The 57,671-nt window shown below is 34.6% G+C and carries 50 protein-coding genes and 1 tRNA gene (1 of these 51 running past the window's edge); 31 read left to right on the top strand and 20 right to left on the bottom strand.

The window, feature by feature from the left end:
- Positions 1 to 273: 273 nt before the first annotated feature.
- Positions 274 to 344, bottom strand: a tRNA-Cys gene (locus AC1DY0_RS12620).
- A gap of 84 nt (positions 345 to 428) precedes the next feature.
- Positions 429 to 797: a dihydroneopterin aldolase gene (gene folB / locus AC1DY0_RS12625; protein WP_477188949.1), complete on the bottom strand. Its 369-nt coding sequence runs from the start codon at positions 795 to 797 to the stop codon at positions 429 to 431.
- Between the two features lie 237 nt (positions 798 to 1,034).
- Here folB and AC1DY0_RS12630 point away from each other — a divergent pair, with 237 nt between their 5' ends.
- The 4 genes from AC1DY0_RS12630 to AC1DY0_RS12645 all read left to right on the top strand — a co-directional run bounded on the left by AC1DY0_RS12630 (position 1,035) and on the right by AC1DY0_RS12645 (position 4,658).
- Positions 1,035 to 3,131 (top strand): glutamine--tRNA ligase/YqeY domain fusion protein, encoded by a 2,097-nt coding sequence (locus AC1DY0_RS12630; RefSeq protein ID WP_477188950.1) that lies wholly within the window; start codon positions 1,035 to 1,037, stop codon positions 3,129 to 3,131.
- Between the two features lie 571 nt (positions 3,132 to 3,702).
- Positions 3,703 to 4,038, top strand: coding sequence for a YtxH domain-containing protein (locus AC1DY0_RS12635; RefSeq protein ID WP_477188951.1), 336 nt, complete (start codon positions 3,703 to 3,705; stop codon positions 4,036 to 4,038).
- Between the two features lie 12 nt (positions 4,039 to 4,050).
- A complete protein-coding gene (locus tag AC1DY0_RS12640) occupies positions 4,051 to 4,401 on the top strand; it encodes a competence protein (protein ID WP_477188952.1) in 351 nt (116 codons plus the stop codon).
- A 2-nt stretch (positions 4,402 to 4,403) separates the two neighbouring features.
- Entirely contained in the window at positions 4,404 to 4,658 is a 255-nt protein-coding gene (locus AC1DY0_RS12645) for a DUF6327 family protein (RefSeq protein ID WP_477188953.1), read from the top strand.
- A gap of 30 nt (positions 4,659 to 4,688) precedes the next feature.
- On the opposite strand, the gene AC1DY0_RS12650 is transcribed toward AC1DY0_RS12645, so the two are convergent.
- Positions 4,689 to 5,672, bottom strand: coding sequence for an SPFH domain-containing protein (locus tag AC1DY0_RS12650; protein WP_477188954.1), 984 nt, complete (start codon positions 5,670 to 5,672; stop codon positions 4,689 to 4,691).
- 93 nt (positions 5,673 to 5,765) lie between these two features.
- Entirely contained in the window at positions 5,766 to 7,277 is a 1,512-nt protein-coding gene (gltX, locus tag AC1DY0_RS12655) for a glutamate--tRNA ligase (RefSeq protein WP_477188955.1), read from the bottom strand.
- Positions 7,278 to 7,428: 151 nt separating this feature from the next.
- Between gltX and AC1DY0_RS12660 the strand changes: the two genes are divergently transcribed.
- The 7 genes from AC1DY0_RS12660 (at position 7,429) to AC1DY0_RS12690 (ending at position 18,175) form a co-directional block, all read left to right on the top strand.
- Positions 7,429 to 10,749 carry a hypothetical protein gene (locus tag AC1DY0_RS12660; RefSeq protein ID WP_477188956.1) on the top strand — a complete coding sequence of 1,107 codons (3,321 nt, stop codon included), beginning with the start codon at positions 7,429 to 7,431 and terminating at the stop codon, positions 10,747 to 10,749.
- A complete protein-coding gene (gene ybeY / locus AC1DY0_RS12665) occupies positions 10,746 to 11,165 on the top strand; it encodes an rRNA maturation RNase YbeY (RefSeq protein WP_477188957.1) in 420 nt (139 codons plus the stop codon). Before AC1DY0_RS12660 ends, ybeY begins: the two co-directional genes overlap by 4 nt.
- 233 nt (positions 11,166 to 11,398) lie before the next feature.
- On the top strand, positions 11,399 to 13,270 hold the full coding sequence (gene mnmG / locus AC1DY0_RS12670) for a tRNA uridine-5-carboxymethylaminomethyl(34) synthesis enzyme MnmG (RefSeq protein ID WP_477188958.1): 1,872 nt from the start codon (positions 11,399 to 11,401) through the stop codon (positions 13,268 to 13,270).
- A 310-nt stretch (positions 13,271 to 13,580) separates the two neighbouring features.
- Positions 13,581 to 14,057 (top strand): hypothetical protein, encoded by a 477-nt coding sequence (locus AC1DY0_RS12675; protein ID WP_477188959.1) that lies wholly within the window; start codon positions 13,581 to 13,583, stop codon positions 14,055 to 14,057.
- 83 nt (positions 14,058 to 14,140) lie between these two features.
- On the top strand, positions 14,141 to 14,989 hold the full coding sequence (locus AC1DY0_RS12680; RefSeq protein ID WP_477188960.1) for a class I SAM-dependent methyltransferase: 849 nt from the start codon (positions 14,141 to 14,143) through the stop codon (positions 14,987 to 14,989).
- 248 nt (positions 14,990 to 15,237) lie between these two features.
- Positions 15,238 to 15,798: an OmpH/Skp family outer membrane protein gene (locus tag AC1DY0_RS12685; RefSeq protein ID WP_477188961.1), complete on the top strand. Its 561-nt coding sequence runs from the start codon at positions 15,238 to 15,240 to the stop codon at positions 15,796 to 15,798.
- A 103-nt stretch (positions 15,799 to 15,901) separates the two neighbouring features.
- Complete coding sequence (locus tag AC1DY0_RS12690) at positions 15,902 to 18,175, top strand: helix-turn-helix domain-containing protein (RefSeq protein ID WP_477188962.1); 2,274 nt, start codon at positions 15,902 to 15,904, stop codon at positions 18,173 to 18,175.
- 209 nt (positions 18,176 to 18,384) lie between these two features.
- Here the strand turns inward: AC1DY0_RS12690 and AC1DY0_RS12695 are convergent, their stop codons facing one another.
- Positions 18,385 to 18,615, bottom strand: coding sequence for a hypothetical protein (locus AC1DY0_RS12695; RefSeq protein ID WP_477188963.1), 231 nt, complete (start codon positions 18,613 to 18,615; stop codon positions 18,385 to 18,387).
- Between the two features lie 300 nt (positions 18,616 to 18,915).
- On the opposite strand from AC1DY0_RS12695, the gene AC1DY0_RS12700 reads away from it, so the two are divergent.
- A complete protein-coding gene (locus tag AC1DY0_RS12700) occupies positions 18,916 to 19,710 on the top strand; it encodes an LOG family protein (protein WP_477188964.1) in 795 nt (264 codons plus the stop codon).
- 75 nt (positions 19,711 to 19,785) lie between these two features.
- On the top strand, positions 19,786 to 20,349 hold the full coding sequence (locus AC1DY0_RS12705; RefSeq protein ID WP_477188965.1) for a TetR/AcrR family transcriptional regulator: 564 nt from the start codon (positions 19,786 to 19,788) through the stop codon (positions 20,347 to 20,349).
- A 37-nt stretch (positions 20,350 to 20,386) separates the two neighbouring features.
- On the opposite strand, the gene AC1DY0_RS12710 is transcribed toward AC1DY0_RS12705, so the two are convergent.
- Positions 20,387 to 21,646: a DcaP family trimeric outer membrane transporter gene (locus tag AC1DY0_RS12710; RefSeq protein WP_477188966.1), complete on the bottom strand. Its 1,260-nt coding sequence runs from the start codon at positions 21,644 to 21,646 to the stop codon at positions 20,387 to 20,389.
- Between the two features lie 548 nt (positions 21,647 to 22,194).
- Positions 22,195 to 23,190 (bottom strand): HU domain-containing protein, encoded by a 996-nt coding sequence (locus AC1DY0_RS12715; protein ID WP_477188967.1) that lies wholly within the window; start codon positions 23,188 to 23,190, stop codon positions 22,195 to 22,197.
- A 237-nt stretch (positions 23,191 to 23,427) separates the two neighbouring features.
- Between AC1DY0_RS12715 and dprA the strand changes: the two genes are divergently transcribed.
- Positions 23,428 to 24,528: a DNA-processing protein DprA gene (gene dprA, locus AC1DY0_RS12720; protein ID WP_477188968.1), complete on the top strand. Its 1,101-nt coding sequence runs from the start codon at positions 23,428 to 23,430 to the stop codon at positions 24,526 to 24,528.
- Between the two features lie 6 nt (positions 24,529 to 24,534).
- Here the strand turns inward: dprA and AC1DY0_RS12725 are convergent, their stop codons facing one another.
- The 4 genes from AC1DY0_RS12725 to AC1DY0_RS12740 all read right to left on the bottom strand — a co-directional run bounded on the left by AC1DY0_RS12725 (position 24,535) and on the right by AC1DY0_RS12740 (position 31,362).
- On the bottom strand, positions 24,535 to 25,164 hold the full coding sequence (locus AC1DY0_RS12725) for a hypothetical protein (RefSeq protein WP_477188969.1): 630 nt from the start codon (positions 25,162 to 25,164) through the stop codon (positions 24,535 to 24,537).
- Between the two features lie 166 nt (positions 25,165 to 25,330).
- Entirely contained in the window at positions 25,331 to 28,249 is a 2,919-nt protein-coding gene (locus AC1DY0_RS12730; RefSeq protein WP_477188970.1) for an FAD-binding and (Fe-S)-binding domain-containing protein, read from the bottom strand.
- 79 nt (positions 28,250 to 28,328) lie between these two features.
- The gene (gene serA / locus AC1DY0_RS12735) at positions 28,329 to 30,224 is read right to left on the bottom strand and encodes a phosphoglycerate dehydrogenase (protein WP_477188971.1); all 1,896 of its coding nucleotides are present in this window, start codon (positions 30,222 to 30,224) and stop codon (positions 28,329 to 28,331) included.
- 328 nt (positions 30,225 to 30,552) lie between these two features.
- The gene (locus AC1DY0_RS12740; protein WP_477188972.1) at positions 30,553 to 31,362 is read right to left on the bottom strand and encodes a 2-oxoadipate dioxygenase/decarboxylase family protein; all 810 of its coding nucleotides are present in this window, start codon (positions 31,360 to 31,362) and stop codon (positions 30,553 to 30,555) included.
- 190 nt (positions 31,363 to 31,552) lie between these two features.
- Between AC1DY0_RS12740 and AC1DY0_RS12745 the strand changes: the two genes are divergently transcribed.
- The gene (locus tag AC1DY0_RS12745; protein ID WP_477188973.1) at positions 31,553 to 32,026 is read left to right on the top strand and encodes an Lrp/AsnC family transcriptional regulator; all 474 of its coding nucleotides are present in this window, start codon (positions 31,553 to 31,555) and stop codon (positions 32,024 to 32,026) included.
- Positions 32,027 to 32,120: 94 nt separating this feature from the next.
- On the opposite strand, the gene trpS is transcribed toward AC1DY0_RS12745, so the two are convergent.
- Positions 32,121 to 33,095 carry a tryptophan--tRNA ligase gene (gene trpS, locus AC1DY0_RS12750; protein WP_477188974.1) on the bottom strand — a complete coding sequence of 325 codons (975 nt, stop codon included), beginning with the start codon at positions 33,093 to 33,095 and terminating at the stop codon, positions 32,121 to 32,123.
- Positions 33,096 to 33,198: 103 nt separating this feature from the next.
- On the opposite strand from trpS, the gene AC1DY0_RS12755 reads away from it, so the two are divergent.
- Complete coding sequence (locus AC1DY0_RS12755) at positions 33,199 to 33,966, top strand: lysophospholipid acyltransferase family protein (RefSeq protein ID WP_477188975.1); 768 nt, start codon at positions 33,199 to 33,201, stop codon at positions 33,964 to 33,966.
- 48 nt (positions 33,967 to 34,014) lie between these two features.
- Here AC1DY0_RS12755 and recA read toward each other — a convergent pair whose 3' ends face one another.
- The 6 genes from recA to AC1DY0_RS12785 form a co-directional block, all read right to left on the bottom strand.
- Positions 34,015 to 35,034 carry a recombinase RecA gene (recA, locus tag AC1DY0_RS12760; protein WP_477188976.1) on the bottom strand — a complete coding sequence of 340 codons (1,020 nt, stop codon included), beginning with the start codon at positions 35,032 to 35,034 and terminating at the stop codon, positions 34,015 to 34,017.
- Between the two features lie 322 nt (positions 35,035 to 35,356).
- Positions 35,357 to 36,139, bottom strand: a complete 783-nt coding sequence (locus AC1DY0_RS12765) for an enoyl-CoA hydratase/isomerase family protein (protein WP_477188977.1) — start codon at positions 36,137 to 36,139, stop codon at positions 35,357 to 35,359.
- A 10-nt stretch (positions 36,140 to 36,149) separates the two neighbouring features.
- Positions 36,150 to 37,565 carry a sensor histidine kinase gene (locus tag AC1DY0_RS12770; RefSeq protein ID WP_477188978.1) on the bottom strand — a complete coding sequence of 472 codons (1,416 nt, stop codon included), beginning with the start codon at positions 37,563 to 37,565 and terminating at the stop codon, positions 36,150 to 36,152.
- Positions 37,566 to 37,624: 59 nt separating this feature from the next.
- Positions 37,625 to 38,179 (bottom strand): CopD family protein, encoded by a 555-nt coding sequence (locus tag AC1DY0_RS12775; protein WP_477188979.1) that lies wholly within the window; start codon positions 38,177 to 38,179, stop codon positions 37,625 to 37,627.
- Between the two features lie 6 nt (positions 38,180 to 38,185).
- Complete coding sequence (hemH, locus tag AC1DY0_RS12780; RefSeq protein WP_477188980.1) at positions 38,186 to 39,199, bottom strand: ferrochelatase; 1,014 nt, start codon at positions 39,197 to 39,199, stop codon at positions 38,186 to 38,188.
- Positions 39,200 to 39,301: 102 nt separating this feature from the next.
- On the bottom strand, positions 39,302 to 40,174 hold the full coding sequence (locus AC1DY0_RS12785) for a helix-turn-helix domain-containing protein (RefSeq protein WP_477188981.1): 873 nt from the start codon (positions 40,172 to 40,174) through the stop codon (positions 39,302 to 39,304).
- 228 nt (positions 40,175 to 40,402) lie between these two features.
- On the opposite strand from AC1DY0_RS12785, the gene hemA reads away from it, so the two are divergent.
- The 14 genes from hemA to AC1DY0_RS12855 all read left to right on the top strand — a co-directional run bounded on the left by hemA (position 40,403) and on the right by AC1DY0_RS12855 (position 51,583).
- Positions 40,403 to 41,662 (top strand): glutamyl-tRNA reductase, encoded by a 1,260-nt coding sequence (gene hemA / locus AC1DY0_RS12790; RefSeq protein WP_477188982.1) that lies wholly within the window; start codon positions 40,403 to 40,405, stop codon positions 41,660 to 41,662.
- Positions 41,663 to 41,732: 70 nt separating this feature from the next.
- Positions 41,733 to 42,137 carry a GxxExxY protein gene (locus tag AC1DY0_RS12795; protein ID WP_477189043.1) on the top strand — a complete coding sequence of 135 codons (405 nt, stop codon included), beginning with the start codon at positions 41,733 to 41,735 and terminating at the stop codon, positions 42,135 to 42,137.
- A 135-nt stretch (positions 42,138 to 42,272) separates the two neighbouring features.
- Positions 42,273 to 43,199, top strand: a complete 927-nt coding sequence (gene hemC / locus AC1DY0_RS12800; RefSeq protein WP_477188983.1) for a hydroxymethylbilane synthase — start codon at positions 42,273 to 42,275, stop codon at positions 43,197 to 43,199.
- Positions 43,200 to 43,345: 146 nt separating this feature from the next.
- On the top strand, positions 43,346 to 44,008 hold the full coding sequence (locus tag AC1DY0_RS12805) for a uroporphyrinogen-III synthase (RefSeq protein WP_477188984.1): 663 nt from the start codon (positions 43,346 to 43,348) through the stop codon (positions 44,006 to 44,008).
- Between the two features lie 119 nt (positions 44,009 to 44,127).
- Positions 44,128 to 45,153 (top strand): uroporphyrinogen decarboxylase, encoded by a 1,026-nt coding sequence (hemE, locus tag AC1DY0_RS12810; protein ID WP_477188985.1) that lies wholly within the window; start codon positions 44,128 to 44,130, stop codon positions 45,151 to 45,153.
- 132 nt (positions 45,154 to 45,285) lie between these two features.
- Positions 45,286 to 45,798: a transposase gene (locus tag AC1DY0_RS12815; RefSeq protein ID WP_477188986.1), complete on the top strand. Its 513-nt coding sequence runs from the start codon at positions 45,286 to 45,288 to the stop codon at positions 45,796 to 45,798.
- 166 nt (positions 45,799 to 45,964) lie between these two features.
- On the top strand, positions 45,965 to 46,345 hold the full coding sequence (locus AC1DY0_RS12820; RefSeq protein WP_477188987.1) for a hypothetical protein: 381 nt from the start codon (positions 45,965 to 45,967) through the stop codon (positions 46,343 to 46,345).
- A 5-nt stretch (positions 46,346 to 46,350) separates the two neighbouring features.
- Positions 46,351 to 46,881: a GNAT family N-acetyltransferase gene (locus tag AC1DY0_RS12825; RefSeq protein ID WP_477188988.1), complete on the top strand. Its 531-nt coding sequence runs from the start codon at positions 46,351 to 46,353 to the stop codon at positions 46,879 to 46,881.
- Complete coding sequence (gene hemF, locus AC1DY0_RS12830; protein WP_477188989.1) at positions 46,878 to 47,780, top strand: oxygen-dependent coproporphyrinogen oxidase; 903 nt, start codon at positions 46,878 to 46,880, stop codon at positions 47,778 to 47,780. Before AC1DY0_RS12825 ends, hemF begins: the two co-directional genes overlap by 4 nt.
- Positions 47,771 to 48,715 carry a DUF4421 family protein gene (locus AC1DY0_RS12835; protein WP_477188990.1) on the top strand — a complete coding sequence of 315 codons (945 nt, stop codon included), beginning with the start codon at positions 47,771 to 47,773 and terminating at the stop codon, positions 48,713 to 48,715. Before hemF ends, AC1DY0_RS12835 begins: the two co-directional genes overlap by 10 nt.
- Before the next feature lie 56 nt (positions 48,716 to 48,771).
- On the top strand, positions 48,772 to 49,767 hold the full coding sequence (gene hemB, locus AC1DY0_RS12840; RefSeq protein ID WP_477188991.1) for a porphobilinogen synthase: 996 nt from the start codon (positions 48,772 to 48,774) through the stop codon (positions 49,765 to 49,767).
- A gap of 3 nt (positions 49,768 to 49,770) precedes the next feature.
- On the top strand, positions 49,771 to 50,160 hold the full coding sequence (locus tag AC1DY0_RS12845; protein WP_477188992.1) for a c-type cytochrome: 390 nt from the start codon (positions 49,771 to 49,773) through the stop codon (positions 50,158 to 50,160).
- 190 nt (positions 50,161 to 50,350) lie between these two features.
- Positions 50,351 to 50,821 (top strand): methylated-DNA--[protein]-cysteine S-methyltransferase, encoded by a 471-nt coding sequence (locus AC1DY0_RS12850; protein ID WP_477188993.1) that lies wholly within the window; start codon positions 50,351 to 50,353, stop codon positions 50,819 to 50,821.
- 48 nt (positions 50,822 to 50,869) lie between these two features.
- Positions 50,870 to 51,583: a 3'-5' exonuclease gene (locus AC1DY0_RS12855; RefSeq protein ID WP_477188994.1), complete on the top strand. Its 714-nt coding sequence runs from the start codon at positions 50,870 to 50,872 to the stop codon at positions 51,581 to 51,583.
- 51 nt (positions 51,584 to 51,634) lie between these two features.
- Here the strand turns inward: AC1DY0_RS12855 and AC1DY0_RS12860 are convergent, their stop codons facing one another.
- On the bottom strand, positions 51,635 to 51,997 hold the full coding sequence (locus tag AC1DY0_RS12860; RefSeq protein ID WP_477188995.1) for a hypothetical protein: 363 nt from the start codon (positions 51,995 to 51,997) through the stop codon (positions 51,635 to 51,637).
- 824 nt (positions 51,998 to 52,821) lie between these two features.
- Between AC1DY0_RS12860 and AC1DY0_RS12865 the strand changes: the two genes are divergently transcribed.
- Entirely contained in the window at positions 52,822 to 54,261 is a 1,440-nt protein-coding gene (locus AC1DY0_RS12865) for a nucleoside recognition domain-containing protein (protein WP_477188996.1), read from the top strand.
- A gap of 503 nt (positions 54,262 to 54,764) precedes the next feature.
- Here AC1DY0_RS12865 and AC1DY0_RS12870 read toward each other — a convergent pair.
- A protein-coding gene (locus AC1DY0_RS12870; RefSeq protein WP_477188997.1) for a M4 family metallopeptidase crosses the window boundary here: on the bottom strand, positions 54,765 to 57,671 show its 3' portion. The gene runs 597 nt beyond the window's last position; the window shows 2,907 of its 3,504 coding nt (coding positions 598–3,504); the start codon falls outside the window, past its right edge — the gene reads right to left on this strand; the stop codon is at positions 54,765 to 54,767.

The following is a 57,671-nucleotide window of genomic DNA, read 5'->3' on the forward strand; positions in this document are numbered from 1 at the left end:
TTTAAGTATCGTCTGGATTCGAACTATATCTTTATCTAATTTTTTCTAAAAATTAAACAAAAAAAAACGGCTAAAATTGCTTTAGAGGTTTAAGTATCGTCCAGATTCGAACTATATCTTTATCTAATTTTTTCTAAAAATTAAACATAAAAAAAACCTCTAAATTGCTTTAGAGGTTTTAGAGGCATCGTCGGGATTCGAACAATATCTTTATCTAATTTTTTCTAAAAATTAAACATAAAAAAAACCTCTAAATTGCTTTAGAGGTTTTAGAGGCATCGTCCGGATTCGAACCGGAGTAGGAGCTTTTGCAGAGCCCAGCCTAGCCGCTCGGCCACGACGCCATTCTTGAACGGATGGCAAAAGTAACTTAAAATTTTAAAGTTTAAAAGTTTAAAGTTAACTTTTTTCTATTTTTATAACAATTGTTACAATTTGAAATAACGCTCTTCTTCCATTTCTATGGTAACCGCTTCTACATCACCACCTATAGGCGGATTAATTTTTGAAACAGCAACTTTAATTTTTGAAACAGTTTCCAGTTCTGCCAAGGCTCTATCAATGATTCTTTTAGTCACATGCTCCAATAAATTGGAACGAATAGCCATTTCTTCTATTACAATCTTGTTTAAATGCACATAATCTACTGTATCTTTTAAGTTATCGGATTCAGAAGAATGTTTCAAATTGGTTTTTATTTCCAAATCTACAGTATAATCAGAGCCTATTTTTCCTTCTTCTATCAAACATCCGTGGTATGAAAAAGTGCGGATGTTTTTTAATCTAATTGTTCCCATTTTTTGTTTTTCAGTAATTAATTCATGTTTATAATCGTAAAGATTTTAAACTTTAATAGTTATAGTAACATTCCTTTTCATCGATTTTCACATCTTGAAAAAGTCCTTCTTTTGTTATAAAAGATCAAGTATTTATACAAATGTATTAAAAATTGATAACTGTTTTTTCTTTAAAGTCTATTATCTTATTGGCTATTATCTATTATCTATTTTTTATCTTTGCTAAAATTTTTAAAAATGGCATCAGAAGAGAAATCACTTCATTTTATTGAACAAATTATAGAAGACAGTTTGACAAACGGTTTTCCTCAAGATAAATTACGCTTTCGTTTTCCCCCAGAACCTAATGGATATTTACACATTGGCCACGCCAAATCTATTTGCCTTAATTTTGGTTTAGGTCTAAAATACAATGCACCAGTAAACTTACGTTTTGATGATACGAATCCAGCCAAAGAAGAGCAGGAGTATGTTGATGCAATCAAGGAAGATCTAAAATGGTTAGGTTTTGATTGGTCTGAGGAATTGTATTCATCTGATTATTTCCAACAATTATACGAATGGGCAGTTACTATGATCAAAAATGGTAAAGCCTATGTTGACAGTCAATCTTCTGAAGATATGGCAATTCAAAAAGGAACGCCAACTCAACCAGGTGTAGATGGACCTTTTAGAAATCGTTCCATTGAAGAAAATTTAACTCTTTTTGAAGGAATGAAAAACGGTGATTTCCCAGAAGGAAGTCATGTTTTGAGAGCTAAAATTGATATGGCATCATCGAATATGTTGATGCGTGATCCATTGATGTACAGAATATTACATCGTCATCATCACCGTACAGGAAATGACTGGAATATTTATCCTATGTATGATTATGCTCATGGTGAAAGTGATTTTATTGAACAAATTTCTCACTCTATTTGTACCTTGGAATTTGTGATGCACCGTGAATTATATGATTGGTTTTTGGATCAAATTTATGATAAAAATCAAGTACGTCCACATCAATATGAGTTTGCTCGTTTGAATTTGAACTATACCGTTATGAGTAAGCGAAAGCTATTGCAATTGGTACAGGAAAACATTGTCAATGGTTGGGATGATCCTAGAATGCCTACTATTTCCGGTTTAAGGAGACGTGGTTATACCGCTGCTGCAATCCGTAAATTCTGTGAGGTAATTGGAGTTGCGAAACGTGAAAATATTATTGATGTATCTCTTTTGGATTTCTGTTTACGTGAAGATTTAAACAAAACTGCTCTTAGAGTTATGGCTGTTTTAGATCCTGTAAAAGTAGTTATTACAAATTATCCAGAAGGAGTAGAGGAGTGGCTTGAAGCTGAAAATAACCAAGAAGATGAATCTGCAGGATATAGAAAAGTGCCTTTTTCTCGTGAATTATATATTGAAAGAGATGATTTCCTTGAAGTCGCTCCAGCTAAATTTTTCCGTTTAAGTTTAGGAAATGAAGTGCGTCTAAAAAATGGTTATATCATTAAAGGAGAAAGTGTTACAAAAGATACTAACGGTACTATTACTGAAATTCAAGTAACTTATGATGAAGATTCCAGAAGTGGAAGTGGGAGTGAAGCTAGTCAAAGAAAAGTGGCTGGAACTTTGCATTGGGTTGCTGTAAAAACTGCTGTTGAAGCTGAAGTTCGTTTGTACGATCGTTTGTTTATTGACGAAGCTCCAGACAGTCATAAAGAGAAAAGTTTCTTGGAATTTATGAATGGAGAATCTTTACAAATTGTTAAAGGTTTTGTTGAACCAAGTTTATCAGATGCTAAAATTGGAGACCATTTTCAGTTTCAACGTTTGGGTTATTTTGTTGTTGATAAAGATGCAACTGATTCAAAATTAGTATTTAACAAAACAGTTGGTCTTAAGGATGCTTGGGAAGAGAAGGATAAGAAAGAAGCTAATCTTTTGATGAATACTCAAAAAGAGATCAATAAATATGTAAAAGAAAAAGATGAAAAGAATGCTTCTTTACTTTTAAACACCATTGTTGAAAACATTAAATCAATTGATAATTTTAGTTTGCTTTGTCAAACATTGGTCAAAAATGTGAAGAATGACAACAATTCTTTATTGTTTGCCAATTTGCTTTTACATTTTTCTGATAAAGTGAAAGCTAATGATATCGATTTAGAAATAGTACATAAATTATATACGATGTCTTTGAAAAGTCAATTGGCAACGGTACGTATTTTTGTATTATTAAATCTAAAAAGAGATTTAGTTAATAATTCGGTTTTCGAAACTCAAATTGCAGAATTAAGAAATACTGAAAAAAATGAAAAAGTTTTAGAAGTTTTAAATTCTATATAAATTCTAATTATAGTTTTTATCAATTAAAAGTGCTTTTTATAAAGCACTTTTTTATTATATATAATATTGATTATTTTTATAAAAATTATAAATTTTAATTATTAAAATCAACCCTCATAAATTATTTTTAAGACGATTTTAAATTTTGTCTATGTCAATTTATATTTTTAAAATTTTTATTCCTTAGAAGTTGTTATTTTAATTTTTTATAAAAAAACAGCTCTTTTTTATTTAGCAAGTCTGTTTTTATACTTTTTTATCAAAAAACAGCTTTTTACTTTATATAAATTATTTTGATTATTATTTAATAATAATAATTTTAAACTATTATTTATTTTATATATTAATTAAATATTTTTAATAGATATTTTTTATTAAAATTAGCTTTGATATATTATTTTTAATGGAATTTTATTTATTATCTATGTCAATATACATTTTTTAGTTTTTAGTTCGAATAAACGCTTTATTTTGACTTTTTGGCTAATGCTTTGCACTTTAACGGCTTGTTAACATTAGTTTGTTGATAAAGTTGTATTTTTATGAGTAGTAACATCTAAATTCAATTAATATGTCAAATAATACTGGGAATACAATTGTAGCTATTTTGGTTGGTGCGGCTATAGGCGCAGGTATTGGAATTTTGTTTGCACCAGATAAAGGATCCAAAACTAGAGAAAAACTTAAAGATGGTTTTGATGATGCAAAACATAATCTTCAGGATAAATTTCATGATGTATCCGAAAAGTTGGTTGGAAAAGCAAAGGATTTAATAGGTAAAGATGATATTGATGGTAATTATCAAAATATAGTTTCTTCATTAAGTCATAAAACTGAGGATGTTATTTCATTTTTAGAAAATAAATTAGCAGATCTTAAATTAAAAAATGCTAAATTTCAGAAATAAATTCAAGCATCTATGGCTTTTGACAAAATAAAAGAAAACACGGATAATATTCAGGAACAAGCTCATGCTTATTTTGAGAAGTCGGCTTCGTATTATAAATTGTGGGGTTTTAAGGTTGCAATGAAATCTACCACAATGATTTTGAAGTTTACTTTGATTTTATTGTGTTTTAGTATGGTCTTGTTATTTGGCTCATTAGCTGCCGCTCTTGCTATTGGTACTTATTATGATAGCTATGCCATCGGGTTTTTGATTGTTGGAGCATTTTATTTAATTATCACTTTCCTTTTATTTTTAGTTAAGGAAAAAGTTATTGAAGGACCAATTTTAGAAAAATTCTCAGAAATCTTTTTTAACGACTAATTATGGAGGCTAAAAAATATTCATCATACGCATCTATTGATCGAGATCTTGAGATCTTAAAATTAGAAAAAGAGATTAGTTATCAAAAATTAGTTTTAAGTATTCAAAAAACTAAAGATGAAATAACTCCAGAAAATATAGTTAGTGGTTTTTTGGCACCATATAAAGAAGCAATTCCAAATCAATTGCTTTCAATAATTAAAGCAGTGGTTCCATATATTATCAGTTATTTTATAAATAGAAAAAGAGGCGATTAAGCCTCTTTTTTATTGTAAATCATTTTCTGTTTATGCTGGTTCTGTTGAATCTGAAGTATCAGATGGATTATAATCGATAGCTGTATTATCTGTTTTTTTGACTCTTTTTGGCTGTTTTTTCATTTCTTCTCCAATAATATTCGAAGCTGTAAAACTTGTCACCATACTGTTTAGCATATCGCTTGCTGCTTGTGGAGAGTTTGGTAGTAATATCAAGTTTGAATTTGTATCTGCTCCAATAGCCTGCAACGTATCATAATGCTGAGTAATTACAATTAAGGCTGATGCTTCTTGTGAGTTAATACCAACATTGTTTAAAACCTCTACGCTTTCTACTAAACCACGGGCTATTTCTCGACGTTGATCTGCAATACCTTGACCTTGCAGTTTTTTACTTTCTGCTTCGGCTTTGGCTTTGGCCACAATCCTTATTCTTTGTGCTTCAGATTCAAACATTGCTGCTGTTTTTTCTCTATCGGCAGCATTAATTCTATTCATTGCATTTTTCACTTGAATATCCGGATCTATATCAGTAACCAATGTGTTGATAATATCATATCCGTAAGTCAACATTGCTTCATTTAATTCGCGTTTTACACCTATTGCAATATCATCTTTTCTTTCGAATACATCATCTAAAATTAGTTTTGGAACTTCGGCACGCACTACGTCAAATACATAAGCCGTAATCTGATCGTGAGGATATTCTAATTTGTAAAATGCATTATAGACGTGTTCTTGAATCACTTTAAACTGGACAGAAACTTTCATTTTAATGAAAACATTGTCTTTGGTTTTAGTTTCAATCAAAACATCCAATTGTTGAATTCTTAAGTTTACACGACCTGCAATTCTATCAATCAATGGGATTTTAAATTGTAAACCTGAATTTCTCACGCTTAAAAATTTTCCAAAACGTTCCACGATAATACTCGTTTGTTGTTTAACTGTAAAAAAAGAAGAAAGTAAGATTATCAATCCGAAGATGATTATGAAAATAAATGCTGCATTCATAGTTTAAGTTTTTAAGTTCGTGTATGTTATACGTAAGAATATCTTTAAAGTTACAAAATAAAAAAGCTCCCTTTGTATTGGGAGCTTTTGTTTTTATAATGTTGCTATCGTATTTTGTAATCTTGAAATCGTTTCTTGTTTTCCAATGACTTCAACAATATCGAATAGGTGAGGGCCTTTGAGTGCTCCAACTAAACTCAAACGAAATGGTTGCATTACTTTTCCCATTCCAATTTCGTTTTTGGTCATCCAATCTTTCACTATCGTTTCAATATTTAGAGAAGTAAAATCACTTATTTCTTCGATTACTGATATCAATTCCTGCATTAAAGCTGGTGTCTCAGGTTTCCAATTTTTGCTTGCTTTTTCATCATAGCTTGTTGGTGCGATAAAAAAGAAATCACTCATTTCCCAAAACTCTGACACGAAGTGTGCTCTATCTTTAATCAAAGAAACAATTTTAGTCATTTCGATTAAGGAATAATATCTGTTCAAATGTTTTAATTCAATAATCTTTGAGAATTCTTCAGCTAAAACAGTATCATCTTTTTTCATCAAATATTGATGATTGAACCATTTGTTTTTTTCTGGATCAAATTTAGCTCCCGATTTGTGTACTCTTTTTAAATCAAAAGCTTCTGCTAATTCTTCTAATGTAAAAAGTTCTTTATCTGTTCCGTCATTCCAACCTAATAAAGACAAAAAGTTTACAACTGTTTCTGGGAAAAAACCTTTCTCTCTATATCCGGATGAAACACCTTCTTCGGTTTTCCATTCTAATGGGAATACAGGGAATCCCATTTTATCTCCGTCACGTTTTGATAATTTACCGTTACCAATTGGTTTTAAAATCAACGGTAAATGAGCAAATTCTGGTGCATCCCAACCAAATGCACGATACAACATTACGTGCAACGGCATAGATGGTAACCATTCTTCACCACGAATAACATGTGAAGTTTCCATTAAATGATCATCAACGATATTTGCCAAGTGATAAGTAGGCATTCCATCACTTTTGAATAATACTTTATCATCCAAAAGATTGGTTTCAAATTTTACATCTCCACGAATGATGTCCTGTAAATGTAAAGTTTCATTTACTGGAGTTTTAAAACGGATTACGTAATCTTCATTGTTGGCAATTCTTTTGGCTGTTTCTTCTTTGGAAATCACCAATGAAGTGTCTAACTTTTCACGGTTATGATGATTGTAGATGAATGTTTTCCCTTCCGCTTCGTGTTGTTTTCTATGTGCGTCCAATGCTTCGGCCGTGTCAAATGCATAATAGGCATTACCTGATTCTATTAATAAATCAGCATATTGTTTGTAAAGAGGCTTTCTTTCACTTTGTCTGTATGGTCCAAATTTTTCATTTTTCCCAACAGTTTCTGAGGGTGCTATTCCTAACCATTCCAAGGCTTCCATTATATATTCTTCTGCACCAGGAACAAATCTATTTTGGTCGGTATCTTCTATTCGTAAATAAAAGGTTCCTCCATTTTTTTTAGCAAACAAATAATTAAATAAAGCGGTACGTACTCCGCCAATATGTAAAGGTCCTGTTGGACTTGGTGCAAAACGCACGCGAACTGGTTTAGACATTATTTTAAATTTTTTGCAAATATACAATTTCAATTTGTCGTTTGGTATCTGTAAATAGTGTTTCTTCAACACTTTAATATTATGCTTTATTTACCTTTTAGTAAGCATTAAAATTATTACTTTTATTGGTTATTAAATTAATACGGTAATTTTGGAAAAGTCATATTCGATACATCAAAAGTTAGAAGCTTTTATAAAGAAGTATTATACAAATGAATTAATTCGCGGCATTATATTTTTTATTGGTCTTGGATTAATCTATTTCCTTTTTACACTCTTTATTGAGTATTTCCTTTGGTTAAAACCTAAGGGAAGGATTTTCTTGTTTTGGTTTTTTATTACAGTTGAATTGTTCTTGTTACTTCGCTTTATATTATTTCCAATTTTTAAAATATTAAAATTCCAAAAGGGAATTGATTATACACAGGCCTCAGTTATTATTGGAAGTCATTTCTCTGAGGTAAATGATACATTGACTAATTACTTACAGCTTTCAAAATCTGATACTTCAGTTTATAATTCAGAATTATTATTAGCTTCTATCGAACAAAAAGCAAATTCTCTGCGTCCTATTCCCTTTGGAAAAGCAATAGATTTTAGTACCAATAGAAAATATTTGCCATTGGCTATTTTACCAATTCTTTTTTTATTGTTCTTTTTTCTATCGGGAAATAGTAGAATTATTTCTCAAAGTTTGAATAGGGTAGTACATTTCAATTCGACATTTTCTCCTCCAGCTCCGTTTAAATTTACAGTTTTAAATTCAAGTTTGGTTACAGAACAAGGCAAAGATTTTGTTTTACAAATTAAATCAGACGGTGAAGTAGTTCCTGAAAATGTTATGATTTTTATAGGTGATGAAAGTTATTATCTTGAGACTATTCATCCAGGAGAATTTCAATTTAAAATAGCTAAACCAATTACTAATGTTTCTTTTCATATTGAAGCTAATTCCGTTGTTTCACCAGATTATGAATTGAAAGTGATTGCTGTTCCCACTATTTCAAATTTTGAAATGAAGTTTGTTTATCCAAGTTATCTGAATTTAAAGAGCACTATTGTTAAAGGAACAGGTAACGGTATTATTCCTGAAGGAACTCAAGTTACTTGGGTTATGAATACAAATGCTACACAAAATGTGGTCTGGAAAAATGATTTACAGGCTTTTCCATTCGTTAAGTCTGATAATACATTTAATTTGACTAAAAATATAGTTCAAAACACAGAATATCAAATAATTACTTCAAATAATGAAGTGAAAAACTTCGAAAAATTGAATTATCAGCTGAATGTCGTTAAAGATCAGTTTCCAACGATCAATATTACTAAAGCTCCAGATAGTTTAAGTGTAGAAAGTTCTTATTTTGTTGGTCAAGTGGGTGATGATTATGGATTATCTAGATTGCAGATTGTTTACTATGAATCTGGAAAACCTCTTAATGCCAAACGTGGAACAATTGTTGTTAAGCACGATACTTTTGACCAAATTGTTTTCAACTTTCCAAGTAATCTTGATGTTGAAAAAGGCGTGAACTATGATTTTTATTTTGAGGTTTTTGATAATGATGCGATTCATCATTTCAAAAGTTCTCGTTCAACTGTCTTTTCAAATAGAATTTTATCTGATGAAGAAAAGCAAAACAACACTCTTCAAGAGCAAAATAATGCTATAAACAGTTTGCAAAAAACATTATCTAAACAAGATAAACAGTTTTCTGAAATGGAAAAATTGCAACAAACCAATAAAGAAAAGGAAGGTTTAGATTTTAATGATCGTCAAAAGATTAATGATTTCATCAAGCAACAGCAGCAACAAAATGAATTGATGAAGCAGTTTTCTAATAAGATGAAAGATAATTTAGATAAATCAAATCCTCAACAGAAAGACGAAACCAAAGAATTATTGCAAAAACGTTTAGAGAACACAGATAAGGAATTGGATAAAAACAAAAAATTATTGGATGAACTTAATGATCTAAATAATAAAATTAAAGACGAAGATTTTGTTGAGAAACTTGAAAAGTTCAAACAAAATAGTAAAAGTCAAAACAAAAATTTAGCACAATTAGTAGAACTTACTAAGCGTTATTATGTAGAAAAAAAGGCTGAACAATTAGCTGATAAACTCGATAAATTATCTCAAAAAGAAGATAAATTATCTGAGAATGAAAAAGAAAATTCTGCTCAAGAGCAAAAGAAACTAAGTGATGAGTTTGAAAAAATTCAAGAAGAATTGAAACAGTTGGACAAGGATAATGAAGATTTAAAATCACCAATGGACATTCCTTCTGATTCGGATAAGGAAAAAAGTATTAAAGAAGATCTTAATAAAGCTAATTCTGAATTGCAGAATAACAATAAACCAAAGGCGAAACCGAACCAAAAAAGTGCTTCTAAAAAAATGAAAGAAATGTCCAAAGCTATGGAGATGGCAATGGAGGAATCCGACAAAGATCAGATTGAAGAAGATGTTAAGATGTTGCGTCAAATTCTTGACAATCTATTGGCTTATTCATTTTCACAAGAAGATGTTATGAATCAGTTTAAGGCAACTAAGTTGGGATCTCCATCTTTTAGTAAGTATATTAGAAACCAACAGAACTTGAAAACCCAGTTCAAACATATTGATGATAGTTTATTTGCTTTGTCTTTGCGTCAACCAAAGATTGCAGAACCTGTCACCAAAGAGGTAGCCAATGTTCAATATAATATTGATAAGTCACTTGAGAGTTTAACTGAATCGCAATTGCAAAGAGGTTTATCGCAACAGCAATATGCTATTTCATCTGCAAATAAATTGGCTGATTTATTGAGTGATTCTTTGAATAGTATGCAAATGCAGATGTCGGGTAGTAGTGCTGGAAAGCCAAAACCAGGTCAAGGTTCTGGTATGCAATTGCCAGACATTATTAAAAAGCAAGGTGAGTTAAGCGAGAAAATGAAGCAAGGAATGAAATCTGGTAATAAGCCTGGCGAAGGAAGTAAACCTGGTGATGGCAAAAACAAAGGTTCTCAGTCGGGAAAAGGACAAGGGGAAAATGGCGACTCTGATGGTGATGGAGAAGGAGATGCAAAAGCTACAATGGATATTTACAAAGAGCAAAAACAGTTACGTGAAGCATTGCAAGAAGAGTTGAATAAAAAGGGATTGGGTAATAGTGGACAAAATGCTTTGGAGCAAATGAAGCAGTTAGAAAAGCAATTATTAAACAAAGGATTTAATAATGAAACTTTACAAAGAACCAATAATATTAAACAAGAACTTTTAAAATTAGACACTGCTATCCGTTTGCAAGGGGAGGATCCAAAACGCCAATCTGAAACAAATACTAAGAATTTTACCAATCAAGCTAGTCCTTTGCCTAAGTCACTTTCAGATTATTTGAACAGCATCGAAATATTAAATAGACAATCGTTACCTTTGCGCTCGAATTTTAATCAAAAAGTTCAAGTTTATTTTAATAACAAATGATCAATTTTAATTACGAATCCGATTTTACACTAGATAACGAAGAAGCTATTGCAACTTGGTTAAGTGCTGTCATAGTATCGGAAAATAAAACAGAAGGAGAAATCAATTACATCTTTTGTGATGATGAGTACCTTCATAAGATTAATGTAGAGTATCTTAATCACGATACCTTAACAGATATTATCAGTTTTGATTACACGATGGGTAATGAAATAGGTGGTGATATTTTTGTATCCGTTGAAAGAGTTTTAGACAATTCGAAAGATTATAAAACTAGTTTTGAAGACGAATTAAAACGCGTATTGGTTCACGGTGTTTTACATTACTGTGGATATAAAGACAAAACTGAAGCTGATGAAGAATTAATGCGCAGCAAAGAAGATGAAAAAGTAGCAATGTTTCACGTGGAACAGTAGTTATAAATCTTTCAAAATTATATAAAAAAGCAATACGTTCCACGTGAAACATCGTAAAAATTTTTAATTTTTACGTCAATTGTTTCTTGTGGTTTTTTGTAAAAAGACAATGTGTTTCACGTGGAACATTGTTTTAAAGTTTTGAATTTTTTTAAAAAAAAATCAAAATGTTTCACGTGGAACGAAATTTTAAAATTTCATAATTCCTTTGAAAAGGATTAATATTTAAGAAAATGTTTTTAGAAGAGTATGATGTAATTGTGGTGGGAGCAGGTCACGCAGGTTCAGAGGCCGCGGCAGCGGCAGCAAATTTGGGATCCAAAACTTTGCTGGTAACGATGAGTTTGCAAAACATTGCGCAAATGTCTTGCAATCCTGCAATGGGTGGAATTGCAAAAGGGCAAATTGTTCGTGAGATTGATGCGCTTGGCGGTTACTCTGGAATTGTTTCTGATAGAACTGCGATTCAGTTCAAGATGTTGAACAAATCAAAAGGTCCTGCTATGTGGTCTCCAAGAGTTCAAAGTGACCGTATGCGTTTTGCTGAAGAATGGAGAATGATGTTGGAAGGAACTCCTAATCTTGATTTCTATCAAGAGATGGTGAAAGGGTTGATAATTGAAAATGGAAAAATAAAAGGAATTAAGACTTCGTTGGGAGTAGAGATTCGTTCCAAGTCTGTTGTTTTGACAAATGGTACTTTTTTGAATGGTTTAATCCATATTGGTGAAAAACAATTCGGAGGTGGACGCGCTGGAGAAAGTGCAGCGTTTGGAATAACCGAAGATTTAATTAAAGCTGGTTTTGAAGCTGGGCGTATGAAAACAGGGACGCCTCCAAGAGTTGATGGAAGGTCTTTGGATTATTCTAAAATGAATGAAGAAAAAGGAGATGCTAAACCGGATAAGTTTTCATATTCTGATTTGACGAAACCATTGGCAATTCAAAAATCCTGTCATATGACATACACCTCAAATGAGGTGCATAATATTTTGAGAGAAGGATTTGATCGTTCTCCAATGTTTAATGGAAGAATAAAAAGTATAGGTCCAAGGTACTGTCCTTCTATCGAAGACAAAATTAATCGTTTTGCAGATAAAGAACGTCACCAATTATTTGTTGAGCCGGAAGGTTGGAATACTTGTGAGGTTTATGTAAATGGTTTTTCAACTTCTTTGCCAGAGGATATTCAATTTAAAGCATTGCGTACTGTTGTAGGTTTTGAGAATGTGAAATTCTTTCGACCTGGTTACGCAATCGAATATGATTATTTCCCGCCGACACAATTAAAGCACACATTGGAAACCAAATTGGTTGAAGGATTATATTTTGCTGGACAAATAAATGGAACGACCGGGTATGAAGAAGCGGCTTCTCAAGGTTTGATGGCAGGAATAAATGCGCATTTGAAAGTGCACGAGCAAGCTCCGTTAATTTTGAAAAGAGATGAGGCTTATATTGGTGTTTTGATTGATGACTTGATTACAAAAGGAACAGAAGAACCATACCGTATGTTTACTTCAAGAGCGGAGTATAGAACTTTGTTGCGTCAAGATAATGCCGATTTTAGGTTAACACCACTTTCATATGAAATTGGTTTGGCTTCTGAAGCCAGATTACGTCGAATGGAAACTAAATTAAAGGAATCTGAAAAAATGGTTGCTTTTTTCAAAGAGACAAGTGTTTCTGTTGCGGAAACGAATCCTATTTTGGAAGCGAAAGAAACAGCGTTGATTACTCAAGGCGATAAAATGTTTAAAGTGTTTTCTAGGCCGCAAATCGATTTGGATGATATTATGAAATTTGAGAAAGTAAAAGAATATATTGCTGAGAATAATTTAGATCAAGAAATTTTAGAACAAGCCGAAATTCAAGTTAAATATTCTGGATATATCGAAAAGGAGAGAAATAATGCTGATAAGCTTACTCGTTTGGAAGATGTAAAGATCCCAGAAAATTTTGATTACAATAAAATCAAATCCATGTCAATTGAGGCAAAACAAAAATTGAGTAAAATTCGCCCTGTAACTATTTCACAAGCTTCAAGAATAAGTGGAGTTTCTCCAAGTGATGTTTCGGTGCTTTTGATTTATATGGGAAGATAGATAATTTTAAATTTAGATTTTTAGAGCTTGGAGTTTTACCTCTTTAGTTCTAAAAATCTTTTTTTGATTAAAAATGCAGTTTTTTACGAATTTTAAATTCATCAATGTATTTGAAGTTTTACTTTAAGTAATTTTTTGAATTAAATAATTAGTCGATTTTTTCTTTTCATAGTTTTAAGTTTAAAAATGTTTTTTAATCATTTTCTAAAATCTAAAATCTAAGCCTTTAAATAAAAAAATAATTTGTTCCACGTGAAACTACGGCTGTAAGTCCTATATTTGTTGAATAAATCTAATTTTATTTTTTAGAATGAAAATTATTCAAACACACGTTTTAAATTTAGTACAAAAAAAAACATTGTTTGAACTTTGGAACGCAGAATATCCTGAAAGAATCTGTTATAAAGATTTATCTGAATTTGAGAATTATCTAGATGGAGTTTCAAGCATAAAACATTATTTACTTGTAAATGATTTGAATCAAATTTCTGGCTGGGCTTTTACTTTTGTTCGTGAAGAAGAAGATTGGTTTGGAATTATTATTGATTCCAAAATGCAAGGAAGAAAATTTGGAACGCTTTTCCTCGATGAATTAAAAAGAAACACATCGGTTTTGAATGGATGGGTAACAGATCATCAAAATGATGTGAAAAGAAATAAGGAACCCTATTTGTCGCCTTTGGATTTTTATTCGAAGAATGGGTTTATCGTTGACCAAAATATGCGAATGGAAAATGATAAGATTTCCGCAGTAAAAATAAGATGGGAAAAGGGTACTGTAGGCTAGTATATTTCTTTCCCAATAGAATTATTAAAAAAATTTCTTTTCAGCTTTTTAATTAGGGCTGAAATTATTTATTTAAAACACAAATGGACATTACAAACAAAAAACATTTTCTTACTGTTAAAGATTTTTCCGTCTCTCAAGAGATTTTTGAACTTTTTTATGATGAAACACTAGATATGCTAATCACACATCCACAACCGAGTTCGGATGTTTTGGGTAAATACTATGAAAGTGCAGATTATATTTCGCATACCGACTCAAAAAGATCCATTTTTGAAAAGGCTTATCATTTTGTAAAAAATATTGCATTAAAAAATAAATTAAATTTAATCAACTCCTATCAGCCTTCTAAAGGATTGATTTTAGATATTGGTGCTGGAACCGGAGATTTTTTGAACGTTGCCCAAAATGATGGATGGAAAACAGTAGGCGTAGAGCCTAGTGATAAGGCCAAAGCAATTGCAAAAAACAAAGGCGTTTCTTTTGTTGAGAATACTTCCGAATTGGAAAATCATACTTTTGACGTGATTTCGATGTGGCACGTTTTGGAACACGTTCCTAATTTGGAGGAACAAATCAAAGAATTAAAGCGATTATTGAAACCGAGTGGTACTTTGATTGTAGCTGTTCCAAATTTCAAATCTTTCGATGCAAAACATTATGGAAACTTTTGGGCGGCTTATGATGTTCCAATCCATTTCTGGCATTTTTCAAAAACGGCTATTCAAAAATTGTTTGCTAAAGAAAATATGAAACTAGAGAAAGTGCTTCCAATGAAATTTGATTCATTTTATGTGAGTTTGCTTTCTGAAAAATACAAAACAGGTAAAATGAATTATTTTAAAGCCTTTTTCATCGGTTTGCAGTCGAATTGGAAAGCCAAGCAAAAAATGGAATATTCATCGCATATTTACATCCTAAAAAACAACTAAAAGTTATTTTAAACGATTTTAAGAAGCTTATTGTGGTTTTAATAGGGAAAAGGGTCGGATATTTTAATTTATTCATCTAAAAGCTTCTGTTAAATCCAGTTTTTATAATAATTTATTATCGTTTTTAAATTTTTAATAATTTTAATTTATAGTAATAAAAAAGTAGCATTTTTGAAAGTTTTTATCAATACTATCTATTTTTTTATATTTTTGTCATCCATACATAAAAAAACTTGAAATACACCAAAATGAAGAAAGCATTATTACTTATCGCAATTTCAATATCACTTGTAGCTTGTGATAAAAAAGAAGAAGTTAAAGGAAAGGAATTCAAAACGGCTTATGTTGATACAGCTGAGTTGATGAAAGAATATACAGAAACTAAAGATTTAGAGGCAAAATATAAAGGTGTTGCTGCTGAAAAAGGAAGACAATTAGAAGCTGAAATCAATAGATTCAAACAAGATGCTGCTAATTTTCAACGTAATGCTCAAGCAAACGGTCAAGAATGGGCTCAAAAAAATGGTGCTGAACTACAAAGAAGAGAGCAACAATTGGCTCAAGCTCAACAAGGTTTGCAAATGCAATTGCAACAAGAGAGTGGAAAAGAAATGGATTCTCTTGTAAAAGGTGTTAAAAAATTCATCAAAGATTACGGTAAAGAGAAAGGCTATGCTTATATCTACGGAACTGGTGATGCTGCATCTATTTTGTATGCTGAAGAGAAATATGACATTACAAAAGATATCGTAAAACTTTTGAATGAAAAATACAAATCGACTGCTAAAACAGAAGAAGCTAAAAAGTAATTTTTCGTTTACATAAATTTATAAAACCTTCATCTTGAATAAGATTGAAGGTTTTTTTATTTTCATTTTTATACTATTTTAGCTTTTTAAAACTATACGCCAAATGCAATCCATATCTGAAGCCGCAGCTTATGCACTCCGTTTTATAAATCAAACCCATCAATCAGTTTTTCTAACTGGAAAGGCAGGAACTGGAAAAACAACCCTTTTGAAGGAAATTATTGCAACTACTCACAAGAATACCGTGGTAGTGGCACCTACAGGAATTGCTGCGTTGAATGCTGGTGGAGTTACGATTCACTCTATGTTTCAGTTGCCTTTTGGCGGATTTATTCCGGACAATTCTGCTCCGCAATTTTCGGATACTACCAAGTTTGAAACGAAGGCCACTTTGCGTAGGCATTTCAAAATGAGTGGACAAAAAAGGGCTGTTATCAGGAATATGGAATTGCTCATTATTGACGAAGTCAGTATGTTACGTGCTGATTTGCTGGATGCCATGGATTATATGATGCAAACGGTTCGGAAGAAATCAGCCCCATTTGGCGGTGTTCAAGTATTATTTATTGGAGATTTATTACAACTTCCACCCATCATTAGAGACGAAGAATGGAGGACTTTAAGGAATTATTACAAAGGAAAATTCTTTTTTCATGCACATGTGATTCAGCAGTATCCTCCCTTGTACATAGAATTGTCTAAGATTTATCGTCAAACAGATGACCGATTCATTTCGGTTTTGAATAATCTGCGAAACAATGAGATTACGCCTAGTGATATTCAGACGCTGAATGAATTCGTTAAACCCGATTTTGACCTGAAAGCCAATAAAGGTTTCATTACACTGACGACCCACAATGCCAAAGCAGATGTGATGAACGCCCAATCGCTTACAGATCTGGATGGGAAGCAAATGATGTTTATGCCTGACATCACAGGAGATTTTCCAGATAAAATCTATCCTGTCGATCCCTATTTGCAGTTGAAAGTTGGAGCACAGATTATGTTTGTCAAAAACGATTTGTCGATGGAAAAGAATTATTTCAACGGGAAAATGGGTATTGTAAAAACGATGACTTCCAAAGAAATCTGGGTTCATTTTCCGGATGAAGACAAAACCATTGAAGTAGACAAGTACGAATGGCAAAACATTCGCTACAAGGTAAACGAAATGACCAAGGAAATAGAGGAGGAGGTTTTAGGCTCGTTCGTGCATTATCCGATCAAATTGGCCTGGGCGATTACGGTACACAAAAGCCAAGGATTGACCTTTGACAAAGCTGCGCTTGATGTATCGCAAGTTTTTCTGCCTGGACAGGCATATGTAGCATTATCGCGTTTACGTTCCTTAAACGGGCTTGTTTTGCTTTCTCCGCTGCGAATGAATGGTATTTCAAACGATCAGGATGTGATGGATTATGCCGAGAACAAAGCTTCAGAAGAAGCTTTGGCGAATGCTCTAAAACGTGAAACCAAGAATTTTATCCTTAACTATTTGAAAAACAGTTTCGATTGGAATGAGTTGGCACAAGAGTGGCGCAACCATCAATTCAGTTACAATGAAGATGCCGAAAACTCGGCCAAATCGAAACACCGAGCTTGGGCAAATAACCAAGCGGGGGTAATTTGGCAATTGCTTGACCCATCATCCAAGTTTTTGGTGCAACTGGACAAATTGTTCCACAGTGAACAGTTAGAATTCAATCATATTTCAGATCGTATTAACGCCGCTTTTAATTATTTCATGGAACCAATGGACAAGTTAGTCTATGAAATCTTGTGGAAACTTGAGGAAGTTAAGCGTCTCAAAAAAGCCAAAGCCTTTTATGATGAGTTAATTGTCCTTGATGATCTGCAAACTAAGGCTGTGCTTCAATTGATGAAAGCCAAATTGATGGTAGGCACTTTGGTAAAAGGAGAAACTATTTCGAAAGAAAAGCTGACTTCCCCAGAAATAAAACAATACAAAACCACCAAGGTTGAACGCGTAATTGAAGATTTCAAGAAAGCCAACATCACCCTGATCGAGGACGAAAAAGATGCCGAACGATACGGATCCAAGAAAACAGCGACTAAAGAACCAAAAAAATCGACAATTGAGGAAACTTATGAGCTTTGGTTACAAAAGAAAACGGTACAGGAAATTGGCACCATTCGCAAGTTCACCCAGGAAACTATTTTGGGGCATCTGACCAAGCTGATACAGTCCAGAAGAATCACTGTCGGTGAAGTTTTTTCGGAAGATAAATTAGCAGCTCTCACCGAAGCATTTGCAGGCTACAAAGAAGAATCGGTTTCTCCCTTAAAAGAAAAATATGGTGACGCCTTCAGTTGGGAAGAACTCCGAATGTTTAAGGCCAGTTTGAATCTCAATTAGACCAAAGTAAATCAAAATATTTTGGACGTGCCACCGTAAAACAAAGTAGCCAACTCATCTTAGTGGTGAGTTGGCTACTTTGCTTTATGCTGTCGGGCTATTCGCGCTACTTCGGTAGCTAGCTGCTATCCCTCACGCAACTTACAAGCTATTTAGTGATATCTTTTTATATTTCACAAACGCTTTTTTTTTAATCAATCATTAGAAACCTAAAGATGATTATGTTTTCCGTGGGTGCTGTGTGTTTTTTTGTAATAGTAAAATGAAATAAATACTCCCATGTTTAAAACAATTAGTATTGCTACAATGGGATTGAAATATAAGGCCTTTTCAAGACTTTTAGTGACTTTACTTATTGCCATCAACAAAAAGGCAGAAATGCTTACATAAGAATAGATTAGGTATAAAGATTCTCTGATTGTAATTTGGTTGTTTTCCATTTTTGATCGTTTTAAGTTAATTAGTTGGTTTTTAAACATCAAAAATTTAGGGTGATATAAAATTAAGATAATTGTATTCTAACAAAAAAAAAATCTGCCCAATAGCATGATTTTCCGATTAAAACGCAAAAAGGAATGAGGCTCAATTAGATTTTTTTTGATTTTAAATTTATTAAAAGTGTAAAAACAAAAATCCTTTTAAAAAAACATTCTTCAAAAATTCATAGAGGCTTATTTTTATTTAATTTTAAATACAATAAAATCAATTGTTTATTTTTATAACTTAAATTATTCAAGGATATGTGCGCAAAAAAGACGGAAAATCTTAAAAGATTAAGTCACGAAGAATGGGAAGAAGCTTGGCAAAAACATTGGAAAAAAGCACAATTGGACTATGAGTTGCCAATAATTGATTCGGAGGAATATAATTTTTTAAGTGAACAGAGAACAGCTGAAAAGGAAAAGGAACGGTTGGAAAGAATTACCGCTGAGTTTGAAATGGGGTTTACTAAACTTAGTCAGCTCGGTCCGGCAGTGACTATTTTTGGATCAGCGAGATTTAAGCCTGGTGAGCCATACTACGAACTTTCACGTGAAACAGGTGGAGCCTTTGCCAAAGCAGGTTTTACTGTTTTGACCGGCGGTGGCCCTGGAGCTATGGAGGCGGCTAATAGAGGTGCAAAGGAAGCTGGAGGACCAACTTATGGTTTGAATATAATCTTGCCAAAAGAACAGGAACCAAATCCATATGTAAATGATAGTTTTGAGTTTAAATATTTCTTCGTTAGAAAGGTTATGTTAGTTAAGTATTCTTGTGCGTTCATTGTGATGCCTGGAGGTTTAGGAACTTTGGACGAATTGTTTGAGGCTGCAACTTTGATACAATGCCATAAAATTGGTCCGTTTCCACTTATCTTGGTTGGAGGAAAATTTTGGAAAGGCCTTCGTGATTTTGTGGGATTCATGGCGGAACAAGGTGTATTTTCTCCTGAAGAAATAGGTTTTTCGCGAATTGTTGAAACTCCCGAAGAAGCAATTGAAATGGTACTATCCAGTTTGCCTATTGATTTTAAAAACTTATTAAAGCCTTTGTAAATAAGCCTTGATCATTTTTTTGGTGTTGTTATGAAATTATATTAATTTTGTGACTGATTAGTCAATCTTAAATAAATGGATAAAAAACAACTTATTCTAGGAACAGCCTTAAGACTGTTCGTTGAAAACGGATTTCATGGAACGGCGACCAGTAAAATTGCCTTAGAAGCAAATGTGGCCAACGGAACTCTGTTTAATTATTTTAGGACGAAAGAGGAGTTAATCCTAACTTTATTTCATTCCGTTGTAAAAGAAATGGACGATTTTATGCTTGAAAGAATGGAGTCACATTCAATTTCCAAAGAATCATTTCGATCATTGTTTTTGGCCTCTGTATCTTGGAGTTTGGAAAATCCTTTACATTATCAATATTTGCAACAATTCATACATTCTCCTTATTCTAAAGTTGTAAACCAAACTAATGCTGATCTTGAAGAGCACCCACTTTTCGTTCTAATTAAAAATGCTATTGATATTGTTCTTATCAAACAAATGCCGGTTTTGTTTATTTATTCTTTGTTTACAGCACAAATTAAGGGTTTGAATTATTATATTATTTCTAATAAACTGAGTAATGACAAGCAATTGGAACTTATTCAGGATGCATTTGAAATGTTATGGGAAATGATTGAAGATTAAGTAAACAACAATTGACTGATTAGTCAGTTATGCTTTTTTATCCTTTGTTTTTGTAAAAAGTTGTATTGAAGATATATCTAAATGAAAACTGTAGTTTCACATCGTTTCCGCTATTTCCTTTTGCTGCAGGCAAATTAAATTGAGGATCTCCAGCGAAATCATTGTTTTGTCGCATTCCCCATTGTAACTCTGGTCCCAAAATGCAATTTTTGACTGGGGAATACAAAAGATTGGCACTTGCATATTGTCCCGCCTCATAAGCGGTTGATAATTGGGCTTCGGTGGTGGTGTTCTTCAGAACTGAGTAGCCTATTGCCGAACTAAATTTTTGGCTCCAATTAATGTCAAAGTAGGTAACAACTCCCAGCATTGGGATGGCAATTCCCTTTATTGGAGTGTCTAAGTTACCATACTGTCTTTTGATTCCAACATCTGCATCCGCATCATTCATATAGTTTTGAATTCCGGCACCTGTTGTAACTGCTCCATGAAAAACAACGCTATTTCCAACTTTTAAACGAGTGCTGAAACTCAATCCCCAACCTACGGCACTGCCTGATAGATTGTATTGATCGGTGTTGAGATCTTCCCATTTTATGCTTCGAATGATACCTGACAATTCCAAATAACCCCATGTGTCGCTATATCGGTATTCTGCAGTTAAATCGGGTACTGAAAATCTTGGTTTTACATTTTCAAGAATAGATGCATAGACGAAATCCTGTCCATATTGCCCTTGATCTGCAGTTGCTCCAGGTCGCTCTAATGCGACCGCCAAGGAATGATTTGCATTCATAATTGGGGTATAACGGATTTGTATGTTCCGAAGGAAGGGCATCGCATTAGGTCCCATAAATTCCACTATGTTTGGATAGACATCCGAATCGGTAAATAAACTATTCGTTTGACCTACTCCAAATTTGCCTAATTCGACATAAGCGTGTTTAAGTCGAAAGGCGGTGTTTCCAACTTCTTTTCCCATTCCGAATAAATCAAATTCAAAATGTGTTTTTACTTGACCTATTGGGGTATCAACATAGTTTTTTATTCCAAAGGAGGTTTGTCTAACACTCATAAAATACGTGCCTTGGGTTTGATATTCGTTTCCTTCTTTATCTAAAATTTGGGTTGGTCGCATGGTATCATACCAATCAGGATTCATTCTTCCAAAATCATATCCGGAATCCATCTGAACGAAACCAAAGATTTCCATATTTTTTTCGGGTTCCGCGTTTTGGGCTGTAAGGCTGTAGGTGAACAATAGAATAATCAGCAAGGAGTTTGTTGTTTTTATCATATTCTTTGATTTAAATGGAAGAAGGAAAACAGTCTGTGTTTTGTAAAGCGTTAAAAGAAGAGTAAAAAAAGTGGTTTTTACTTACCAAATTTAATAAAATTTTCATAACTACATTAATTACAGTAGTTTATATTTTTATTATTAGATTTAGTCTATTTTTCTTTTTACGATAGAGGTTTTCTTTTAAATGATTTCAAAAATACTGAATGTCAACCTTTAGCCCCGATAGAAATGGAAATCCTTATAAGCCGGGGTTCGGCTTATTAAGATTGCAACGGATAGCGGGACTGTGTTTAAAAAGTGGCCAAATGTTTCCGCTTCTAAATCTTTTCAGGTTGATTTAAAAAGGCATTTTGTTCGATTTAAAGAGATTTTTAGGCAAAAACACCTTCTTGCTTCTTTTTGGGAAAAAGTTTGTTTAAAAGCATTAAAAGAGGTTTTATTTTTAAGCTGTAAGGATTTCAACATCCTTGAAAATGAAAAATCACGAACAATACCGTTTTTGACTTGGGTTTGTTCGTGATTTTGATGTAGAAATTTTGACTTTTCTATAAAGATTGAATCAAGATCCAAGCTTCAGGATTATCAGTTTCTGTTATGGAGTCTTTTTCTTTTTCTGCTTCCGCAAAAGTAGAGTAGCTTCCGTATAAAACTGGATAAAGTCCGTTTTTGTTAATGCCCAAAACTCGGGCTTTAAAACCTTTGGCAATTAATTGGTTGAATCTTTTTTGGGCGTTGGCTTCACTTCTAAATGCGCCGGCCATAATGTGATAAGGCATTTTTGCTTCTACTTCTTTCTCGGATTTTAAAGAAAGTGTTACGGCAGGAATTGGCGTTTGGATAAAGAAAGTCGCTTCCTGAATTTTATGTTGTACTTGTTTTTGAACGGCTGTTTCAACCAAAACAGTTTCTGATGCTATTTGATTTTGGTACATTGGGTAACCAATAGAACCGGCAACAGCCAATCCGATAACAAAAACAGCGGCATATTTAAGATAAGGGCTTCTTTCTCTGGTTTCTGGAATGAAATTGAAAATAGGTTTTTCTTCCTCGATTACTGCTTTTTCTGCGGTTAGTACTGTTGATTTTTCAAAAACAATTTCAGGTTTTGGAAGTTCCACTTCTCTTTTCACTGCTGGTGAAACAAAAGAAGTCAATCCAAAAGATTGTGCCAAATAATTGGTTTGCTCGTTTGGTGTGAAATAGATATTGTTTTCGGCATTTAAACTTAGAACACCAATATTTTTTATAGTAAAGCTACGGTTTTCCTGTAGCGTTTTTTTCCAACTCAAAACCTCATATTCGATAGCACTTACGGCATAGTCGTATGATGTTTTCTCCGCTTGTGCAATATGATTGGCCAATAATCCATCATTGTTTTTGATGTGTGTATTAAAGGAAATCACCTTTTTTGGAGGGAAAAAAGAATGGGAGTTTTCAAGCAGTTGAGCCGATTGGATTTCGGTCAGGAAAGCTCCAAAACCTGGAACGGTTACACATTGATAACGGTATAAAAGTTGCGCGATGTAAAGTTCTATTTTCATAGTAACAAAGTTATACAACGGGAATAGTTATCAAAATTTTATTCACAATTTTTATTAACAATCTGCATGTATTACACAATCAGTAGATTACTGTTTTATTTTTTGAAGAATCTTTTTTTAAAATCGTTTTTTGCTTTCATTTTTTTAAAATTTAGATTCTAGTTTTTTCACAAATGAACTGGATTTTAATTTTTAATCCTTTTTATGATTCGAAAATTTGTCTTATAATTGTAAGATATGTCACAAGAAAATTTATATTACGAATTGGCTTTACTGCGGGTTGAAGGAGTGGGGGATATTATGGCCAAAAAACTGCTCACCCATTTTGGTACTGCCGAAAATGTTTTGAATGCAAAATCCTCCCAGCTTTCCGCTATTGATGGGGTTGGTACTGTTTTGTTGAAAAATTTCAAGGACAAATCCATTTTTGAAAAGGCCAAACAAGAGATGGATTTTATTCAAAATAATGAAATTGAGGTACTGGGTTTTAAGGACTACAACTACCCAGAACGTTTAAAGCACTGTATTGATGGACCCGTTTTGCTGTTTTCATCAGGAAATATCGACTTGAAAAGCCGAAAAATTATCAGCATTGTCGGTACGCGCCAAATAACCTCTTATGGCACGGAATTTTGTAGAAAACTAATAGAAGATTTGGCACCTTTGGATCCGATAATCGTTAGCGGTTTTGCGTATGGCGTTGACATTGTGGCGCATCAGTTGGCTATGGATCATAATTTGCAGACGATTGGTGTTGTTGCCCATGGACTGAATCAAATTTATCCTAAACCGCATAAAAAGTACGTTGCCAAAATGGAGCTAAACGGTGGTTTTATGACCGAATTCTGGAGTACGTCAAATCCTGATAAAGAGAACTTCGTTCGGCGAAACCGTATCGTTGCTGGAATGACCGAAGCCACGATTGTCATAGAATCTGCTGATAGAGGAGGTTCGCTCATCACAGCCAATATGGCCAATGATTACAATCGGGATGTTTTTGCAGTTCCGGGACGCGTCACCGATAAATACAGTCAAGGCTGTAATAATTTGATTAAAACCCAAAAGGCTAACGTACTCACTAGCGCCGCCGATTTGATTTATAATCTGAATTGGGATATAAAGGAAGAGACTAAATCCATTCAAAAACAACTGTTTGTCACTCTTGATGATGACGAACAAAAAGTGTATGACTACCTTTTGAAAACAGGAAAAGAATTGATGGATATCATTGCCTTGCATTGTGATTTCCCCATTTATCGAATTTCGGGTTTACTGCTCAATATGGAATTAAAGGGAGTGATACGGCCTTTGCCAGGGAAAATGTTTGAGGCTATTTAAACGTTCTTATGTATTTAGAATAGTTGCAGGAGTAGGATCATTTTCTTTAATCCTATTTCTGCAAATTTTTTCAATTTCCAGAACATTGGTAACTCCCGAAATGTACAGAATATCGGGTACATATTCGTCGGGTTTGTTTTTTCGGCTTACCATTTTACCAGTTCGTAGTTCCATTGAAATGTCTTCTTTTTGACTATTTATTTCCATATTCCCAGAGAATTGTTCCCAGTCATAGGTGTTAATAGTTCCTTTGCGATAGTGAATGAGCCTGTTTTCTGTGCCTACAAAATATCCGCCTTTTTGAAATAAAGAGTAAAATCCGCTACACAAAATGACAATTCCTACTACAACAAAAAGACCAATAACTAAAGATGGAACAAGCATTGGTTCAAAATTATCCCAACTAGCAGTTGTCGGTTCATCGTTTACTTTAAAATGAACTTCTTCGCCTTTAAATAGAGGGCCTAAAAAAGAAACAACAAAAATACTGATGAAGGCAGACCATACAATCCCAAAACCAATAATTCCTAAGGATTTATTTAAAGGTTCTTTTCTCTTGGCAAGGATTGAAAAATCAATTTTTTCTGTTCCAATAACTGATCGTAAATCTGTAGGTAATGATTGAATATTGTCCAATTGCTAAATTAGTTAGGTTTGTAAATTTATAAGCAGAATGCTTTTATTGTTTTAAGTTAATTGATATCAAAATAAAATATTTATACAGCAATTATAACAAAAAAATTCAAGCAAAAAAATGCAGCCATTAAAAACAGCTGCATCCTTTATAAAAAACTAATTGTACTTATTTTAAAGCCTTAAAAAGGATTTCAACAGGGTGAAATGCTTTTCGGCTTGTTCCATCGCTAATTTGGTGCCTGCAGCTCGTTCCTGAGGCAGAAATCAACGTGGCTTGTTCTTCTGAACGGATCGTTGGGAATAAAACCAATTCTCCAATTTTCATCGAAATGTCATAATGTTCTTTTTCATATCCAAAAGATCCCGCCATACCGCAACATCCGCTTGGGATATTGAGCACAGTATAATTTTGTGGCAGCATCAGGATTTTCTTTAATGGAACCAATGAAGACAATGCTTTTTGGAAACAGTGACCATGCATACGAACTCTTTCAGTGTTTTCCGTAAAAGAATCAGATGTGATGCGACCTTCGTCCAATTCTTTGGCCAAAAATTCTTCGATTAGCATTGCTCTGCTGGAGAATGCTTTCGCTTTTTCTTTCAAATCGCCACGACATAAATCCGGATATTCATCACGGAATGATAATATGGCTGATGGTTCGATTCCAATTAAAATTGCATTTTCAGGTATTTCTTTGGCGAATGCCTGAGTGTTTTTTTCTGCTAATTCTCGGGCTTCTTTCAGCATTCCTTTCGAAAGATATGTTCTTCCACTTATGCCGATTTCAGGAACCACAACTTCATAACCCAAACGGTTAAAGAGTTTCACGGCAGTTTGTCCTATTTCAACATCATAGAAATTCAAGAATTCATCGTTGTACAAATAGACTTTCCCCTGTTTGAAATTCCCAGTTTGTTTGTAATTTTTGATCCATTTGGCAAAAGTGATCTTGTGCATTAAAGGCAACGATCTTTCGGTTGCAAAACCGGTTGAACGTTTCATAATGTTTCCTAAGATTCCTTTGGAACCAAAATTATACAACCAAGGCAACGAGGCGAATAATTGATTGATTTTTGGTGTGTTCCCAATTAATTTTGAACGGAATTTCACTCCGTTTTTATCGTGGTATTGTTGTAGGGTTTCAGCCTTTAACTTCGCCATATCCACATTTGAAGGGCATTCGGATTTACACCCTTTGCAACTCAAACATAAATCAAGGACTTCCAACAAACCTTCATCGTCAAACTTATTTTCTTTGGTAGAATTGGTAATGGTTTCTCTCAATATGTTTGCTCTGGCGCGAGTGGTGTGTTTTTCATCACGGGTTGCCATATAGCTTGGGCACATAGTACCACCGCTTTTTTCTGTTTTTCTACAGTCACCAGATCCGTTGCACATTTCGGCAGCACGAACGATTCCGTTATGTTCAGAGAAATCAAAATAGGTTTCCGGCATAGGAGTGTCCTGCCCTGGAGTGTATCTCAGGCTGGTATCCATCGGAGGTGTATTTACCACTTTTCCAGGATTGAAAATTCCCCAAGGATCCCAAGTGTTTTTTACTTGGATAAACATTTGGTAGATTTCTTCTCCCAACATCAGCGGAATAAATTCGCCGCGAAGTCTTCCATCTCCGTGTTCTCCGCTCAATGAACCTTTGTATTTTTTGACCAAATGGGCAATATCGGTAGCGATAGTTCTGAAAAGTGCAGCTCCTTCTTTGGTTTTTAGATCAATTATTGGGCGAAGGTGCAATTCTCCAGTAGCTGCGTGGGCATAATGCACACAACTTAGATTTCGCTCTTTTAGAATCGCATTAAAATCTTCGATAAAATCAGGCAAATCATTCACGTCAACCGCAGTGTCTTCAATAACGGCAACGGCTTTCGCATCCCCAGGAATATTAGACAATAAGCCCAATCCTGCTTTTCTCAAATTCCAAACTTTATTGGTGTCTTCGCCCCAAACAATCGGGAAGTGGTAACCAAGGTTTTTGGAACGCATCACCTCTTCCATTTCTTTGGCGATTTCGACAATTTCTTCTTTCGAGTCCCTTAAAAATTCAACAACTAAAATCGCCTGTGGATCGCCTTCCACAAAGAATCTATTTTTGCTTTGCTCGATATTTTCTTTGGTACATTCAAGGATATAATGATCGATTAACTCAACACTGTCCGGCTTGAATTTCAAGGCTTCCAAGTTGGCTTTCAACGATTCGTTGATGCTATTGTGGTGTACGCAAACCAAACCAGCGAAAGGTTTTAGTGCATCAACCAAATTCAATTTTATGGCAGTAGAGAAGAACAAAGTCCCTTCTGAACCGGCGATTAATTTGCAGAAATTAAATTTCTCGGTCGGATCGCCAAAAGGCTGACTGTCGGCCAATAAATCCAATGCATATCCCGTGTTTCTTCTCGGAATTGACTTTTTAGGATAATTTTCGTCGAATAAAGCTCTGTTAGCTGGAGATGACAATAATTCTTTGGTTTGAACATAAATATTTTGTTCCAAAGGGCTTACTACATTTATTCCGTTGCATTTGTCCTCAAATTCGGCATTGGTTAAAGCACCAAAAGTTACTTCATTTCCATCAGCCAAAAATCCTTTGATCTCAAGTAAATGCTCACGAGTTGAGCCATATATCACGGATCTTGCACCACATGCATTGTTACCCACCATTCCGCCAATCATACAACGATTACTGGTCGAGGTTTCCGGTCCAAAGAATAATTTATAGGATTTTAAATGTAAATTTAGTTCGTCACGAATCACTCCAGGTTCTACCCAAGCCGATTTTTCGACAGGGTCAACCGAAAGGATTTTGGTAAATTCTTGTGAAATATCAACCACGATTCCATTCCCGACTACTTGTCCAGCAAGAGAAGTTCCGGCTGCACGAGGAATTACGCTGCTTTTGTTTTCTCTGGCAAAAGCAATGATTTTCTGAATATCTTCCTTCGTTTTTGGAATGGCCACTGCCAATGGCATTTCTTTGTAAGCACTTGCATCAGTGGCATAAAGTGTACGCATGGTGTGATCGTACAATAATTTTCCATCTAATTGCTTTTCAAGACTTTCAAGGTTCATTTTGGTGATTTTTTATTTAAAAAATTTCAGCTTATGGATTTCGGTAATTTGAAATCTATAAGCTGAAATCTAAAATTATTTAGTATAGAATTCTATATCTGATTGTATTTGGAATCTTTTTCAGTTTTTTCTCCAAATCTTTATTGTGGAAATTATCAATATCGGTAATTACATACCCCAAAGTTTCATTGGTTTTTAGATATTGACCCAAAATATTATTGTCGTATTCTAAAAGTATATTATTGATTTGTGCCAAAATACCTTTCACATTTTCGTGAATATGCATGATTCTGTGCGCACTTTGAAGTTCAGGAAGCTGAATTTCAGGAAGGTTTACGCTTCCGTAAGTCGTACCTGTATTGATGTAATTGATTATTTTGTTGGCAACATAATGTCCGATGTCTTCTTGAGCTTCTTCGGTACTTCCTCCAATATGTGGAGTCAATATTACATTTGGCAATCCTTGTAATTCAGATACAAATGGCTCGTCATTGTTTTTTGGTTCGTATGGGAAAACATCGACAGCAGCACCGTGAATTTTACCGCTTTTCAAATTGGCTACAAGTGCTTCAATATCAACAACGTGACCTCTTGAAAGGTTCAAAAATACAACACCAGGCTTCATGTAATCAAAAGCATCTGCATCGATTAAATTTTTATTGCTTGCGCGACCGTCAACGTGTAACGAAACAACATCCGAAAGCGATAATAATTCTTTCAAAGAAGAACATTTTTTGGCATTTCCAAGAGCCAATCTGTCAACAGCATCGTAGAAATATACTTTCATACCCAATGCTTCGGCTACGATAGAAAGTTGTGATCCAATACTTCCGTATCCAACCAAACCTAATTTTTTACCACGAATTTCAACACTGTTTGTGGCCGATTTGTCCCAAACACCTTCGTGCATCAATTTGCTTTTTTCGAAAGTATTACGAACCAACATTATGATTTGTCCCAAAGCCAATTCCACAACAGATCTAGTGTTGCTGTACGGCGCATTGAAAACTGAAATTCCTTTCATACTACAAGCAGTTAAATCCACTTGATTGGTTCCGATACAAAACGTTCCAACAGCGTGAAGCTTATTGGCATGTTCCAAAACTTTAGCCGTAACGTGAGTTTTTGAACGGATTCCAAGTATTGAAACTCCTTTTATTTTTTCGATCAATTCGTCTTCAGATAATGATCCTTTGATAGTTTCTACATTATAGCCTTCATGTTCAAAGATTTTAACAGCATCTTCGTGAACGTTTTCCAATAACAAAACATTAATTCTGTTTTTTGGATAAGAAACCGAAGCTTTATATGACAATTCATAAAGAATTTCATCCAATGAAGGTGCTATTTGACTGGCTTTTTCAACCACTATTTTACGGGTTACGTTTTCGGTGAAAGCAAAAAACTTACTCACTGCTCCGCCCTCAAGAGTTTCATAATCAGTATAACCGTCACCAATCATTATCGCCTCTCCTTGAAGGTTTAATGATTTGATTTTTTTTACTTTTCCTTGGTTTTCACACAATTCGTCTTTTTCGTCAAAACCAATAATGTTTCCTTCATGATCAAATTTGAACGTATTGGCCAAAACATGTTCTGGTTTGATGCCATATTCCTGAACGATTGGGATAATAATTTCCTTAAAACCGTTTGAAATGATATAAATATTTTCAGAATGTTGTTTAAAAAAAGTTCTATTTCTAATTACCGAAGCGGTCACTTTCTTTTTTAATTCTTCAATTACATTACCAATGTGATCTCTATTGGCCTGTAATAATTGGATTCTTTGAGTCAAAGATTCTTTCAAGGACAATTTACCTTCCATTCCTAGGTCGGTTAATCGTTGAATTTCACTTAATATTTGAACGCCTGCAGCACTATCTTGGTAAATTACTTCACATAATACATCTAGTGCTTCGACTTTCATAAAAGTACTGTCAAAATCGAATATAAATGTTTCCTTATTTTCTGTCATCTTTTTTGTGTTTGTCACAAATAAAAATTATTTGTAAATTTTTTGCACAAAGATAAACCCTCGATTGTTATTCTGAAAATATATTGGTATAATACTAGCCCGTTTAACGATAATTGAGGTTATTGTTATAAATAGTCTTTTTGACGGGTCATTATTAAATTTAATCCTCAAAAAGCAATTTTAAATTTTATTTTATTTATTTAAAAATAAGTTTTTCAATGTGGATTTATACAATTTGGGATTGATATTTCTTAAAAATGACAATAACTTGTCATAATCCAATCCAAAAAATGGCGAATATGACAAGTTATTGAATTATTTTTTGCTTCTAATTTTGCAATTTCACATCAGTGCTTTCAAAAATTTTATCGGCAGATGAAGCCACAAATCCTTGGTACAAATTACCGTCAGGCATAGCGTATCGCAAGGCAAATTCGTAATAGCAAGATGGGATTTCAATCGAACCTTCTTCAAAAGTGATGGTGTATAAATCAGCTAGTGTACTAGATTGCTCTAAAAATTGCTCAGGAGTTCCTTTTATTTTTCCTCCAGAAGCGTTTAATTTCCAACCGTTTTCTTCCAAAAAGGTGTTCAATTCTTCCAGCTTTTCAAAATTCTTAAGCGCATTTACGTTAATTGTAAAATGATTGGCTCTAAAACCGTAGATATACATCCAAGCGGCATATTCTGATTCTTCCAAGAGTGATTTGTATATCGCTTGTGAATCTGATTTCCAAAAAGTACTGTTCAAAGCCAATTGTGGGTGATTAAACTCATTTGGATCGCAATCGTCCAATAATTTTTTAACCGTGTTTTGTAACGATTCGGAACATTTTTCTAACTCTAATTCGGAGATAAAAATTCTCGGTGCATCTTTGTCTGTAGTATGTTCGTAATGTTTTGCAAATAACTTTTTAGATTCAAAAACATACTCTCCACGGGCTTCATATCCAACGTTTACGAAAATTTTTTCTAAGACAGAGATGTTGACTCTTTTGTCATTAAATGTTCTAATGGCAATATGATCATTTAGAATGGTTTCACCTTTTTCTTCTAGTAAGGTGTGTATTTTTTTTGCAGATGGGGTTATTTCAGCATATTGTTCCCATAGTTTCGAAAGCAGTTGATTTTTGTCCATTTCTGTTTGTGTTTTTTGAGTTGTAATAATGACACAAAACTAGATATAAATATGTCTAACTAACATATTTTAGATTCGATTATTTATAAATTGATATTTTTTGATGTAAATTGTGTAATTTTGACATATTTTTAAAAGCTTTCTGCTTTAGAACTGTCAATGTTATAGTTTTCAACCAAATAAAGAAGCAATGTTAAATCCTAAAAACAACGAAAATACTGATTATTTGGATCAAGAAATTATCAGAAAACTAAGTGAGAATGGAAGAATTCCATATTCAGAATTGGCCAAAGAATTAAAAGTGTCCAATTCATTAGTGCATTTGCGTGTGCGAAAATTGCAGGAATCGGGTTTGATTGCTGGGTTTTCGGTAAAATTAAATGCGAAAGCCTATGGTTTTGAAACGATCACCTATACTGGAATCACCACCAAAGAAGCTCGTTTCGCATACTCAATAGCAGAGCAACTCAAATTGATTCCAGAGATTGTGGAATGTCATTGGGTTTCGGGTAAATACGCTTTATTTATCAAGATTGTGGCGGCCAATAACGAAGAGTTACGCAAAATCATCTACGAACAAATCCACATTATTGAAGGAGTGGGAGGAACGGATTCCTTTATTTCTTTTGGTTCTGCTTTCGAGAAAAACTTGCCGATACAGTAATAACCGCAAAGACACAAAGTCGCAAAATAAAGTCCTGAAATTTTCTTTGCGACTTTGTGTCTTTGCGGTATAAAATTTTTGTGTTTGTGGTCAGTTAAACCTCAAATCCCAATTTCTCCCTTACTCTCGCCAAAACACCATTAGCAACAATACTGGCTTTTGCAGCTCCTTTTTTCAATAAAGCATCTACTTCTGGAAGATTGTTGATGTAGTAGTTGTATTTTTCTCTTTCGGTTTTGAATTTTTCAACGATCAATTCAAACAATGCTTGTTTGGCGTGACCATATCCGTAATTACCACCTAAATAATTGGCTCTCATCGCTTCGATTTGACTTTCGTCTGCCAATAATTTATACAAAGTAAAACAGTTACAGGTATCAGGGTTTTTTGGAGCTTCAAGTGGAGTACTATCGGTTTCAATACTCATGATTTGTTTGCGCAAGGCTTTGTCATCCAAGAAAATATTGATAAAGTTATTCGCCGATTTACTCATTTTTCCACCGTTCGTACCAGGAATCAGCATGCTGTCTTCTTGAATTTTGGCTTCAGGTATCACAAAAGTTTCTCCCATTTGGTGGTTGAAACGAGACGCTACGTCACGGGTAATTTCCAAGTGTTGCAATTGGTCTTTTCCAACGGGAACAAATTGAGCATCATATAATAAAATATCCGCAGCCATTAACATTGGATAAGAAAACAAACCGGCATTAACATCATCCAATCGGTCTGATTTGTCTTTGAAAGAGTGTGCCAATGTCAAACGCTGAAAAGGGAAAAAACAGCTCAAATACCAAGATAATTCCGCTGTTTGTGCCACATCTGACTGACGATAAAAAACAACTTTTTCTATGTCCAAACCGCAAGCTAACCAAGCGCAAGCAGTACTATAGGTGTTACCTCTCAGTGTGTCGCCATCTTTTATTTGTGTAATTGAATGCAAATCGGCTATAAAAAGGAAAGATTCGTTTTCTGGTTTATTCGACAGTTCGATTGCAGGTATAATTGCGCCCAATAGGTTTCCTAAATGCGGAGTTCCTGTACTTTGAACGCCTGTAAGTATTTTTGCCATTTTTATTTATTTAAATCTCGTATGATTGTATGGTGATGTAATATTTGACCGCAAAGTTAATTCTTTTGCTAAATTTTCCGCAAGTTTCCTTACTTTTGACTTTATGAAAAGTATAAAAAAGATATTTTGGGCCGTTTGGCGGGTATGGTTTTATGTGGTTATGCTCATACCCATCCTGATTATGCTTCCTTTTTTGGTGGCTTCCATATTGACTGAAAGAGGTTATCCTTATTTCTTTAAAATGTCCCGTATTTGGGCCAAATGTGTGCTTTTTGGAATGGGTTTCTATTATAAAATTGAGAAAGTCCAAAAATTGGACCGCAAGAAAAGTTATATGTTTGTGGCAAACCATACTTCCATGTCGGATATTATGCTAATGCTTGCTTCAGTGGACAATCCTTTTGTTTTTGTTGGGAAAATGTCGCTGGCAAAAATTCCATTGTTTGGTTTTTTCTATAAAAGAACCAGTATTCTAGTGGACAGAAGCTGTTCAAAAAGCAGAATGGAAGTGTTTAATGAAGCTCAAAAAAGAATTGATAGAGGATTAAGTATCTGCATTTTTCCAGAAGGGGGAGTGCCACATGATGAGACTATCTTTTTGGATCATTTCAAGGACGGCGCTTTCCGTTTGGCGGTAGAACATCATTTACCCATCGTTCCTCTCGTTTTTCCGGATAATAAGAAGAGATTGTCGTACACATTCTATAGCGGTAGTCCAGGTCTAATGCGCGTTAAGATTTTGCCTTTGGTTGAAACAGTTTCGGATAAAGGAGAACCATTGGATAGAAAGGAAGTTCGCGAACATGTTCGAAACTTAATTTACAATGAATTATTAGAGTTTAAAAAACTGGATGAATCAAAAAACAAATAAATAAAAAAGACCGTCTCGTTTTTTGGAACTAGACGGTCTTTTCTGTTTTTATGCTTCAGCTAATTCCTTGATGTGACTTTTAATTTTCACTTCAAGTTCATCTGCCAATTCCGGATTATCTTTAATCAATGATTTAACTGCATCACGGCCTTGTCCAAGCTTGGTTTCACCGTAACTGAACCAAGAACCTGCTTTTTTGATAATTTCAAACTCTACGGCAAGGTCAAGTATCTCACCTGTTTTCGAGATTCCTTCACCATACATGATGTCAAATTCTGCTATTTTAAATGGTGGTGCCACTTTGTTTTTAACAACTTTTACTTTAGTTCTGTTACCCAAAACGTTTTCACCATCTTTAATTTGTGTAGAACGACGAATATCCAAACGTACCGAAGCGTAAAACTTCAAGGCGTTACCACCAGTAGTAGTTTCTGGATTTCCAAACATTACACCGATTTTCTCTCTCAACTGGTTGATGAAAAACACAGTACAATTCGTTTTACTGATCGTTCCCGTTAATTTTCTCAATGCTTGAGACATTAATCGTGCATGAAGACCCATTTTAGAATCTCCCATTTCACCTTCAATTTCACTCTTAGGCGTCAATGCAGCAACCGAGTCAATAACCACGATGTCAATCGCTCCAGAACGAATCAGGTTTTCGGCAATTTCTAGTGCTTGTTCCCCGTTATCCGGTTGCGAAATGATTAGGTTTTCGATATCAACTCCTAATTTCTCAGCATAATTTCTATCAAAAGCATGCTCCGCATCAATAAAAGCAGCAATTCCTCCCGCTTTTTGAGCTTCTGCAATTGCATGAAGTGTCAAAGTCGTTTTACCAGATGATTCTGGTCCGTAAATTTCTATAATTCTTCCTTTTGGATAACCACCAACTCCCAAAGCCAAATCAACTCCCAAAGACCCAGATGAAATAGTTTCCACTTCCTCTATGGCTTTGTCGCCCATTTTCATTACAGTTCCTTTTCCGTAGGTTTTGTCTAATTTGTCAAGTGTAAGCTGTAACGCTTTCAACTTAGCTTCTTTCTCTGAACTGCTTTTTTCTTTCATCTCTATTTCTTTTGTTTATTCGGTTTTCCCTTATTTTCTTCAAAATAAGGGATCGTTTTTATATAATTTTCGTAAAAATACTTCTTTTTTTCGAAGTAGCAAAAGTTGTTTTTTTTATCATTTGGGCGTGCCCCCGTTGCGTAAAGGAGGCTACTTATCGGAGCGGTTATTCGCCTCCTTTACGCAACAGGGTCGGGCTATACGCGCTACTTTGGTAGCTTGCTGCTATCCCTCACGCAACTCGTATTGGGGCTTTAAAACAGCAAATTTCAATTTCAATGATAATTTCAAAATCAATAAAAAAGAACAATGCATTAAATAACTATTTTCCAGTAAAAACAGCTTTTCTTTTCTCCAAAAACGCTTTGGTTCCTTCGTTGAAATCGTCAGTTCCAAAACACTTTCCAAAGTTTTTAATTTCGGTCTCATAACCATTCTTTCCTTCGGTATAATTTGCATTGATTGCTTTTATGGCTCTACCAATGGCAAAAGGTGAATTTTTTATGATTTTTTGGGCAATTCCAGTACAAAATTCGATTAACTCGGCTTGTGGAACTACATGATTTACCAATCCGTATTGTTTGGCTTCATCGGCAGTAATCATTCCAGCGGTCATAATCATTTCCATTGCTTGACCTTTACCAACCAATTGTGGCAAACGCTGCGTACCTCCATATCCTGGAATTACTCCTAGCGAAACTTCTGGAAGTCCCATTTTTGCATTGTCTGAGGCTACTCTAAAATGACAGGCCATAGCCAATTCCAATCCACCTCCCAAAGCAAATCCATTAACGGCTGCTATAACTGGAGTTTTTAGGTTTTCAATAAAATTAAAAAGCAATTCTTGCCCCTGGAAAGCCAATTGTGTTCCTTCTTCAATGGTGAAATGGGCAAATTCTGAAATGTCTGCACCAGCAACAAATGCTTTTTCGCCACTACCTGTAAGTATGATAACTTGAATTTCTTTGTTTTTACCCAATACTTTTATGGCTTTGTGCAAGTCATTGATCGTTTCAATATTCAAAGCATTTAGTTTGGTTGGTCTGTTGATAACAACGGTTGCAATGTTGTTTTCCAGTGTAATTAAAAGATTGTCGTAGTTCATTGTGTTATAGTTATGAGTTAATGATTGGTAGGGTAACGGTAAATATGGTACCTCTTCCAAATTTAGATTCAAAGGTAATTGTTCCGTTGTAGTTTTCGATGATGTTTTTTATAATTCCAAGACCTAAACCCATTCCGCTGTTTTTGGTAGTGAATTTGGGTTCAAAGATGTTGTCGATATGTTCAGGACTTATTCCTGTTCCATTGTCTTTTATCGAAATAATGACTTCTTTTTTTATTCTTTCTATGGTAACCAATATCATTTTGGTTTCTTGGTTTTCAGGAATGGCTTGCATGGCATTTTTAACCAAATTGGTAATTACCCGAATGAGTTGTGTACGGTCAATTTTGGAAATAATCTCTTTTTCGGAACATTCAAAAACAATATAATCTTCATGAAAAATATCCAAGGTGAGTTCTACCACTTCGACTACATTCAGGATTTCGTTTTGTTGGGCAGGCATGGAAGCAAAATCAGAAAACGCAGATGCAACAGCACTCATCGTATCTATTTGCTGAATTAAGGATTCCGAGAAATCGTTTAATTTCTGTCTGATATTTGGATCTTCAGGATGAAATTTTCGCTGAAAACTCTGAATAGTTAGCCGCATTGGGGTTAACGGATTTTTGATTTCGTGAGCCACCTGCTTGGCCATTTCCCTCCAAGCGAGATCTCGTTCGTTTTGGGCCAGTTTTATGGCGTTTCTTTCGAGTTCTTCAATCATCCTGTTGTAAGCATGCAACAGCATATTAATCTCCTTAATTTTGGCTGGAAAAGGTATTTTTTCATTCTTTTGGTTCAAACTGGTTTCCCTTAATTTTTCCGCAAAATCATAAATTGGTTTGGTGATAAAAGAAGAAAGCAAATAAGCCAATCCAAAAGCCAAGGCAATCATAAGAGCATATACCTGTGTTAAGCTAACCAAGAAATTGTTTAATTTTTTTTCATAATAGCCATCATCGGGAACATTGGGTAATTTTAGGATTCCGATGGGTTTAAATTTTTTATTTTTTATGAGGCTATAAGAGGAGCGATATTTTATACCATTGATGGTTTTGACTTCTACAAACCTTTTGTCAATAGAGGCATTGACTAAGCGCACGATGAATTTTGATATTATTGGCGATTGTATTGCCACCGAAAAGGATTCTTTGGAGGATTTCAGTAATTTTCCATCCAAGGAATAGATCTGTATTTCAGTATTTTGAATGTCGGATATTTCGTGAATTTTATCTTTGAAGATTAATTTTATATTGTCATCTGTCAGAGGATATGTAGTATTGGAAAGCATATAATTGATATGCTTTTTTACATAAAATTCCATGTTTTCAATTCGCTTTTGATTGTATTCTTTGGCGACAGTTTTGTATTGAAAGATGGAAATGGTTATGAGCAAAAGGGAAGTTGCAATGATTAATACAATCATTGAAAGAAAGATTCTAACACGTAATGAAATTATAGGAATCTTAAAATTTCTAAGCATAATTACGATTTATTTCGCTCCCTAATCCTTTTATAAAATTTAAAACCAAGCATAATAGTAATCGAAAACAGGAAAATACCGATTACTCCATAAATCCAATTCACTGCATTTTTTAATACAACCAAAAACACAACCGCGAATAAAATTATGGTGGCAATCTCATTCCACAAACGCATGAAATTTGTGGTGTATTTTACTTCATCCCTTTGCAATTGACTGAAAATTTGCTGACATTTTAAATGATATAAATATAGCACAAAAACGAAGCCAAGTTTTACGTGCATCCAAGGCATTTGCAACCAAGCACTTCCCAAATCAGTAAAAAACAGCATCCAAAATGCAAAAATGCTAGCCAATATGGCCGATGGCCAAGTAATGATATACCACAATCGGTATGCCATAATTTTATACTGTTTTTGAAGAATTTCCTTTTCGGGTGAAGGTTTATCAGCGGCTTCAATTTGGTAAACAAATAATCGGACGATATAGAATAAACCGGCAAACCAAGTGATTACAAAGATGAGATGTAGGGATTTGAGGTAATTGTAAATTTCCATAGAATATTATTTTGCCCAATCATTAATCCAATTGCTTACCGTGGTACACCATTCGTCATCATCATTCAAGCAAGGAATTGCCAAGAAGTTTTCTCCTCCTTTTGCTTCAAAATCTTCTTTAGCGCGCATGGCAATTTCTTCTAATGTTTCAAGACAATCCGAAACAAAAGCTGGAGTTACAACTGCAAGATTTTTGATTCCTTTTTCAGGCATTTTGTCAATTTCAATATCGGTATAAGGTTCCAACCATTTGTCGCCAGCCAGTCTTGACTGAAAAGTCAGGCTGTATTTATCCTTTGGAAGGCCTAATTTCTCAATTACTAATCTCGTCGTTTCATAACATTGATGGCGATAGCAAAAATCGTGTGCTGGAGACGGTGTGTTACAACAAGAACCATCAATTTTACAATGTGATTTTGTAATGTCAGTTTTACGAATATGACGTTCTGGAATTCCGTGATACGAAAATAACAAATGATCGTATTCAAAGCCCTCTAAATGCTTTTTCATCGAATCAGCAAGATTTTGAATGTAATCTGGTTTGTTGTAAAAAGCAGGAACATCGGTAATCTTCATATTTGGAAATTTCTTCTTACGAATTTCTTCAGCTTTTACCAAAATCGTCAGCGTAGATGCCATTGCATATTGTGGATACAAAGGAAAAAGTAATACTTCATCTACTCCTTTGTCGTGCAATTCCTGTAGTCCTTTTTCAATATTCATTGAGCCATAACGCATGGATAATGCCACTGGAACACCTACTAAAGGCTGTACTTTTTTATGCATTCTTTCTGAAAGCACAACTAAAGGAGAACCTTCCTCCCACCAAATTTTTGCGTAAGCGTGTGCTGATTCTTCAGGTCTTTTTCTTAGGATAATGCCGCGAACCAATAAAGCTCTCAACAAATACGGAACATCAATAACGTATTTGTCCATTAAAAATTCGTCTAAATAAGGTTTTACATCTTTTGGTTGTGGACTTTCTGGTGAGCCTAAATTTACTAATAATACGCCTTTCATATATAGGTTTGATTTTTTGCCAAAAGTATAGAAAGCAACTTTTTGGAAATATGATAAATGTTATTTTTTTGTTATGTTTAAATATCTAAAAGCAATGGTATTTTAGGTATTGGTATTTATGGACATCAAATATTTCTTTGGAGTCGTTGCAAACTTCTTTTTAAATGCCGCTATAAAATGGCTTCCAGTGCTGTACCCGATTTTTAATCCCACTTCATTGACATTATAGGAACCGCTGTCCAGCAATTGACGGGCGTAATCCATTTTGTAATCAAAAAGGTAGCCATAAACGGTGTCACCATAAATTTGCTTAAAACCCATTTTGAGTTTCTTTAAAGTCAAACCGATTTCATCTGCCAATTCTTGTAAACCTGGCGGTTCAGCCATATTGGCAATGATGATTTCTTTGGCTTTTTTAATTTTGTACACGTTTTCTTCATCGATCAAAAACGGGCACTGTTCCGCATTAGGATCTTCAGAACGATTGAAATACAAACTTAATAGCTCATATCCTTTGCCTTTATAATATAGATTCTTGATTGAAGGATTTAAATTATAATGGAACAATTGGCTTAATACAATTGCCATTGAAGGACTGATGTCTCCTTCTTTATAATACTTTTTGTCTTTATTCTCTTCGCTCAAAAACGGAATATGTCCCGAATCATTTGAAAATAATCGGTGAAATTTTTGAATCGAAATTAAAATTGATATCACCCAAGTATTTGGTGCCAATTCTAAATTGAGCGGTAATTCTTTTTGCGGATTGTAGAACAGATATGACTTCTCCTCATTCAAATCCAATATATAGCTCCCTTGATTAAAGTTGAATTTAGCTTTTCCTTTTAATCCAAAATGAAATTGAATCAAGCCATTACTCACTTCGTGTTTGGCTTGAAAAGTTTCTAAACTATCATTTTGAAAACGAATTAATGTAAAATCATCTTCGATAGTTATTATTTCCTGTGAACCCATAGCGATATTTTTTAAATAAAAAAATGACTTTTATCGAAAGTATTTATTTAGAATCACTCTAAATAAATCAAAAATAAACCCTCGATAGCGCTACAAAAATAGCAGTTTTTATTAGAAAACAACGAATTAAATCTAAAAAAGCATACAGCGACACAAATAGAACTTTTAGCGTTACTTTTATAGAAACGATAGTAATAGTTTTGTAGTACTTTATATGAAAGGGAATATATGGAAAATCATAACGGTTCAAAGCATCACTATTTTTACTCAATCGGGCTTAGCTATAAAAAAGCCGATGCCGAAATAAGAGGCAAATTTAGTTTAGACACTTTAGCTAAAACTCGTTTGCTCGAACAAGCCAAAACTGAGGGAATACAAAGTTTATTTGTGACTTCGACCTGTAATAGAACTGAAATCTACGGCTATGCCGAACACCCTTTTCAATTAATAAAATTACTTTGCGAGAACAGCAACGGTACTGTTGAAGATTTTCAAAAAGTTGCATATGTTTTCAAAAACCAGGAAGCTATTTCTCATTTATTCCGAGTAGGAACAGGTTTGGATAGCCAAATTCTAGGCGATTTTGAAATCATCAGCCAGATTCGTAATGGTTTCGCCGAAGCCAAAGCATTGGGTTTAGCCAACGCTTTTATGGAACGATTGGTGAATGCAGTAATACAATCCAGTAAAAAAATCAAAAATGAAACCGAAATCAGTTCAGGAGCCACTTCGGTGTCTTTTGCATCGGTTCAATACATTATCAAGAACGTTCCAGACATTGGAAACAAGAATATTTTACTTTTTGGAACAGGGAAAATCGGAAGAAATACCTGCGAAAATTTAGTGAAACACACCAAAAACGAACACATCACTTTAATCAACAGAACCAAAGACAAAGCGGAAAAATTGGCCGGAAAATTGAATCTGATTGTTAAAGATTACTCGGAATTGCATCTTGAGTTGCAAAAAGCCGATGTGGTGGTGGTTGCTACAGGAGCCCAAAACCCTACTATCGACAAGGCTATTTTGAATTTGAAAAAACCATTGTTGATTTTGGATTTATCAATTCCAAAAAATGTCAATGAAAACGTCAAAGATCTTGAAGGAGTTACTTTAATTCATATGGATCATTTGTCGCAAATGACAGACGAGACGTTGGAAAACAGAAAAGCCCATATCCCAGCAGCAGAGGCTATTATTGAAGAAATAAAGGACGAATTTATCGCCTGGACGAAAGTAAGAAAGTTTGCTCCGACTATCAATGCCTTGAAAGAGAAGCTAAACACGATTAAAAATTCGGAATTGGATTTTCAAAGTAAAAAAATGTCCAATTTCAACGAAGAACAAGCCGAAATTATCAGCTCCAGAATCATCCAAAAGATTACTACTCATTTTGCCAATCATCTTAAAAATGAAGACACAATGGTAGATGAAAGCATCGATTGGATCGAAAAAGTTTTTCAAATAGCAGCTACAAATAAAATTTAACCATTAAGATATTAAGAAAATTAAGCTTTGTGTTTTAAAAAACTTAATGGTAAAAAAAGAAAAAAGTTCTATGACAAAAAAAGAGGTTACACAATTAGCTTATGAAATTACAGGTTTTGCTATAAAAGTGCATAAAGCATTAGGACCTGGACTTTTAGAAAGCATTTATGAGCAATGCCTTAAATATGAATTAGAACAAAATGGATACGATGTTAAACAACAATTAGTTGTTAAAATAGATTATTATGACCTTGAATTAGAATCTGATCTAAGAATTGATTTACTTGTGAATGATTGTGTAGTAGTTGAGTTAAAAGCGATAGAAAACCTTTTGCCAATTCATGAAGCACAATTACTTACGTATATGAAATTATTCCAAAGACCTCAAGGTTTATTAATTAATTTTAACACTTTAAACATAACAAAATCAATGAAACCACTTGTAAATGATTATTTTGCAAGATTAATAGATTAAACATAAACATTGCCGTAAAGAAATTGAACCATTAAGAGATTAAGAAAATTAAGTTAAACGTTTTAAAACTTAATTAACTTACATTCAACACAAAGCTTAATGTTCCTTAATATCTTAATGGTAAAAAAACTAAAAATGGCAGAAAAAACAATACATATTGGAACCCGTGATAGCGAACTCGCGTTATGGCAAGCCCACACGGTAGAAAAAAAACTAAACGATTTAGGCTATAAAACCGAAATCATTGCCGTAAAATCACAAGGAGATATTATTCTTGACAAACCCCTTTACGAACTAGGAATCACCGGAATTTTTACCAAAACACTTGATATTGCCATGATAAATGGTCAAATCGATATTGCGGTGCATTCTATGAAAGACGTTCCAACAACTTTGCCAATTGGCATTGTTCAAGGGGCGGTTCTCGAAAGAGCCAATACTTTGGACATTTTGGTTCACAAAGGAAATCTTGATTTTTTAGACGAAAAAGGAACTATTGCCACAGGAAGTTTGCGTCGCCAAGCCCAATGGTGGAATAAATATCCGAATCACAATGTAGTCGATTTACGCGGAAACGTGAATACCCGTATGCAAAAACTACAGGAAAATGATTGGAACGGAGCCGTTTTTGCCGCTGCAGGATTGGAGCGCATTAACCTGAAACCCGAAAATTATATCAATCTTGATTGGATGATTCCAGCGCCTGCGCAAGGGGCAATGGTTGTAGTGGCTATGGTCAACGACGATTTTTGCCGTGATGCAGTTGCGCAACTCAACGATATTGAAACCGAAGTGTGTACCCATATCGAAAGACAATTTCTAAAAACTCTCGAAGGCGGTTGCACGGCACCAATTGGCGCTTTGGCAAAATACAACGAAATCGAAGATACTATCCATTTCAATGGAGTGCTATTTTCTATTGACGGAAAACAAAAAATCGAAGTCAAAAAAATAGTTCCCATCGAAGAATGGAAAAAACTGGGTTATAACTCAGCTCAAGAAATCTTCGAGAACGGTGGAACTGAATTGATGGCAACGATAAAAGAAAGCTTGAAAAAATAAGGAGCGAAAGATTTGGCATTTTTGGAAAGATGGGTTCCCGCTCTCATTCCAATCCTTACTCGTCGAAAAGACGAGACGGGATTTTCCCTTCGATCGGGGCTAAAAGAGAAAGAATAGGCTTTTTCAGAATGATTCAAAGACAAAAAATGAGTAAAACAGTTATATTATCTACCAAAACGCTGTCGGATAATCAGCGACGGGAACTTCTAAGTGCTGGATTTGAAGTATTCGAAGAGGATTTCATTTCGACTAAGAAGCAAGAATTCGAACTCAATGCCATCAACGACAATTTGATTTTTACCAGTCAAAATGCGGCACAAAGTGTTTTAGAAAATTCAGATGTTGACAATTTGAAAACCAAAAATGTTTTTTGCGTTGGACTAAAAACGAAAATTCTATTATCTGAAGCTGGGTTCAATGTGGTTGCCTACACTGGTTATGCCGCCGACTTAGCCGAGATTATTGCTTTGATTTATAGCCAAGAAAGCTATACTTTCTTTAGTGGAAATCTTCGTAAAGAAACACTGCCAAAAGCGTTGAAAGATGCAGGGATAAAATTCAATGAGATTCAGGTTTATGAAACACTATTGACTCCGATAAAGATTAAGGAGAAAATAGATGCAATTTTGTTTTTCAGTCCTTCCGGCGTGGAAAGTTATTTGAAAGATAATGTTATAAAGAAAGAAAACTGTTTCTGCATTGGCGAAACTACCGCAAGCGCATTAGAAAAAATAACAAAAAACATCATCGTTGCAGATCAGCCTAGTGTTGAAGACGTAATTGAGGATGTAATAGCAGAATATAAATAAGCAAGTGTATATTCCTGCAAGGTTTTTTTCGAACCTTGTAGCTATGATTTGGCAAAGTAAAATTAAATAATGTATACCTACAAGGTTCGAAAAAAACCTTGCAGGATAAAACAAACAAAATGATAAAGAACGACCTATTTTTAAAAGCTTTAAAAGGAGAAACAGTACAACGCCCACCAGTTTGGATGATGCGTCAAGCCGGAAGATATTTACCGGAATTTAGAGCTTTGCGTGACAAATACGATTTTTTCACCCGTTGCGAAACTCCAGAATTGGCAGCTGAAATCACAGTTCAGCCTATTCGCCGGATTGCTCCAGATGCAGCGATTTTATTTTCAGATATTTTGGTAGTGCCAAGAGCAATGGGAATTCACGTGGAATTGAAAGACAATTTGGGGCCAATTATTCCAAATCCAATTCGTACGATGGAACAAGTAAATCAGGTTTATGTTCCAGATGTTAATGAAACTTTAGGTTATGTTTTTGATGCCATAAAATTAACCAAAGAAATGCTGAATGATGAGGTGCCATTGATTGGTTTCGCAGGTTCGCCTTGGACAATTTTCTGTTACGCTGTTGAAGGAAAAGGTTCTAAAAGTTTTGATACTGCCAAAGGATTTTGTTTTTCAAACCCTGTAGCAGCACACACTTTATTGCAAAAAATCACCGATACAACCATTTTATACCTAAAAGAAAAAGTAAAATCGGGGGTAAACGCTGTTCAAATTTTTGATTCTTGGGGAGGAATGCTTTCACCAGTAGATTACCAGGAATTCTCTTGGAATTACATTAATCAAATCATTGAGGCATTGGCTGAGGTTACTCCAGTTATTGTTTTCGGAAAAGGATGTTGGTTTGCTTTAGGTGAAATGGGGAAAAGTAAAGCTTCGGCTCTTGGAGTAGATTGGACTTGTTCAGCTAGAAATGCCCGTTATTTGTCAGGTGGCAACGTTACTTTACAAGGAAATTTTGACCCTTCAAGATTACTTTCACCAATTCCGACCATCAAGAAAATGGTTCACGAAATGATCGACGAATTTGGAAAAGACAAATACATTGTGAACTTAGGCCACGGAATTTTACCAAATATCCCTGTAGATCACGCCAAAGCATTTATTGATGCGGTGAAAGAGTACGGGAATTAATTCTCAGTTTCCACTGAATCTCCTGCAAGGTTTTTTCAAACCTTGTAGGTATGTTAGATAACGTCGTCCTAAAAGAAATACCTACAAGGTTTGAAAAAAACCTTGCAGGATTGTAATAATAAAGGCTATGATATGAAATTAGAAGTTTTAGAAAAAGATGGTTATTATTATATTTATAACAGAGGTATAAATGGGTGTTTAATTTTCCAAAATGACGAAAACAAAAGCTTCTTTTTAAAACAACTTTCGAAATATTTAGTTGATAAAATCTCAATATTTGGATATTGTTTAATGGATAATCATTTTCATTTGGTTGTTCAATTAAATGAAGAAGAAAAAGTAGTAACGCAGGCATTTTCTAATTTTTTTAATTCCTATGTAAAAGCTTTTAATAAAGATATTGATAGGACTGGAAGTCTTTTTGAAAAACATTTCAAGAGAATAAAGCTCAATGATGAAGAGTATTTGAAACAATTGATACTGTATGTCCATTTGAATCCAAAGCATCATTTAGATTTAAAATTTGACAATTATAAGTATTCATCTTATCAAGCTTTTGTTTCAAATAAGGACACAAAAATTGAGAGAGAAGAGGTCTTAAGATTATTTGGAGGTCTTGAAAATTTTATTTTTTGTCATAATTAAAGAAATGATTTTCTAACTGAAAAATTTACATTTGAGTAAAGCGGGGGAGGGTTTCTCCTGCAAGGTTTTTTTCCAAACCTTGTAGGTATGTTTGAGAATGTCGCCCAAAAGTAATACCTACAAGGTTTGGAAAAAAACCTTGCAGTATGATCAAAATATATAGACTATGCTAAACAAAGGCTTAAGAGACCAGGAAAGTATTCGGATTGACAACGTGCTCAAAAAGCTGATGTCATTGGTTTATGTGCCTAAGTTTTGGAATTTAGAAGATCTTCTTTTCTTAGAAAATGAATTAAAAGACTTGGCAATGAATGTCGAAAGTCTCAATAACTTTGAGGAAGAAGAATTGATTGTTCATTTGCAACACCTTAATTTAGATTGGAATCAGTTGGAGTTATTTGCTGATTTTTTGGTTGCTTTTTCCAAAGAAGTTCAGTTTGATTTTTCACAAAAAGCCATTGCCATTTACAAATATATTCAAGAGGAAAGCAAGACATTTTCGTTCGATATTTTTAACAAAATAACTGCCGCGAAGGCCAATTTATAATGGAAATGATAATCATTGAAAACGTTTGTATTGATAAATTGAAACCGACGGATGCCAATCAGCTGCATCAGTTTATTATTGAGAATACGGAACGATTAAGTAAATTTTTCCCACTTACACTTTCTAGTAATAAGACATTTGAAAAATCAGTAGAATATATTGAAAGTAAAGAGAGAGAAATTCAACAGAAAGTAAATTTCACTTTTGCAATTAGGGAAATCGATACTCAAAAAATCATTGGATTAATTATCATTAAAAAAATTGATTGGACAAATAGAATTGGTGAATTTGCCTATTGTATTGGAAATGATTTTGAAGGGAAAGGTATGATTTCTAAAGCAGTTAAAGCTCTTTCAAGTTTTGCTTGCGATGAATTAGAATTAAAAACTCTCCAAATTATTGCTCACAAAACTAATTTTGGAAGCATTAAAGTGGCTGAAAATAATGGTTTTATTTGGAAAAGAACATTAATCGATGAGTTCACGCCAACGAATGAACTTCCATTAGATATGGAATTATATGAATTAACAAAATGAAAGATAAATTTTTCTCTTATATACAAAGCCTTCAAGACACAATCGTTGCAGGATTAGAAGCCGTTGACGATCAAGCTAAATTCCGTGAAGACTTGTGGGAACGTCCGGAAGGTGGCGGCGGAAGAACCCGTGTAATCGAAAACGGAGCTGTTTTCGAAAAAGGTGGTGTCAATATTTCGGCAGTGCACGGAAAATTGCCAGATTCAATGCAAAAACTATTCAACGTGGGTGAAGCTGATTTTTTTGCCTGCGGATTGAGTTTGGTTTTGCATCCAAAAAACCCAATGGTACCAACAGTTCACGCGAATTGGCGCTATTTTGAAATGTATGATGACAACGGAAACGTGATTCAGCAATGGTTTGGCGGTGGACAGGATTTAACCCCTTATTATTTGTTTGAGGAAGATGCTATTCATTTTCATCAAACCTGTAAAACGGCCTGCGACAAACACAATCCTGAGTTTTACCCAAAATATAAAAAGCAATGTGATGCCTATTTTTGGAATGCACATCGCAACGAAGCCCGTGGAATTGGAGGTTTGTTCTTTGATTATTGTAAGGCAAATGATGAAATGTCAATGGAAAATTGGTTTAACTTTGTTACAGAAGTTGGAAATAGCTTCCTAGAAGCCTACGTTCCTATAGTTGAAAGAAGAAAAAACCTTCCATATACTTCCGAAAACAGAACGTGGCAAGAAATAAGAAGAGGACGTTATGTCGAATTCAACTTGGTGCACGATAAAGGCACTTTATTTGGATTAAAAACGAACGGAAGGATAGAAAGTATCCTGATGAGCTTACCGCCGAATGTGCAATGGGTTTACGATCATCATCCGGAAGCGGGAAGCGACGAAGAGAAATTATTACAAGTATTAGAAAATCCAAAAGAATGGTTGTAAAAACGTTTTGTTTGACACTGATTGGTGGTATTCTTGGCAGTTTTGCCCAAGAAAAAACAGCTTCCAATCCGTATTTCAAAACGTATGATGACAAAGTGATAGCCAGTTTGTATTTTTTGGACGTTTCCAATAATTTTCAGATTGTTAGTCCCAATTCAGATGGGACAAAAAGAATTTTTGACTTGATTCCGAATCGCAGAGAACAAATCGGGGCAAGTGTTTCATTTAAAATAGCCGATTTTTCATTTGGATTTTCACCACAGTTTTTTGATGTCAATAAAGACAATGAAGGTTCAAAACTGTTTAATTTCAGTACACGGTTTATTCATAAAAAATGGATGCAAACGCTTAGTTTTATCAATCAAACAGGATTTTATGCCAGCGAAGGAGGGACAACAGTCCCTTTACCAGATTTAAGATCCACCAAAATTGGAGGAGTTACATCGTATGTTTTCAATCCCAATTTTTCTTTTAAGGCAATAGCGAATCAAAAAGAATGGCAAACCAAAAGTTCAGGTAGTTTTATTCCAAGCTTTTCATTCTTTTATACTAATCTTGATTTGAATGATGGTAGCCAAGATCCAGAAAGTGATCTTTTTGAAATGACAATATCTCCGTCTTATTATTATAATTTTGTAATTAATAATCGAGTTTTACTGTCGACAGGATTGGGCATAGGAGGTGGAATTAGCGATATGGATGGCAATATTTCGGGTATTTACAATTTTAGCGGGAGTTTAAAGTTGGGTTACAATACCGATAAGTTTTTTTCATTTGTTAACTTAAATTTCATTGCATTTGCGCAAGACAGTAACACCAGAGTGCAATTGAATGATAATGTTTCGAGTTTAAATATTGCTGTAGGGTACCGCTTTGATCCTCCCAAAAAAGTAAAAGATGCATTTGAAAATATTCATCAGAAAACAGGACTTTAATAAATAAATCATATAATCTGCAATCATAAATTTGCAATCTAAAATCTAAAATCATTATGTTTCCATTACACAGAAACCGCCGTTTAAGAGTTAACGAATCCATTCGTTCTTTAGTTCGTGAAACCACTTTGAGCCCAACCGATTTTATGTTTCCTATGTTCATAGCCGAAGGTGAAAACGTAAATGTTGAGATACCATCTATGCCTGGAATCTTCCGTCGTTCGATTGATTTAACTGTTGCTGAGGTTAAAGAAATTTATGCTTTAGGAATTCGTGCGGTCAATATTTACGTAAAAGTAAGCGAGGATTTAAAAGACAATACGGGAAAAGAAGCCTGGAATCCCAACGGATTGATGCAACAAGCCATTCGTGCGATCAAATCGGCTTGTCCCGAGATGATTGTAATGCCGGATGTGGCTTTGGATCCGTATTCGATTTATGGTCACGATGGAATCATTGCCAATGGCGATGTCGAAAACGACTCTACCGTTGCCGCTTTGGTAAAAATGGCTGTCTCTCACGCACAAGCTGGAGCCGATTTTGTAGCACCATCCGATATGATGGACGGACGCGTTTTGCGTTTGCGCGAAGGATTGGACGCCGCAGGATTTCACCACGTGGGGATTATGAGTTATTCGGCTAAGTATGCATCTGCGTTTTACGGGCCTTTCCGTGATGCATTGGACAGTGCGCCCAGAGAAGCGGATATTGCCGTTCCAAAAGACAAAAAAACGTACCAAATGGACTATGCCAATCGCATCGAAGCCATCAAAGAAGCCTTGTCTGATGTTGAAGAAGGCGCCGATATGGTGATGGTAAAACCCGGAATTGCCTATTTGGATATCGTTCGTGAAGTTAAAAACGCAGTGAATGTTCCCGTAACGGTTTTTCACGTTTCGGGTGAATATGCGATGATCAAAGCAGCGGCCGAAAGAGGTTGGTTGGATAATGATAAAATCATGATGGAGCAATTAATGTGTATCAAAAGAGCGGGAGCAAGTTTGATTTCGACCTATTTTGCCAAAGAAGCAGCTATACTTTTAAATAAATAAAATATGAAAAAGCTATTAATTATTGTTACGCTCTTAGTTTTGGTTAGCTGTAAAAAAGAAAGCCAGGAACCCTTCGGAAAACCGGAAGTAACTTCAGATTCAGCAACAGTAAAATCACCGGAAGTCCTAGGAAAAGAAATTTTTGAGACTAAGGGGAATTGTGTTGCCTGTCATTTACCGGACAAAAAACTCATCGGTCCTAGTTTACACGAAATTGCCAAAATCTACAAAGAGAAAAATGCAAGTATCGTAACATTTTTAAAAGGCGACGGAGAACCTCTTGTAGATCCAAGCCAGTTTGAAGTGATGAAAACCAACTTTGCTATAACCGAAGAAATGTCAGACGAAGAATTACAAGCATTGGAAGTTTATATCTATTCTACATTAAAATAATTTTTAGGAGCTAATCCCGCTATCCGCTGCAATCTTTTACTTTTTAAAGAAAAAAGTAAAAGGATTTCCACTTCTATCGGGGCTAAAAAAAAGAACCATTTGTATCAAACGAATGGTTTTTTTATTTTTCATCATTTCTAAATTCTTTGCGAACTTTGCAATAACTTTGTGTTCAAATCTATTCAAAATTATGGAAACAGTCTACATCAAAACACCTTTGGGAATCGCAACAATTATAGGCGATGAAAATGGCGTATCGGAAATTTCAGTTTCCGATGAGGGAACTGTTTCGGTAGAAATTCCGGCTGCTTTGCAGGAAGTTGTTTCTCAACTCAATGATTATTTTGAAGGAAAACGAACCGATTTTGATTTCAAACTCAATCCACAAGGAACCGAATTTCAGAAAAAAGTGTGGAAAGCATTGTTAGAGATTCCGTACGGAAAAACCAGAACGTATCTTGAACAGTCAAAAGTTTTAGGTGATGCCAAAGCCATTCGTGCTGTCGCTTCCGCCAATGGGAAAAACCCACTTTGGATTGTTGTTCCTTGTCACAGAGTCATTGGTACCGATGGTTCACTTACTGGTTATGCTGGTGGTTTGTGGCGAAAAAAGTGGCTGTTGGAACACGAAAACCCTACAACCCAACAAAGTTTGTTCTAAAGCATTTGTAGAATAAATTTCTTATATTCGTTTTAGATAACTTGTAAAATGATTGAAAAAATAAACCTCAACAATATCCTTTTCCTTGACATTGAAACAGTTCCTGAAGTTGCTGATTACAATACTTTGGACGATGAAATGAAAGGACTTTGGGAACTCAAAACGCAATATCAACGTAAAGACGAATTTTCGGGAGAGGAGTTCTATGACCGCGCCGGAATTTGGGCCGAGTTCGGGAAAATTGTCTGTATTTCGGTGGGGTATTTTGTTGTTAAAGGAGATATTCGGAACTTTAGGGTGACTTCCTTTTTTGGTGAAGAATCAAAACTTTTGAAAGATTTCAATAATCTACTGAATAATCATTTCAACGGACCACAGCATGTTTTATGTGGGCATAATGCAAAAGAATTTGACATTCCTTTCCTTGCCCGCCGAATGATTATCAATCAAATTCCAATTCCCAACAAACTCAATTTATTTGGTAAAAAGCCATGGGAAATTGCGCATTTGGATACTTTGGAGTTATGGAAATTTGGTGATTACAAACATTTCACTTCTTTGAAATTAATGTGCAAAGTGCTTGGAATTCCATCTCCAAAAGGCGATATTGACGGTAGTCAGGTGGGACACGTTTTTTATGTAGACAAAGACATTGACCGAATTGTCACCTATTGTGAAAAAGACACTATCGCCGTAGCGCAAATTTTTCTTCGATTGAGACGCGAAGATTTGTTGATTGAGGAAGAGATTATTCATGTTTAGTTTCAAATGATTGCAATAGAATAAAAAAGCCAGCTTCTTGAAAGCTGGGTATTACTTCCCGATTATTTCCCTGAATGCTTCTAATTGTATTTCCATCTTTTGGATCAGGGCATCTTTCTCTGCTAGTTCTTCCTTGAGCGCTTTTTCGCGGATGGTTTCAAAACGATAGGGTAGGTATTCACCCAATTGGGCAACAAAATTATGTTTTAGCGCCAGGCTCAATTTCCACAAAACGGCAAACTGAAGTGTATCCTGTTTGCAATACGTGAGCAATCCATTGGGGCGTATGCCCAAAGCTCTAGCCACCCCGGCTTTTGTGAGTCCCTGCTGCGCGATATGGTAATTGATAAAATTCCCCACTATAGGGTATTGCTCACCTCTATCTGCGCTGTGTTTTCTATTGTTACTTTTCATTGTTTTTCTATTTATTGTAGGATAATAAATTCAAATATAGTTTTATATTGTCAAAAACAACGTATTAGTACTACAAATACGTAGCGGAACTACTATTAAGTGATAGTCTGACTACTGTAAATCAGTATCTTTGCTATTGAAAATGGGTAGGTTAGCTACTATAAAGCGGTAGTAATACTACTTAAAAACAGTAGTACTACCCCTGAAAAGCAGTGGAATTAGTATTGAAAAACAGTACTATTACTACTACTAAGCAGTACTAGTACTACGTAAAAGCAGTAGCATGACTCTGTAAAAACAGTAGCATTATTATGTAAAAGCAGCAGTTATTCGCCCATTTATAAGCATTTTGACGTTTTCTAATGCAGCTATAGCCCAAGGTTTCAACCTTGGTAATTTGGCGATGGTCTCGTATTGATTGTCTCCAACGGTTGAAACCGTTGGTTATGGTATTGCGTTGCTGAGTAAAAACAAGGTTTGAATCTTTGGTAATTAAACGGTTTTCTCTTCTATATTTATAAAAGTATCAGCAACTGTCTGTTGCTGATTAGACTGTTATAAATCAGTACTCAGGCCAGCTTTCACCTACGATTTCTTCTAATGTTCTGAAGGCGATTATAATTTTCGTTCTTGTGAATCGTCTTAAAAGAGCAAAATTTACTCTTTTAGCCCAGATAGTAGTGGAAATCCTATTGTGCCGGATGGCGGGACAACTGTTGATGAAATAACAACTATTTCTGCTCCAAAATCATTAAACGAATGCCCTTGCGAAAACCTTTGTGTACTTTGCGGTTAAATATTTACATTTACAAAAATTATAAATTATGGTATTAAGTAGATTCTGGTTAGTCATTTTTATTTCATCGATTATCTTTATTGTTGTCAGTTTGTTTTCTGCCAATACGTACACCATTGATTATGTATTGAATGGAAAAAAAGACGATCCAGTTTTAATTTCTGAAAAATATATCGAACAAGTTCCTGCTTTTATCAAAGACAGTATCAAGAAAGCAACGGATCAAACCATGATTATCAATCGTGATACGCTAAATGCCGATACGACTTATGTTTATAAAAATAAAACTGTAAAAATCTACAGCGGTGTTCAAAAATCGGATGGTTTATTGCCAACGTGCAAAAGCACTTTGCTTGATTTGATTTTGCCGCTTATGGCTTATTTAGCATTTTTCTGCGGATTGATGGAGCTTTTAATCATTTCTGGAGCATCCGGAAAATTGGCTAAATTGTTGAGCCCGGTATTTGTAAAGGTGTTCCCGAGTATACCAAAAGATCATCCGTCGATTTCCTATATGACTTTAAACTTTGCTGCCAATTTCTTGGGATTGGATTCTGCTGCAACGCCATTTGGATTAAAAGCTATGGAAAGTTTACAAGAAATAAACCCCGAAAAAGACAAGGCGAGTGATGCTCAGATTATGTTTATGTGCCTCCATGCCTCAGGACTAACATTAATTGCAACTTCAATTATTGGTTATCGCGCTGCCGCTAATGCAACAAATCCTGCTGATGTTATGCTGCCTTGTATTATAACTTCTTTTATTGGTACAATTGCTGCTTTTTTAATTGTTGGAATCAGACAGAAAATTAATTTCAAGAGCGCATCTCTAGTTATTGCTTTAATGTCATTAATTGCTGCCATTGTTGGGTTATTGATGTATGTAAACCATTTGGATTTAATTGGAAAAAACTATTTCACTTCTAATCTTTCTGCATTGATATTAGTGGCGATTATTGCTTTTACTTTGATATTTTCATTTATTAAAGAGAAGAAATTTACAGAGGCTAAAACCACTGTTTTCGAAGCTTTTGTATCTGGAGCAAATAATGGAGTTAAAACAGGAGTTACCATTTTTCCTTATGTTTTGGGGATGTTAGTAGCGATTTCATTATTCAGAAACAGCGGATTGTTTGAAATTATTAGCAATTGGATTGCTTTTGCTTTTTCCAATATGGGAGTAAACAAAGAAATTACAGATGCTTTGCCGGTAGCCCTGCTTAGACCTTTTAGTTCTGCTGGATCAAGAGGATTTTTGATTGATTCAATGAATACTTTTGGTGCCGATTCCATGACAGGAAGATTGAGCAGTATTTTTCAATGTAGTGCCGAAAGTACTTTTTATGTGATTGCGGTTTACTTTGGTTCGGTAAATATCAAAAATACCCGTTACGCTCTTGGGACAATGCTTTTGGTTGATGTGATTTGTGTGATTACGGCCATTTTTGTGGCGAGTTGGTTTTTTTAAGAACGGACATTTTATATGCAACGGTTAATAGGTAAGTTGATTTTTTTGTGGGTTGGAAATATTTTTATGTGGATTTACTACGGAGGTAAAAAATCAATTGACGAAGTTGCTAAAGAGGATAATCAAATTGTCGGAATAATTGCAACGATAATTTTAGTGTCAATTTTTTATTCTTTATTCAAATAAATAAAAATGATATTCTAACTTTTTTGTGATTCTGGAATCTGGGTTAAAGTCAAAACCATCAAGAAGAAATGAAAACATTATAATTATATTTTTGGAGTTTTAATTTATTTTTCATTCTTTTGAATTCAACTCATTAAATAAATTAAAAAATGTCAAAATACACAAAATACATCGCCATAGGTCTGCTTCTTCTATTCTTAATTACAAGTTTATTAAAGTAAATCTATTCTTGCATTTAGAGTTTAGGTTTTAATCCAAGACAGTAATATAAAAGCCTCACATTTCTGTGAGGCTTTTTGCTTGTCTAAAAAGAAAAATTATTTCTTAATCAATATTTTAGTCATTGTTTTTTGACCATCATTCACTTCGACAAAATAGGTGCCGGTGCCTAATTTACTGATATTGATGTTGTTTTCGGACAATTTTCCTGCATCAACTTGCTGCCCCAAGTAATTAATAATTCTGTAAGAAGTTTTTCTGCTGTCTCCCATTTTTAGGTTTATGGAATTGGTAGCAGGGTTTGGATAAATTGAACAATCAAATATATTATTTTCATCACCCAATTCACTTGTGGAAGTATTAGCTACCAATCCTGCGATTGCGGCACCACCAATATTCACGGTATAATCTTCTACTTCACCATAAGAGAACGTTTCACAGGCCGTTGAAGCAGCATTGTATTTCATAGAAACTCTCATTCTTGTTGTTCCTGCCAAAGCGGTTGTTGGAACTGTAAAAGTATAGGATAGATTGGTGCTAAGTGAGGATGATCCTGCTACCATTTGTTCAGAAGTTTCAAAAGTTCCATTTTTATTGAAATCAATCCATACTCTCCAATATTCTGTGTAAGCCGAACCCGAAAAACCAGCACTTAATACTATTGTATTTGAACCATATGGAAGATTGGCAGTTAAGTTTGTGAAATCTCCATAACCTGCATTTGCTCCTGTTGTATTTGCAAGACCGCCAATAGAAACATAGTCTATAAATTCATCAGCTGCACTGTTTCCTTTAGAAGTACAATAAGTAAGAGCTGTTCCTGTTGTTGTTACATTTGCGACATTACTAGATGTAGAAATATTTGCTGCAGCATCTTTTGCTACTACATAAAAAGTATATGCTGTACTTGCCGTTAGACCAGTAACGGCATATGTAGTTCCTGTAACGGTAGCTTTTAAATTTGTTCCTTGGTATACGTCATATCCCGTTACACCTACATTATCTGTAGCCGCTGTCCAAGATAGATTTGTTGTTGTTGCAGTAGTTCCAGAAGCAGCAAGGTTTGTAGGTGCTGTTGGCGCCTGAGTATCTGTTGTACCTGCAATAAGGGTAACGGTGTAATCTTCAACCTCTCCATATGAAATTGCTTCACAGGAAGTTGGTATACCATTATATTTCATTGATACTCTCATTCTAGTTGTGTTTGCAGTTGCAGAAGTTGGAACTGTAAAAGAACCAGTCACTGGTGTTGTAGTAGAGGCGGCTTTACTCCATACTAATTCTCCTGCGTCTGCAAAATCTTTATCATCGTTCAAATCAATCCAAACTGCATAACCTTCAGCATACGCAGTTCCAGTCCATGTTGGTGTAATTGTGATGGTTGAAGCACTTCCTTTTGTTAAATTGGTCGAGATAGAAGTAAAATCACTATACCCAGTTCCTCCTGTAGATGTATTACTGATAGTGCCTAATTGTACTTTACTGATGTATTCATCTGTAACACTATTCCCTTTTGAGGCGCAGTAAGTTGCAGTAGCTGCTCCTGTTGTTATTGAAGCTGCATTACTGTCTGGAGATAAATTTCCGGCTGCATCTTTGGCTTTTACTGTAAAAGTATAGGCAGTGCTAGCTGTTAATCCAGTAACTGTATAAGTTAATCCTGTAACAGTAGTTACTAAAGTAGTCCCATTATAAACATTATATCCAGTAACGGCAACATTATCGGTTGCGGCTGTCCAAGACAAATTTGTTGTAGTTGAAGTAGTTCCAGCTGCTGCTAAATTTGTAGGAGTTGTAGGAGCTGTTGTGTCGGATGAACCGGAATATGCTGCTCCAACTCCCACTGCATAAAAAGCATTTGTTGTAGCGATAACCTCTGCAGATCCTGCTCCATAAAGATCAGTTGCTGCCTGTATTCCATAAGTGCGGGCGTTGGCATAAGTAGAGTTTGCTGACAAATAGACACTTTCCAAGCGATAGGCTATTTTTGCTGCTTTGTCTATTGTTATTCCAGTTACATTATAGGTACTGCCAATATCATTAGTGCCAGATTTACCAACAGATAAAATATAAAACCAATGATTTAGAACTCCAGAATTTCTATGTACACCACATTGATCGTTTGAACTTGATGGAGTGCAATTTATATTGTACCAATTAGTCCCTCCATAGGTATCTGGTTGTCCCTCAGTTTTTGGATTACTCATGGAACGTAAAGATAAATGTCCTGATCTTCTTTCTATATCTTCACCTATAAGCCAAGTTGATTTTGTAGGTGCAGCTCGATATTCAATACATGCCCCCCAAATATCGGAGAAGGCTTCGTTCATAGCCCCTGATTCTTTTTGATAAGCTAGATTTGCAGTATAGGTACAAACTGCGTGTCCTATTTCATGCCCGGCAACATCCATTGCAGTCAAAATATCAAATCCTCCTGTTCCGCTTCCGTCGCCGTAGGTCATTACGGTTCCGTTCCAAAAAGCATTGTTGTTGTCAGGGTAACCAGCAGCGATTAGATTATAATGTACATAACTTTTGATTTTTGCGCCAGCATTGTCATAACTATTCCTTCCATGCACGGCTGACCAATAATCGTAAGTCATTTCGGCTCCCCAATGAGCATCTAACGCCCCATTGTCTTTATTGGTATTATTATATTCAGTAGCAGTCCAGTTATTATCAGCATCTGAAAAATTTGTTGTTGGATATGTGGCAGTTCTGGCTGAATTATAGGTTTGAATACCATTTCCTCGGGTTGCATCCGATAATATATATGACGAACCACTTAATGTAGTTTGTATAGTTTGTGTTCCGCTATAACGAGTTGCGGCATTTGCTGCAACTAAAGCCAAGTTTGAATTATTACTTGTTTCCACATTTTTTGCTGTAGACATTCCAGATTTTCCATGACTGAATTCGCCCAGATGCTTAATTGTTGCATTATAAAACAAAGTTTGTCCTGTAGTTGCATCTATATAAATATCACCACGACTTATTGGATTTGT

It is taken from the genome of Flavobacterium sp. P1_E4 (assembly GCF_056405915.1).

Coding starts and splice junctions, on each gene's coding strand:
- folB (WP_477188949.1), bottom strand. CDS start 797: ATGGGAACAATTAGATTAAAAAACATCCGCACTTTTTCATACCACGGA.
- AC1DY0_RS12630 (WP_477188950.1), top strand. CDS start 1,035: ATGGCATCAGAAGAGAAATCACTTCATTTTATTGAACAAATTATAGAA.
- AC1DY0_RS12635 (WP_477188951.1), top strand. CDS start 3,703: ATGTCAAATAATACTGGGAATACAATTGTAGCTATTTTGGTTGGTGCG.
- AC1DY0_RS12640 (WP_477188952.1), top strand. CDS start 4,051: ATGGCTTTTGACAAAATAAAAGAAAACACGGATAATATTCAGGAACAA.
- AC1DY0_RS12645 (WP_477188953.1), top strand. CDS start 4,404: ATGGAGGCTAAAAAATATTCATCATACGCATCTATTGATCGAGATCTT.
- AC1DY0_RS12650 (WP_477188954.1), bottom strand. CDS start 5,672: ATGAATGCAGCATTTATTTTCATAATCATCTTCGGATTGATAATCTTA.
- gltX (WP_477188955.1), bottom strand. CDS start 7,277: ATGTCTAAACCAGTTCGCGTGCGTTTTGCACCAAGTCCAACAGGACCT.
- ybeY (WP_477188957.1), top strand. CDS start 10,746: ATGATCAATTTTAATTACGAATCCGATTTTACACTAGATAACGAAGAA.
- mnmG (WP_477188958.1), top strand. CDS start 11,399: ATGTTTTTAGAAGAGTATGATGTAATTGTGGTGGGAGCAGGTCACGCA.
- AC1DY0_RS12675 (WP_477188959.1), top strand. CDS start 13,581: ATGAAAATTATTCAAACACACGTTTTAAATTTAGTACAAAAAAAAACA.
- AC1DY0_RS12680 (WP_477188960.1), top strand. CDS start 14,141: ATGGACATTACAAACAAAAAACATTTTCTTACTGTTAAAGATTTTTCC.
- AC1DY0_RS12685 (WP_477188961.1), top strand. CDS start 15,238: ATGAAGAAAGCATTATTACTTATCGCAATTTCAATATCACTTGTAGCT.
- AC1DY0_RS12690 (WP_477188962.1), top strand. CDS start 15,902: ATGCAATCCATATCTGAAGCCGCAGCTTATGCACTCCGTTTTATAAAT.
- AC1DY0_RS12695 (WP_477188963.1), bottom strand. CDS start 18,615: ATGGAAAACAACCAAATTACAATCAGAGAATCTTTATACCTAATCTAT.
- AC1DY0_RS12700 (WP_477188964.1), top strand. CDS start 18,916: ATGTGCGCAAAAAAGACGGAAAATCTTAAAAGATTAAGTCACGAAGAA.
- AC1DY0_RS12705 (WP_477188965.1), top strand. CDS start 19,786: ATGGATAAAAAACAACTTATTCTAGGAACAGCCTTAAGACTGTTCGTT.
- AC1DY0_RS12710 (WP_477188966.1), bottom strand. CDS start 21,646: ATGATAAAAACAACAAACTCCTTGCTGATTATTCTATTGTTCACCTAC.
- AC1DY0_RS12715 (WP_477188967.1), bottom strand. CDS start 23,190: ATGAAAATAGAACTTTACATCGCGCAACTTTTATACCGTTATCAATGT.
- dprA (WP_477188968.1), top strand. CDS start 23,428: ATGTCACAAGAAAATTTATATTACGAATTGGCTTTACTGCGGGTTGAA.
- AC1DY0_RS12730 (WP_477188970.1), bottom strand. CDS start 28,249: ATGAACCTTGAAAGTCTTGAAAAGCAATTAGATGGAAAATTATTGTAC.
- serA (WP_477188971.1), bottom strand. CDS start 30,224: ATGACAGAAAATAAGGAAACATTTATATTCGATTTTGACAGTACTTTT.
- AC1DY0_RS12740 (WP_477188972.1), bottom strand. CDS start 31,362: ATGGACAAAAATCAACTGCTTTCGAAACTATGGGAACAATATGCTGAA.
- AC1DY0_RS12745 (WP_477188973.1), top strand. CDS start 31,553: ATGTTAAATCCTAAAAACAACGAAAATACTGATTATTTGGATCAAGAA.
- trpS (WP_477188974.1), bottom strand. CDS start 33,095: ATGGCAAAAATACTTACAGGCGTTCAAAGTACAGGAACTCCGCATTTA.
- AC1DY0_RS12755 (WP_477188975.1), top strand. CDS start 33,199: ATGAAAAGTATAAAAAAGATATTTTGGGCCGTTTGGCGGGTATGGTTT.
- recA (WP_477188976.1), bottom strand. CDS start 35,034: ATGAAAGAAAAAAGCAGTTCAGAGAAAGAAGCTAAGTTGAAAGCGTTA.
- AC1DY0_RS12765 (WP_477188977.1), bottom strand. CDS start 36,139: ATGAACTACGACAATCTTTTAATTACACTGGAAAACAACATTGCAACC.
- AC1DY0_RS12770 (WP_477188978.1), bottom strand. CDS start 37,565: ATGATTGTATTAATCATTGCAACTTCCCTTTTGCTCATAACCATTTCC.
- AC1DY0_RS12775 (WP_477188979.1), bottom strand. CDS start 38,179: ATGGAAATTTACAATTACCTCAAATCCCTACATCTCATCTTTGTAATC.
- hemH (WP_477188980.1), bottom strand. CDS start 39,199: ATGAAAGGCGTATTATTAGTAAATTTAGGCTCACCAGAAAGTCCACAA.
- AC1DY0_RS12785 (WP_477188981.1), bottom strand. CDS start 40,174: ATGGGTTCACAGGAAATAATAACTATCGAAGATGATTTTACATTAATT.
- hemA (WP_477188982.1), top strand. CDS start 40,403: ATGGAAAATCATAACGGTTCAAAGCATCACTATTTTTACTCAATCGGG.
- AC1DY0_RS12795 (WP_477189043.1), top strand. CDS start 41,733: ATGACAAAAAAAGAGGTTACACAATTAGCTTATGAAATTACAGGTTTT.
- hemC (WP_477188983.1), top strand. CDS start 42,273: ATGGCAGAAAAAACAATACATATTGGAACCCGTGATAGCGAACTCGCG.
- AC1DY0_RS12805 (WP_477188984.1), top strand. CDS start 43,346: ATGAGTAAAACAGTTATATTATCTACCAAAACGCTGTCGGATAATCAG.
- hemE (WP_477188985.1), top strand. CDS start 44,128: ATGATAAAGAACGACCTATTTTTAAAAGCTTTAAAAGGAGAAACAGTA.
- AC1DY0_RS12815 (WP_477188986.1), top strand. CDS start 45,286: ATGAAATTAGAAGTTTTAGAAAAAGATGGTTATTATTATATTTATAAC.
- AC1DY0_RS12820 (WP_477188987.1), top strand. CDS start 45,965: ATGCTAAACAAAGGCTTAAGAGACCAGGAAAGTATTCGGATTGACAAC.
- AC1DY0_RS12825 (WP_477188988.1), top strand. CDS start 46,351: ATGATAATCATTGAAAACGTTTGTATTGATAAATTGAAACCGACGGAT.
- hemF (WP_477188989.1), top strand. CDS start 46,878: ATGAAAGATAAATTTTTCTCTTATATACAAAGCCTTCAAGACACAATC.
- AC1DY0_RS12835 (WP_477188990.1), top strand. CDS start 47,771: ATGGTTGTAAAAACGTTTTGTTTGACACTGATTGGTGGTATTCTTGGC.
- hemB (WP_477188991.1), top strand. CDS start 48,772: ATGTTTCCATTACACAGAAACCGCCGTTTAAGAGTTAACGAATCCATT.
- AC1DY0_RS12845 (WP_477188992.1), top strand. CDS start 49,771: ATGAAAAAGCTATTAATTATTGTTACGCTCTTAGTTTTGGTTAGCTGT.
- AC1DY0_RS12850 (WP_477188993.1), top strand. CDS start 50,351: ATGGAAACAGTCTACATCAAAACACCTTTGGGAATCGCAACAATTATA.
- AC1DY0_RS12855 (WP_477188994.1), top strand. CDS start 50,870: ATGATTGAAAAAATAAACCTCAACAATATCCTTTTCCTTGACATTGAA.
- AC1DY0_RS12860 (WP_477188995.1), bottom strand. CDS start 51,997: ATGAAAAGTAACAATAGAAAACACAGCGCAGATAGAGGTGAGCAATAC.
- AC1DY0_RS12865 (WP_477188996.1), top strand. CDS start 52,822: ATGGTATTAAGTAGATTCTGGTTAGTCATTTTTATTTCATCGATTATC.